This window comes from Streptomyces sp. SD15, from assembly GCF_054462255.1.
The window spans coordinates 1-57,671 of the sequence record NZ_JBTLMO010000005.1 but is presented as its reverse complement, the minus strand read 5'-3'; the positions used below and the strand labels follow the sequence as shown (position 1 = coordinate 57,671).

The 57,671-nt window shown below is 69.7% G+C and carries 47 protein-coding genes and 3 pseudogenes (1 of these 50 running past the window's edge); 33 read left to right on the top strand and 17 right to left on the bottom strand.

Annotated features, from left to right (window positions below; genetic code table 11):
* From ACX28W_RS06715 to ACX28W_RS06675, 9 genes are all read left to right on the top strand, one after another.
* Positions 1-1,178, top strand: the 3' portion of a protein-coding gene (locus tag ACX28W_RS06715) for an FAD-binding protein (RefSeq protein ID WP_458997816.1). The gene continues 478 nt to the left of window position 1, outside the view; 1,178 of the gene's 1,656 nt are visible here — the last part of the coding sequence; its start codon lies off the left edge, out of view; it ends in the stop codon at positions 1,176-1,178.
* Positions 1,175-2,176 (top strand): thiamine pyrophosphate-dependent dehydrogenase E1 component subunit alpha, encoded by a 1,002-nt coding sequence (locus ACX28W_RS06710; RefSeq protein ID WP_458997815.1) that lies wholly within the window; start codon positions 1,175-1,177, stop codon positions 2,174-2,176. The genes ACX28W_RS06715 and ACX28W_RS06710 overlap by 4 nt, the downstream gene beginning before the upstream one ends.
* 59 nt (positions 2,177-2,235) lie before the next feature.
* Entirely contained in the window at positions 2,236-3,210 is a 975-nt protein-coding gene (locus tag ACX28W_RS06705; protein ID WP_458997814.1) for an alpha-ketoacid dehydrogenase subunit beta, read from the top strand.
* A 50-nt stretch (positions 3,211-3,260) separates the two neighbouring features.
* Entirely contained in the window at positions 3,261-3,494 is a 234-nt protein-coding gene (locus tag ACX28W_RS06700; RefSeq protein ID WP_458997813.1) for a biotin/lipoyl-containing protein, read from the top strand.
* A 141-nt stretch (positions 3,495-3,635) separates the two neighbouring features.
* Positions 3,636-4,052 carry a hypothetical protein gene (locus ACX28W_RS06695; protein ID WP_458997812.1) on the top strand — a complete coding sequence of 139 codons (417 nt, stop codon included), beginning with the start codon at positions 3,636-3,638 and terminating at the stop codon, positions 4,050-4,052.
* A gap of 484 nt (positions 4,053-4,536) precedes the next feature.
* Entirely contained in the window at positions 4,537-4,731 is a 195-nt protein-coding gene (locus ACX28W_RS06690; RefSeq protein ID WP_458997811.1) for a ferredoxin, read from the top strand.
* Entirely contained in the window at positions 4,728-5,948 is a 1,221-nt protein-coding gene (locus ACX28W_RS06685; protein ID WP_458997810.1) for an NAD(P)/FAD-dependent oxidoreductase, read from the top strand. The genes ACX28W_RS06690 and ACX28W_RS06685 overlap by 4 nt, the downstream gene beginning before the upstream one ends.
* Positions 5,948-7,204 (top strand): NAD(P)-binding domain-containing protein, encoded by a 1,257-nt coding sequence (locus tag ACX28W_RS06680; protein WP_458997809.1) that lies wholly within the window; start codon positions 5,948-5,950, stop codon positions 7,202-7,204. The genes ACX28W_RS06685 and ACX28W_RS06680 overlap by 1 nt, the downstream gene beginning before the upstream one ends.
* On the top strand, positions 7,201-8,415 hold the full coding sequence (locus ACX28W_RS06675; protein ID WP_458997808.1) for a cytochrome P450: 1,215 nt from the start codon (positions 7,201-7,203) through the stop codon (positions 8,413-8,415). Before ACX28W_RS06680 ends, ACX28W_RS06675 begins: the two co-directional genes overlap by 4 nt.
* 446 nt (positions 8,416-8,861) lie before the next feature.
* On the opposite strand, the gene ACX28W_RS06670 is transcribed toward ACX28W_RS06675, so the two are convergent.
* Positions 8,862-9,251, bottom strand: coding sequence for a type II 3-dehydroquinate dehydratase (locus ACX28W_RS06670; protein WP_458997807.1), 390 nt, complete (start codon positions 9,249-9,251; stop codon positions 8,862-8,864).
* A gap of 25 nt (positions 9,252-9,276) precedes the next feature.
* Between ACX28W_RS06670 and ACX28W_RS06665 the strand changes: the two genes are divergently transcribed.
* Positions 9,277-10,848: a TerD family protein gene (locus tag ACX28W_RS06665; RefSeq protein ID WP_458997806.1), complete on the top strand. Its 1,572-nt coding sequence runs from the start codon at positions 9,277-9,279 to the stop codon at positions 10,846-10,848.
* Positions 10,849-11,084: 236 nt separating this feature from the next.
* On the opposite strand, the gene ACX28W_RS06660 is transcribed toward ACX28W_RS06665, so the two are convergent.
* Complete coding sequence (locus tag ACX28W_RS06660) at positions 11,085-12,464, bottom strand: APC family permease (protein ID WP_458997805.1); 1,380 nt, start codon at positions 12,462-12,464, stop codon at positions 11,085-11,087.
* A 49-nt stretch (positions 12,465-12,513) separates the two neighbouring features.
* The gene (locus tag ACX28W_RS06655) at positions 12,514-13,395 is read right to left on the bottom strand and encodes a carbon-nitrogen hydrolase family protein (protein WP_458997804.1); all 882 of its coding nucleotides are present in this window, start codon (positions 13,393-13,395) and stop codon (positions 12,514-12,516) included.
* Positions 13,396-13,502: 107 nt separating this feature from the next.
* Between ACX28W_RS06655 and ACX28W_RS06650 the strand changes: the two genes are divergently transcribed.
* A complete protein-coding gene (locus ACX28W_RS06650) occupies positions 13,503-14,237 on the top strand; it encodes a FadR/GntR family transcriptional regulator (protein ID WP_458997803.1) in 735 nt (244 codons plus the stop codon).
* Between the two features lie 451 nt (positions 14,238-14,688).
* Here the strand turns inward: ACX28W_RS06650 and ACX28W_RS06645 are convergent, their stop codons facing one another.
* On the bottom strand, positions 14,689-16,683 hold the full coding sequence (locus ACX28W_RS06645; protein ID WP_458997802.1) for a carbohydrate-binding protein: 1,995 nt from the start codon (positions 16,681-16,683) through the stop codon (positions 14,689-14,691).
* 242 nt (positions 16,684-16,925) lie between these two features.
* Between ACX28W_RS06645 and ACX28W_RS06640 the strand changes: the two genes are divergently transcribed.
* The 6 genes from ACX28W_RS06640 (at position 16,926) to ACX28W_RS06615 (ending at position 25,515) form a co-directional block, all read left to right on the top strand.
* A complete protein-coding gene (locus ACX28W_RS06640) occupies positions 16,926-18,317 on the top strand; it encodes an ABC transporter substrate-binding protein (RefSeq protein WP_458997801.1) in 1,392 nt (463 codons plus the stop codon).
* Positions 18,314-19,258, top strand: a complete 945-nt coding sequence (locus ACX28W_RS06635; RefSeq protein WP_458997800.1) for a carbohydrate ABC transporter permease — start codon at positions 18,314-18,316, stop codon at positions 19,256-19,258. The genes ACX28W_RS06640 and ACX28W_RS06635 overlap by 4 nt, the downstream gene beginning before the upstream one ends.
* On the top strand, positions 19,255-20,106 hold the full coding sequence (locus tag ACX28W_RS06630) for a carbohydrate ABC transporter permease (RefSeq protein ID WP_458997799.1): 852 nt from the start codon (positions 19,255-19,257) through the stop codon (positions 20,104-20,106). The genes ACX28W_RS06635 and ACX28W_RS06630 overlap by 4 nt, the downstream gene beginning before the upstream one ends.
* Positions 20,107-20,114: 8 nt before the next feature.
* The gene (locus tag ACX28W_RS06625; RefSeq protein ID WP_458997798.1) at positions 20,115-21,962 is read left to right on the top strand and encodes a glycoside hydrolase family 36 protein; all 1,848 of its coding nucleotides are present in this window, start codon (positions 20,115-20,117) and stop codon (positions 21,960-21,962) included.
* Positions 21,959-22,957 (top strand): LacI family DNA-binding transcriptional regulator, encoded by a 999-nt coding sequence (locus ACX28W_RS06620; protein ID WP_458997797.1) that lies wholly within the window; start codon positions 21,959-21,961, stop codon positions 22,955-22,957. The genes ACX28W_RS06625 and ACX28W_RS06620 overlap by 4 nt, the downstream gene beginning before the upstream one ends.
* Before the next feature lie 707 nt (positions 22,958-23,664).
* Entirely contained in the window at positions 23,665-25,515 is a 1,851-nt protein-coding gene (locus tag ACX28W_RS06615) for a right-handed parallel beta-helix repeat-containing protein (RefSeq protein WP_458997796.1), read from the top strand.
* Positions 25,516-25,785: 270 nt separating this feature from the next.
* Here ACX28W_RS06615 and ACX28W_RS06610 read toward each other — a convergent pair.
* From ACX28W_RS06610 to ACX28W_RS06595, 4 genes and pseudogenes are all read right to left on the bottom strand, one after another.
* Positions 25,786-26,022 (bottom strand): annotated as a pseudogene (locus ACX28W_RS06610) (GNAT family N-acetyltransferase); the annotation flags it as partial.
* 68 nt (positions 26,023-26,090) lie between these two features.
* Positions 26,091-26,379, bottom strand: a pseudogene (locus ACX28W_RS06605) (transposase); the annotation flags it as partial.
* Positions 26,378-26,730: pseudogene (locus tag ACX28W_RS06600) on the bottom strand (MmyB family transcriptional regulator); the annotation flags it as partial. The pseudogenes ACX28W_RS06605 and ACX28W_RS06600, both read right to left, overlap by 2 nt.
* A 163-nt stretch (positions 26,731-26,893) precedes the next feature.
* The gene (locus ACX28W_RS06595) at positions 26,894-27,616 is read right to left on the bottom strand and encodes an FAD binding domain-containing protein (RefSeq protein WP_458997795.1); all 723 of its coding nucleotides are present in this window, start codon (positions 27,614-27,616) and stop codon (positions 26,894-26,896) included.
* Positions 27,617-28,001: 385 nt separating this feature from the next.
* On the opposite strand from ACX28W_RS06595, the gene ACX28W_RS06590 reads away from it, so the two are divergent.
* Positions 28,002-28,508 (top strand): hypothetical protein, encoded by a 507-nt coding sequence (locus tag ACX28W_RS06590; RefSeq protein WP_458997794.1) that lies wholly within the window; start codon positions 28,002-28,004, stop codon positions 28,506-28,508.
* 26 nt (positions 28,509-28,534) lie between these two features.
* On the opposite strand, the gene ACX28W_RS06585 is transcribed toward ACX28W_RS06590, so the two are convergent.
* Complete coding sequence (locus ACX28W_RS06585) at positions 28,535-33,199, bottom strand: CHAT domain-containing protein (protein WP_458997793.1); 4,665 nt, start codon at positions 33,197-33,199, stop codon at positions 28,535-28,537.
* A gap of 68 nt (positions 33,200-33,267) precedes the next feature.
* Between ACX28W_RS06585 and ACX28W_RS06580 the strand changes: the two genes are divergently transcribed.
* The 6 genes from ACX28W_RS06580 to ACX28W_RS06555 all read left to right on the top strand — a co-directional run bounded on the left by ACX28W_RS06580 (position 33,268) and on the right by ACX28W_RS06555 (position 40,052).
* Positions 33,268-33,645 carry a hypothetical protein gene (locus tag ACX28W_RS06580; RefSeq protein ID WP_458997792.1) on the top strand — a complete coding sequence of 126 codons (378 nt, stop codon included), beginning with the start codon at positions 33,268-33,270 and terminating at the stop codon, positions 33,643-33,645.
* Positions 33,642-34,454, top strand: coding sequence for a hypothetical protein (locus ACX28W_RS06575; RefSeq protein WP_458997791.1), 813 nt, complete (start codon positions 33,642-33,644; stop codon positions 34,452-34,454). Before ACX28W_RS06580 ends, ACX28W_RS06575 begins: the two co-directional genes overlap by 4 nt.
* Positions 34,455-34,869: 415 nt before the next feature.
* Complete coding sequence (locus ACX28W_RS06570) at positions 34,870-35,985, top strand: GNAT family N-acetyltransferase (protein ID WP_458997790.1); 1,116 nt, start codon at positions 34,870-34,872, stop codon at positions 35,983-35,985.
* A 177-nt stretch (positions 35,986-36,162) separates the two neighbouring features.
* A complete protein-coding gene (locus tag ACX28W_RS06565; protein ID WP_458997789.1) occupies positions 36,163-37,392 on the top strand; it encodes a DegT/DnrJ/EryC1/StrS family aminotransferase in 1,230 nt (409 codons plus the stop codon).
* A gap of 321 nt (positions 37,393-37,713) precedes the next feature.
* On the top strand, positions 37,714-38,187 hold the full coding sequence (locus ACX28W_RS06560) for a MarR family winged helix-turn-helix transcriptional regulator (protein WP_458997788.1): 474 nt from the start codon (positions 37,714-37,716) through the stop codon (positions 38,185-38,187).
* Between the two features lie 263 nt (positions 38,188-38,450).
* Positions 38,451-40,052, top strand: coding sequence for an MFS transporter (locus tag ACX28W_RS06555; protein ID WP_458997787.1), 1,602 nt, complete (start codon positions 38,451-38,453; stop codon positions 40,050-40,052).
* Positions 40,053-40,210: 158 nt separating this feature from the next.
* Here the strand turns inward: ACX28W_RS06555 and ACX28W_RS06550 are convergent, their stop codons facing one another.
* Positions 40,211-41,170: an ABC transporter substrate-binding protein gene (locus ACX28W_RS06550; protein ID WP_458997786.1), complete on the bottom strand. Its 960-nt coding sequence runs from the start codon at positions 41,168-41,170 to the stop codon at positions 40,211-40,213.
* A gap of 331 nt (positions 41,171-41,501) precedes the next feature.
* Here ACX28W_RS06550 and ACX28W_RS06545 point away from each other — a divergent pair, with 331 nt between their 5' ends.
* From ACX28W_RS06545 to ACX28W_RS06530, 4 genes are read left to right on the top strand one after another with little or no spacing between them, the layout of a single operon-like run.
* A complete protein-coding gene (locus ACX28W_RS06545) occupies positions 41,502-44,285 on the top strand; it encodes a sensor histidine kinase (protein WP_458997785.1) in 2,784 nt (927 codons plus the stop codon).
* Between the two features lie 2 nt (positions 44,286-44,287).
* Entirely contained in the window at positions 44,288-44,761 is a 474-nt protein-coding gene (locus ACX28W_RS06540; RefSeq protein ID WP_458998001.1) for a roadblock/LC7 domain-containing protein, read from the top strand.
* Between the two features lie 58 nt (positions 44,762-44,819).
* Positions 44,820-45,251 carry a DUF742 domain-containing protein gene (locus ACX28W_RS06535; protein ID WP_458997784.1) on the top strand — a complete coding sequence of 144 codons (432 nt, stop codon included), beginning with the start codon at positions 44,820-44,822 and terminating at the stop codon, positions 45,249-45,251.
* The gene (locus ACX28W_RS06530) at positions 45,202-45,813 is read left to right on the top strand and encodes a GTP-binding protein (RefSeq protein WP_458997783.1); all 612 of its coding nucleotides are present in this window, start codon (positions 45,202-45,204) and stop codon (positions 45,811-45,813) included. Before ACX28W_RS06535 ends, ACX28W_RS06530 begins: the two co-directional genes overlap by 50 nt.
* A gap of 53 nt (positions 45,814-45,866) precedes the next feature.
* On the opposite strand, the gene ACX28W_RS06525 is transcribed toward ACX28W_RS06530, so the two are convergent.
* Genes ACX28W_RS06525 through ACX28W_RS06515 form a run of 3 tightly spaced genes read right to left on the bottom strand, consistent with a single transcriptional unit; the run spans position 45,867 to position 48,387 of the window.
* Positions 45,867-46,541: an ABC transporter permease gene (locus ACX28W_RS06525; RefSeq protein WP_458997782.1), complete on the bottom strand. Its 675-nt coding sequence runs from the start codon at positions 46,539-46,541 to the stop codon at positions 45,867-45,869.
* Positions 46,538-47,251: an ABC transporter permease gene (locus ACX28W_RS06520; RefSeq protein WP_458997781.1), complete on the bottom strand. Its 714-nt coding sequence runs from the start codon at positions 47,249-47,251 to the stop codon at positions 46,538-46,540. Before ACX28W_RS06520 ends, ACX28W_RS06525 begins: the two co-directional genes overlap by 4 nt.
* Complete coding sequence (locus ACX28W_RS06515; protein ID WP_458997780.1) at positions 47,248-48,387, bottom strand: ABC transporter ATP-binding protein; 1,140 nt, start codon at positions 48,385-48,387, stop codon at positions 47,248-47,250. Before ACX28W_RS06515 ends, ACX28W_RS06520 begins: the two co-directional genes overlap by 4 nt.
* A gap of 298 nt (positions 48,388-48,685) precedes the next feature.
* Here ACX28W_RS06515 and ACX28W_RS06510 point away from each other — a divergent pair, with 298 nt between their 5' ends.
* Positions 48,686-50,776 (top strand): GH92 family glycosyl hydrolase, encoded by a 2,091-nt coding sequence (locus ACX28W_RS06510; protein ID WP_458997779.1) that lies wholly within the window; start codon positions 48,686-48,688, stop codon positions 50,774-50,776.
* A gap of 18 nt (positions 50,777-50,794) precedes the next feature.
* Here ACX28W_RS06510 and ACX28W_RS06505 read toward each other — a convergent pair whose 3' ends face one another.
* Positions 50,795-51,574: a DeoR/GlpR family DNA-binding transcription regulator gene (locus tag ACX28W_RS06505; protein ID WP_458997778.1), complete on the bottom strand. Its 780-nt coding sequence runs from the start codon at positions 51,572-51,574 to the stop codon at positions 50,795-50,797.
* Positions 51,575-51,718: 144 nt separating this feature from the next.
* Between ACX28W_RS06505 and ACX28W_RS06500 the strand changes: the two genes are divergently transcribed.
* Positions 51,719-52,609 (top strand): SIS domain-containing protein, encoded by an 891-nt coding sequence (locus tag ACX28W_RS06500; RefSeq protein WP_458998000.1) that lies wholly within the window; start codon positions 51,719-51,721, stop codon positions 52,607-52,609.
* Positions 52,610-52,642: 33 nt separating this feature from the next.
* Complete coding sequence (locus ACX28W_RS06495) at positions 52,643-53,494, top strand: class II fructose-bisphosphate aldolase (protein ID WP_458997777.1); 852 nt, start codon at positions 52,643-52,645, stop codon at positions 53,492-53,494.
* A gap of 2 nt (positions 53,495-53,496) precedes the next feature.
* On the opposite strand, the gene ACX28W_RS06490 is transcribed toward ACX28W_RS06495, so the two are convergent.
* Both ACX28W_RS06490 and ACX28W_RS06485 read right to left on the bottom strand, forming a co-directional pair.
* Positions 53,497-53,772 (bottom strand): hypothetical protein, encoded by a 276-nt coding sequence (locus ACX28W_RS06490; protein WP_458997999.1) that lies wholly within the window; start codon positions 53,770-53,772, stop codon positions 53,497-53,499.
* 2 nt (positions 53,773-53,774) lie between these two features.
* Positions 53,775-54,608: a phytanoyl-CoA dioxygenase family protein gene (locus ACX28W_RS06485; RefSeq protein WP_458997776.1), complete on the bottom strand. Its 834-nt coding sequence runs from the start codon at positions 54,606-54,608 to the stop codon at positions 53,775-53,777.
* Positions 54,609-54,679: 71 nt separating this feature from the next.
* Between ACX28W_RS06485 and ACX28W_RS06480 the strand changes: the two genes are divergently transcribed.
* Positions 54,680-55,453, top strand: a complete 774-nt coding sequence (locus ACX28W_RS06480) for a helix-turn-helix domain-containing protein (RefSeq protein ID WP_458997775.1) — start codon at positions 54,680-54,682, stop codon at positions 55,451-55,453.
* An 18-nt stretch (positions 55,454-55,471) separates the two neighbouring features.
* Here ACX28W_RS06480 and ACX28W_RS06475 read toward each other — a convergent pair whose 3' ends face one another.
* Positions 55,472-56,602: a methyltransferase gene (locus tag ACX28W_RS06475; RefSeq protein ID WP_458997774.1), complete on the bottom strand. Its 1,131-nt coding sequence runs from the start codon at positions 56,600-56,602 to the stop codon at positions 55,472-55,474.
* Between the two features lie 78 nt (positions 56,603-56,680).
* Here ACX28W_RS06475 and ACX28W_RS06470 point away from each other — a divergent pair, with 78 nt between their 5' ends.
* On the top strand, positions 56,681-57,328 hold the full coding sequence (locus tag ACX28W_RS06470) for an alpha-ketoglutarate-dependent dioxygenase AlkB family protein (protein WP_458997773.1): 648 nt from the start codon (positions 56,681-56,683) through the stop codon (positions 57,326-57,328).
* The last annotated feature ends 343 nt before the right edge of the window (positions 57,329-57,671 follow it).

Genomic DNA, 57,671 nt, shown 5'->3' with positions numbered 1-57,671 from the left:
ACGCCAAGAATTTTACCGGCGCGGTCTTCTACGCCCGGCTGCGCGAAGCGGCGCTCAGCAAAGGCGTCACCGTCCGCCCGCTGGCCGACGTACGCCGGTTGGTCGTCGAGGACGGCAGGGTCGTGGGGGTCGAGTTCGCGGCCCCTGAAAAGGGCCGGGATCCGGGGCGTTGGCACGAGAAGCTCGCCAAGACGGCCGGGAAGATGATGATCTACTACCGGCCGGTCGGCCGTCGGCTGAGCGAGTTCTCCGACGGGGTCCAGCGCCGCCGCAGCCGGGTCCACCGCGCCCGGGCCCGCGGCGGAGTCGTCCTCGCCACCGGCGGATTCGGCTTCGACAAGGAGCTGATGACCAAGCACGCACCGCGGTACGCCGGCCTGAACGCGCTCGGACCGGGCGGTGAGAACGGCTCCGCGGTGAAGCTCGGAGCCCAGGTCGAAGCGGCGACCGCCCGTATGGACTCCATATCGGGATGGCGCTTCATCTGTCCGCCGTCGGCTTTCATGGAAGGCATCGTGGTGGACGCGGCGGGACAGCGCTTCGCCAACGAGCAGCTCTACGGCGCGACGATGACCAAGCCGCTGATCGAGGAGCACGGCGGACGCGGCTTCGTCATCGCCGACGCTGCCACCTGGCGCAAGGCACGGGGACAGGTCCGCACCCAGTCCGCCTTCTTCCAAGTGCCCCAACTCGCCTATATCTTCAGCCTGTTCGGCCATCACAAGGCGAACACGCTGGAAAAGCTCGCCCGTTCGTGCAAGATCGACCCCGCCGGGCTGATCAGGACGGCCGCTGATCACGACGCCGCCCTCGCCGCCGGGGAAGCCGACGCCTTCGGCAAGAACGACGAGTTCCGGCACTCCCTGGGCCAGGGACCGTACTACGCGGTGGACATCTCGACGGACGCCTCACGGACCTTCTACCCGCTTCCCTTCATCACTCTCGGCGGACTCGTCGTGGACGAGGGGACCGGTGCCGGCGTCCGCGAGAGCGGAGAGACCATTTCCGGCCTGTACGCCGCCGGGCGCGCCGCGGTCGGGATCTGCAGCAACAGCTATGTGTCGGGTCTTTCCCTGGCCGACGCCGTTTTCTCCGGACGACGCGCCGGCGAGCACGCGGCGAGCGTGGCTCGTTCCGAGGGCGCGGCCGGGGCACACAAGAAGGAGAGCACCGCATGACCGCGCAGGTTACCCAGCCGGCCGCCGAACCGGACGCAAAGGTTCTGGTCGAACTCTTCGCCACCGCCACCCGCATCAAACTCTTCGACGAGAAGTACCTCTCGCTGATGAAGGCGGGGCAGATCGGCGGGATGTACTACTCGCCGCGCGGCCAGGAGTTCGCGGCCGTGTCCGTGGCCCAGCACCTGCGTCCCGACGACTACGTCGTCACCATCTACCGCGGCCTGCACGACCAGATCGCCAAGGGTGTGCCGCTGCGCGACCTGTGGGCCGAGTACCTGGGCAAGGCGGTCGGCAGCTGCAAGGGCAAGGGCGGGCCCATGCACGTCACCTCGCCCGAGCACGGGCTCATGGTCACCACCGGCGTGGTGGGCTCCGGTATCCCGATTGCCAACGGGCTCGCGCTGTCCGCCCAGTTGCGCGGCACCGACCAGGTGGCGGTGACGAACTTCGGCGACGGCGCGTCGAACATCGGGGCCTTCCACGAGGCGCTCAACCTGGCCTCCGTGTGGAAGCTGCCCGTGATCTTCGTCTGCCAGAACAACCAGTTCGCCGAGTACACCCCGCTGAGCGAGGGCACCTCGGTGGCACGCATCGCCGATCGCGCCGCCGCCTACGGCATGCCCGGCGAGAGTGTGGACGGCAACGACCCGGTCGCCATGTGGCAGGCCGCGGGGCGCGCCGTGGACCGGGCCCGGCGGGGGGAGGGCCCCACTCTCCTGGAGGCCAACACCTTCCGCTTCAACGGCCACCTGGTGGGCGACCAGCAGAAGTACATGCCCAAGGAGCTCCTGAAGGAGGCGATGGCGGCCGACCCGGTGCCCCGCTTCCGGGCCCGCCTGATCGCCGACGAGGTGGCGACCGAGGCCGAGCTGGCGGCCATCGAGGAGCAGGCCGCCGAGGAGGTCGCGGACGCAGCCGCATACGCGCTGACCGCCGAGCTCCCGGACACCGCCGAACTCGACACGGATGTGTACGCCCCGGAGGTGGCGGCCTGATGACGGACACCCATCTCAAGGCGACAGCGACAGGAGCAGGGACCCGGGGGAGCCGCACGATGGGGCAGGTGCAGGCCCTCAACGAGGCGCTGGACATCGCGCTCGCCGCCGATCCGTCGGTCTTCCTGCTCGGCGAGGACATCCAGGAACCCAATGGTGGAGGATTCGGGGTCCACAAGGGCCTGGGCCACAAGTACGGCACCGCCCGGGTCCGCCACACCCCGATCTCCGAGCAGGCCATCATGGGCGCGGCTGTCGGCGCGGCGATCTCGGGGATGCGCCCGGTCGCCGAGATCATGCTGATGAACTTCGTGCACGTCTGCGCGGACCAACTCATCAACCACGCCGCCAAGTTGCGCTACATGTCCGGAGGGCGCACCCCGGTGCCGCTCACCGTGCGCACCGCGACCGGGACGGGCGGCGGGTTCGGTGCACAGCACTCGGACATGCTGGAGGCCCAACTGGTGCACGCCGCAGGCCTGAAGGTGGTCGTCCCCAGCAATCCGGCAGACGCGAAGGGCCTGCTGCTGTCGTGCATCTTCGACGACGACCCGTGTGTGTTCGTCGAGATGAGCCAGTTGTACTTCGCGGGCAAGGGAGAGGTGCCCGAAGGGGACTACCGCGTTCCGCTGGGCAAGGCTCGGATCGCACGCTCGGGCTCGGACGTCACACTGCTCACCTATGGGCGGCAGGTCGGCGACTGTCTCACGGTCGCAGAGACACTCGCGGCCGACGGCATCGACGTCGAGGTCGTGGATCTGCGCACCCTCAACCCCCTGGACACCGATGCCGTACTTGGCTCGGTTGCCAGGACGAAGCGGGCCGTGGTCGTCCACGAGGCGGTACGGCGTAACGGCTTCGGCGCCGAACTCGCGGCGACCATCCAGGAGGAGCTGTTCGGCGAACTGGCCGGACCGGTGCTCCGGGTCACCGCGCCGGACACCCCGGTGCCATACGCGAAATCCCTGGAGGACGCCTTCCTTCCGGGACCGGTCCGTATCGAGGCCGCGGTCCGTCGCCTGACCAAGTCCTAGACAGGACCGGCGATGAAGCCCGGAGACCTGAGAACCAGAGAGCGGAGCGCATGAGTCACGAACTGCAGATCCCCCAACTCGGGGTGACGATGACGGAGGGCGAGATCACCGAGTGGCTGGTGGCATCCGGCGACACCGTGGAAGAGGGGCAGGTGCTGTACATCCTGGCCACCGACAAGACGGAGACCGAGATCGAGTCCCCGGCATCCGGCACCCTCGAAATCATCGGCAACCTTGAGGAGACCTACGCGGTCGGCACGCTGATCGGCCGGATCAGCAGCTGAAGGAGAAGGAAGCGGCAGACGAGGTTCCCCTCGTACCGCGTCACGGCCCAAGCGGTCCTGCCGTCCCACAGGTCACCTTGGGCAGGCCCTACGTGGCACACCAGTCGGCGTACTCGGCGGGCGGGGAGGAGTGGATCGCCGGTGCCGCTGCCGCGAGTCCCGGGAAAGCGTGGGAGGGCTCTGGCGCTGCTCGGCTTCGATCCGGCGCGCCCGATCCGGGTCTTCGCCGCTTTCGCCGAGGATGTCGACGGTGGCGAGGACGTGGGCGTGGGCGAGGGCAGGCGCGGCACCGCATCCGGCGAAGCGGTGGCGCGGGAGCTGAGGGCGCTGGGGCTGTCCGCCCGCTGGGCCCGGATGGGCCCTCTCATCGCGGTGCTGTCCGCGGTCGCGCCGGACGAACGGCTGCCCCGGGGGGACTTCCCCCTGCGCCTGGGCATCGGGACCGCTGTGCCGGGGCGGCTCGTCGCCGATTCCTGGGCCGCCGCCCGCATCGCCCTGTGGTTCTCCGTCACCGATGCCCGGCGCGGGCGGCTGCCCAGCCGGACGTACGGGCTCTAGAACGACTGGCGGCACAGCCACGCGGACAGGAGGTCATCGACTTGGTGGAAGCGCTGTGCCGCGAGAGGTCACTGCGCCGGGCCGCCGCCCAGATGCACCTCCAAAACAGCTCGATGGCTGCCCGTGTCGCTCGCGCCGAGACTGCCATGAACCTCAGCTTGGACAGCGAATCCGGCCGCCTCCGCGCCGAGTTCGCGCTGCTGCTGCTCCGCCTGCGTGGCCACGCCTGACCACACGCTCCGACGCCGAACCTGGAGCGTTTTCACCCAGGAACCGCAATTCCTTCATGGCGTCGCCGCCGTGTCACGGCATGGCGAACACAGCCCCGCGACCTGTGACCTGTCTCACTCGGGACGCGATTCGCCCGTGTCGCGGGCGAGCAGTACAGTCGTAACTGAACTTAGTTAGGTTACTTGGGCAACCAGATCACCCTGGGCTCCTGACCGGCGTCGCCCCTGGCGGGGGCTTGACGGAGGTAATTCCTATGGACATTTCCATCGATTTCGACAAGTGCTGCGGTGCAGGCCAGTGTGTGCTGGCCGCCGCGGAGGTCTTCGACCAGCGGGACGAGGACGGCATCGTCGTACTGCTCGACGAGAACCCGCCCGAGGAGCAGTACGAAAATGTGCGCCAGGCCGCCGCCGTCTGCCCCGCGGCCGCGATCGAGGTGCGCGCATGAGTGCCCCGGCGCGGATCGTCGTCGTCGGCGCCTCCGCGGCCGGCCTGAGCGTCGTGGAAGGCCTGCGCCGCGCGGGCTACGCGGGCCACGTGACGCTGATCGGCGAAGAGAAGTACCTTCCCTACGACCGGCCGCCGCTGTCCAAGCAGTTGCTCTCCGGCGACTGGGACGTCGACCGACTTCAGCTGCGCGACGCGGACGCGATCGAGGCGCTTGACCTGGATCTGCGGCTGGGCGTCGCGGCCGTGGCCCTGGACACCCACAACCGCGAGGTCGCGCTGGCCGACGGCAGCCGGGTCGGTTACGACGCGCTGGTGGTGGCCACCGGCGCGGCGGCCCGCCGGCTGCCGGGCACCGAGGGTGTGGCCGGAGTACATGTGCTGCGTACCCTGGAGGACGCCCTCGCCTTCCGTGAGGCGCTCCGCTCGCGGCCCCGCCTGGTGATCGTGGGCTCGGGTTTCGTCGGCGCCGAAGCGGCGGCGGTGGCCCGGGAGCTGGGCGCCGAGGTCACCATGGTCACCGATGTCGCGGTGCCGCTCGCCGACGCGCTCGGCCCCGAGTTGGGGCGGATGCTCTCGGAGGTCCACCTCGAACACGGCGTGAGCATCGTGGCGGGGACGCTGGTCAAGGAAATCCTGGCCGAGAACGGCCACGCCACCGGCGTCCGTCTCGCGGACGGCCGCGTGATCGAGGCGGACGAGGTCCTGGTCGGCATCGGCGCCCGGCCCGGCACCACGTGGCTGGAGGGCAGCGGCATCCCGGTGGGCAACGGCGTGGAGTGTGACTCCACCCTGTACGCCGGGAGCGGGGTGTGGGCGGCCGGCGACGTCGCCAACTGGCTGCACCCGCGCACTGGTGAGCCGACCCGGATCGAGCACCGGACCAACGCCGCCGAGCAGGGACTGGCCGTGGCCCGCAACATCCTGGCCGCGCCCGGCGAGGCGGTGCCCTTCGACCCGGTGCCGTACGTCTGGTCCGACCAGTACGACTTGAAGATCCAGATCTACGGCCGTACGCGCGGCGCGGACGAGGTGCGGATCGTCGAGGGCACCGTCGAGGACCGCAAGCTCGTCGCGCTCTATGGCAAGGGCGGCCGGGTGTGCGGCGTGGTCGGCGTCAACCTGCCCCGCGCGACCCGCACTTACCGCGCACTGGTCGCCGAGGCGGCCGAGTGGGACCAGGCGGTTGACACCGCTCTCGTCGGAAGGAACGCGTGATGACGAACACCCAAGCGCTCAGGGCCGGAGTCGTCGGCCTCGGCATGATCGGCGGGGGAGTCGCCGTCAGCCTGGCCCGCAGCGGCCGTGTCCCGGCGGTGTACGACATCAGGCCGGACGCCTCCGACAAGCTGGACGGTGTCCCCGCCCCGCTCGCTTCCCCCGCCGACGTGGCCAAGGGCTCCGACGTGGTGATGGTCGCGGTGGTCAACGCCGCCCAGGCCCGTACGGTGATCGCCGGGGAAGGCGGTCTGCTGTGGGGCGCCCACCCGGGCCTGACGATCGTGCTGCAGTCCACCGTCGCCCTGCCCGTCGTCCACGAACTGGCCGAGCTGTGCGCCAAGGAAGAGGTGGGCTTCCTTGACTGCGGCGTCACCCCCGGCGACAAGGCCGCCGAGCACGGCATGGTCGCCATCATCGGCGGCGAGCAGTCCGTGGTCGACCACGCCCGGCCCGTGCTGGACGACTGGGCGAAGAAGGTCGTGCACTGCGGCCCGCTGGGCGCCGGGATGGCCACCAAGATCGCCCGTAACGTCGTCACCTACGGAACCTGGCGCACCGTCACCGAGGCCGCGGCGCTCGCCGTCGCCGCGGAGGTCGAACCGGCGCGACTGGCCGAGGTGATCGACACCGCCGACCCCGAGGGCCGCACCCTGCTCCAACTGCTGCGCATGCGCGGCGCCGACGGCACCCTGCCCGAGCCCGTCGCCCGGCAGATCGAGCCGCTCATGACCAAGGACCTAGACGCCGCCCGTGACCTGGCCGCCACGCTGGGTGTCGACACCCCGCTGGTCGACGTCACCCGTGCGGAGGCCGAACGCACTCTCGGGCTGGACTCGGAGTCGGCCCCGCCGGCCACCGACGAAGATCCCCTTCAGCGCGGCTTGGCGATGATGGACAAGGTCTACGGACCGGGCTTCAGCGCGACCATGCCCGAGGAGCTGGACCCGTACACGAGCGAAACCGTCCAGCACCTGTTCGGTGACATCTGGAGCCGTCCGGGTCTTTCGGTACGCGACCGCCGGCTGCTGGTGATGGGTGCCACCGCCGCCCTCGGCCGCGCGGATCTGATGCAGATCCAGGTCCAAGGCGCCCTCACCAACCAGGAACTGACGAAGGATCAGCTCGGCGAAGCCGTCCTGCACCTCGCCTTCTACGTCGGCTGGGGCAACGCCACCTCCGCTCAGCGAAGCGTCTCCGCCGCCGTAGCCGCACACAGCACCGCCGCACAGAGCACTGCCAAGGAGTCCCGATGACCGACACCGTTGTGAGCCAGCCCGTCACCCGTGACCCGAGCCGTCCGTTGGATCCGCCCGCGGAGTTCACCCAGCTGCGCGAGGACCAGCCCATCCTGCGGGTGCGCTTCCCCAACGGGACGAACGGCTGGCTCGTCACCCGTTTCGAAGAGGGCAGCCAGGTTTTCAACGACCCGCGGATGAGTGCGAAGCGCCACCGCCACGACACCCCCGATGGCGAGGAGCCTGAGGACCACGAGAACGCGCCGTTCGACGTGGGATTCGTCTTCATGGACGAGCCCGAGCACGGCACCTACCGCCGCCTGCTGACGGCCCGTTTCACCCCCAAGGCCGTACAGAACAAGCTCCAGCCGTACCTCGACAAAATCGTCGACGAACACCTCGACGCCATCGCCGCCGGACCCGAGACCTTCGACTTCGTCCAGGCGATGTCGCTGCCGATTCCGTGCCTGATGATCTGTGAGCTGCTCGGCGTCCCGTACGAGGACCGGGACGGCTTCCACCACGCCACCGTGGACATGATGGACATGGGCAAGACCAAGGAGGAGCGCGACAAGGGCGCGCACTGGCTGGTCGAATACATCACCCACCTGGTGGCGGACAAGCGTCGCACCGGTGACACCACGGGCATCCTGGCCGAGCTGATCAACAAGGCCGACGGCGAGGACTCGATCCTGACCGAGCGGCAGCTGATCGGCCTCGGCGTCCTGCTGCTCTTCGCCGGGCACGACACGACTGCCGCCATGATGGGACTGTCCACACTGACCCTGCTCACTCATCCGGAGGAGCGGCAGAAGCTGCTGGACCAGCCGGCGAAGGTGGGGCCCGCGATCGAGGAGCTGATGCGGTACCTGACCATCGTGCAGTTCGGTCTCGGCCGGGTGGCGCTCGAGGACCTGGAGATCGGCGGTGCGCAGATCAAGAAGGGCGAGCTGGTGGTGGTGGCGATGAACGCAGCCAACCGTGACCCCCGCGTCTTCGAGAACCCCGACACCCTGGACATCGACCGCAAGATGGTCCGTCATATGGGCTTCGGCTACGGCGTCCACGCCTGCCTGGGGCAGAACGTCGCGCGCGCCGAGCTGAGGACCGTGCTGCCCAAGCTCTTCGAACGCTTCCCGAACCTGCGGCTCGCGACCCCGCTGGAGGAGGTCCCGATGGACTTCACCGGCACCAACTACGGTGTCCGCAAGCTCATGGTCACCCGCTAGGGGCCCGGAGCCGCACAGGCAGACATGGGTGGCGGCGTGCGCGCGGCGCAGGCTGCCAACCCGACGAGGTTCTCGTCTACGCGCCGGCGGTGGCGCCGGCGGCCGGAGTGGCGTTCCTGTACGAGCCGCTGACGGCCGTGTGGAGGTTCTTGTGGACCTCCCCAAGGAACGTCCAGGCTCCACAGTGCAGGGCGGTGGCCGGCGGCCACCCGGGGTGACCCGCGGGACAGCGTCACAGAGAACAGACCGCCGGGGACCGCATCCGTACGGCCCCCGGCTCGTGGGCGTTGCGGCGAACAACCGGCCTGTCATCGCGGGCTCAAAGGCATAGGGAGCCTTCCAGTCCGCGCACGGCTCGGGACAGTGGCTTGGCCAGAGCAGTCGGCAACGCCCGACCGGTCGGCTGAGCGCGGGGTAGGAGGAGGGTGACTCGGGTGGGGCGTGAGTCAGCCGAGGAGAAGATGCGCGACGTGCAGCGCGGCCAGGACGTAGCCGTGTGTGCCGGCGCCGACGATCACGGCGTCGGCGACCGCCGAGATGTAGGAGTGGTGCCGGAATTCCTCGCGCCTGTGCACGTTGGTGATGTGGAGTTCGACGGTCGGCAGAGCGACGGCGGCGATCGCGTCCCGGAGCGCGACGGAGGTATGTGTGAACGCGGCGGGGTTGATGACGATCGCGCCGCATTCGGTGCGCGCGGCATGAATCGCGTCGACCAGCACGCCTTCGTGGTTGCTGTGTACGAAGCGCGCGGTCAGGCCGTGTGCGGACAGAGTCTTGGCCACGGTCTCCTCGACCTCGCGCAGCGTGGTGGAACCGTACTTGTCGGGCTCGCGCACGCCGAGCAGATTGAGGTTGGGGCCGTTGAGGAACAGGACGGTCCGTCCAGGCGCCCACAACGCGCAGTTCGACTACGACTTCCTGGCACACGAGTTCGCCCGCGTCCGTTCCTGGGTCCCGGTCAGTAGACGCCTGTGCACTCTGGCCCTCAACCGCCTCGTCGGGCCCGCGACGCCCGATCTCAAACTGAGCACTCTCGCCGCGCACTACGGCGTGCGCCAGGAGCGGGCCCACGACGCGCAGGACGACGTACGGGTGCTCTCCGGCATCCTGCGCGGCTCGTTGGGCGCCGCCGAGCAACTGGGCCTGTCCCTGCCGCTCCTTGACTGCCCGCCCCGCCAGGAATACAAGCCCTACGTCCCCAAGACCCCCTGTGCCTACCGCAATCCGGGCCGTCTGGAGCCGGGAAAGCCTCTGGTCCAGGGCATGAAAGTCGCCATCACCGGGGACACCCAGGTCTCCCGTGAGGAACTTGTTGCCCGCTCGGTGGCAGCCGGGCTGAACATGATGACCTCGGTCAGCGGCCAGACCAGCGTCGTCGTCGCCAACGACCACAGCGAGGCATCCAGGAAACTGCGTCGCGCCGCGGACGAGGGCGTCTTCCTCGTGGACGAGTCGACCTACCTGTGGCTGCTGGAGAACGTGCAGTCGGGCCAGGCCAAGGGCGCCGCCCACGCTGGCACTGCCAGGCAGCGTCGCGCGGCCGAGACGCCAGGGAGCGCGACGACCGCGCAACCCGCGCCCGCGCCGAGCGTCCCGGCACAGCGCACCACCGCGCCGACGGCATCCACTGCCACAGGGAACCAGGCGTTGGCCGGACGCAGGGTCCTGGTCCTGGGCGGCACCCACGAGGAGGCCGCCGAGGCACGCGCTCGTGCTGTCGCTCTGGGTGCCTCTGCGGCGGTCAACCTCTCGGCCAGCGTGTCTGACATCGTGGTGCTGCCCGGCGGCGAAGCGGACCGGCGTATGAGCCGTATCACCACACTCGGCCTGCGCGTGCACGATGCCGACTGGCTCCTCGCAGCCACCCCTGCGCCGACGCCCGTGTCGCCACAGAACCAGCCGGACACGGCAGAGGTACTGGTCCGAGGCGCCGTCATCGACCTGCCCGACGCCGACGCAGCCTGGACGGTGGCCGCCACATGGGGTCAGCACACCGTCTGCGACGTGGATGTCGTCGCTTTCGCGCTCGACGCGCATGAGCGGGTGCCAGGGGATGAGGACTTCGTCTTCTACGGGGCCCCCGAGCACCCGGACGGCACCGTACGGCTCGCCACGGACGGCCCGACGGAGCAGGCTGTCACCGCCGAGCTGGAGCGTCTGCCCACGGAGATCCGCAGGGTCGTCATCGCCGCCGCGATCGACGGTGCCGCGACATTCTCCGACGTCGGCGCCGTCGAGATCACGGCCACTTGCGGGATCGGCGCGGCCCCGACCGCCCGGGCCACCCTCGACGCCGCCACCACCGAGCGCACCATGATCCTCGCCGAGCTCTACCGCCGAGGCGACAGTTGGCGGCTGCGTGCCGTCGGACAGGGGTACGACCATGGCCTGGCCGACCTGGCCCGCGTTTATGGCGTCGACGTCTCCGAATGACTCGGGAGGCCCCCGGCGGGAGGGCTGGAAGCCATCGACGTGAAGCAGTCGAGCGGGACCCCGCCCGTGAACAGAAGCCGGGAGCGGGACTGCGGGGAACTTCGGGCTCAACGGCCCGGATAGCAGCACGCTCCGTCACCACCGAATGCGAGATAGGGCCGTTTCGAGATTGGGCCGTTTGTTGTACGCGCCTCCGGCCGGCAGTCATGACGAGCACCGCTGCCGTACAGGCACATTCATCCGGCCACGGATGCGGTCTCCTGGTAGTCCTCTGCCTCGTTGAACGCCATGCCGGGCGGCGGTTCGCGGAACATCCTGGTGAGGTAGGCGAGATAGATGACGCCCAGGCCCAGCCAGATGAGACCGAGGGTGAGCGCCGCGCCGTCCAGGTTGTACAGCAGGTAGAGATCAACGGCCGCGCCGATCGTGGGCGCGACGGCGTACGTCAACAGATTTGGTCTCTCGCCTTCCCGGCGCATGCGGATGTAGGTGGCGATGACGGCGACATTGACGAAGGTGAAGGCGACGAAGGCGCCGAAGTTGATGAAGGAGGTTGATGTTGCCACGTCGAGGCTCAGCGCGATGAGTCCGATCGCTCCGGTCAGCAGGATGTTGAAGGCGGGAGTGCGGTAGCGGGGGTGGACGCGGGCGAAGAATGTGCGGGGCAGGGCGCCGTCACGGCCCATGGCGAGCAGTAGCCGGGAAGCGCTGGCCTGGGCGGCGATGCCGGAGGCGAACTGGGCCACGACGAGTCCGGCGAGGAAGATCGATGAGAAGAGGTCACCGCCGATGCTTCTGGCGATTTCGAAGGCGGCCGATCCCTCGTTGTCGAATCTGGCGCCAGGGTGGGCGAGCTGGGTGGCGTAGGCGACCGTGACGAAGATGGCGCCACCGATCAGAGCGATCAGCAAAATCGCGCGCGGCATCGTGCGCTTCGGGTTGGTGGTCTCTTCCGTAAGGGTGGTGACGGCGTCGAAGCCGAGGAAGGAGTACGCGGCGATGGCGGCGCCGGCCGAGACGCCGGCCAGCGTGGTGGCACTGTTCACGAAGGGGCTGGTACTCGCCAGGGCGCCGGTGCCGCCGAGATTGAAGACGTGGCGTAGGGCCAGCGCCACGAAGATCACTATGACCAGGACCTGGAAGATCATCAGCAGGTCGTTGACACGTTCGGCCGTCTTGATGCCGCGGACGTTCAGCGCTGTGGTGAGGGCGATGAATCCGACGATCCAGACCCAGAGCGGGACGCCGGGGAACTGCGCCTGGAGGTATGCGCCGCCGATGAGCCAGATGACCATGGGGAGGAAGAAGTAGTCGAGCAGGGTCACCCAGCCGACGAGGAAGCCGAGGCGCGAGTCGAGGGCCTTGCGCACGTAGGTGTACGAGGAACCTGCCACCGGATAGGTGGCGGCCATGCGCCCGTAGCTCTGCGCGGTGAACAGCATGGCGAGCAGAGCAAGCAGATAGGAGGTAGGGACGGTGCCGCCGGTGGCGGTGGCGACCACGCCGAAGGTGCCGAGGACGATCATCGGGGTCATGTAGGCGAGACCGAACAGGACGACGGCTCTGAGCCCGAGGGTACGGGCGAGTGTGGGTGCGGCATCGTTGCCGTGGGACATGGAGCGCTCCGGGTTACTCGAAAGGCAGGGCGGGGTGCCGCAGGGGTGCTCAGGCCGTCGGACGGCCGTGCGGACGCCAGGTCCGCGGGTTGATTCGTCCGCCGTAGAGCGGTAGGTCGATGGGCGCGTCGTCGTTGGTGAACTGATCCCAGATGCGGGTCACGCCTGCGGTGCCGTGCGTCCGGACACGTGTCACGTCGTCCAGGTCGATGACGTCGGTGAGGATGGTGCTGCCGTCCCCCGTGGCTTCGGCGCGGACGCGGCCTTCAGGGTCGACGACAAGGCTATGGCCACGGCCCAAGGGTCCGGCGGTGTTGACGCTGACCACATGCACTTGGTTGACGATGGCGTTGGCGCGGGCCAGGACGGTTTCCTGGGCCCGGTCGGCGGTGGTGGTCATCACGGGGTTGACGATGACCTCGGCGCCCATCCAGGCGAGGTGGCGGGCGACTTCCGGGAACCAGGCGTCGTAGCAGATGGAGAGGCCGATCCGTCCGGTGCCGGGGATGTCGAACACGACGAACCGGTCGCCCGGGTCGTAGGGTTCGCTGGGCCTCCAGGGAAAGATCTTGCGGTACGAGGCCGCCAGGCGGCCCTCGGGCGAGAAGGCGACGGCGGTGTTGTACAGCTGCCCCTCGGGGCCGCGTTCGCACACCGTGCCGGGAAGCAGCCACATGCCCAGGTCGCCGGCCAGCTCTCCCAACGCCTTGACGCGGGGCCCGTCCAGCGGCTCGGCGATCTCCCGCAACTGCTCGTGCGTCTCTGTGCCGAGGCCGTCGACGCCGCAGAGGTGCAACTCGGGGAAGACTGCCATACGGGTATGCGGAAAGCGGGACCGGATGCTCTCCACCTCGGCAGCGAAGTCCCTGAGCTGCGTGTTCGCAGGGATGGGAGGGAGCTGAGCGAGGGCAAGCGGAAGGGGGCGGGACATGCGCGAGAAATTAGTTCAGAATGAACAGTTAAGCAAGGGGTTCCCTGAGTGGCCAGTTCCATGAACAATGCGCCGCCTCCCCGGACACGCCCGTTAGGGTGACGCACATGGCCAGTACCGACGGCACCACGACAATCCCCTTCGCCACCCTGAACGGCGTGAGCAGGCTGTCCGCGCTGGAGGCCGTGCGCGCCAGGATCGCCTTGGCCGTGGACCTCGGACTGCTTGCACCCGGAGACCGTCTTCCCGGCACCGCGCAGATCGCCAGCGGTCTCGGCGTCGGCGAGATCACCGTCCGCCGGGCGCTGGTCTCTCTGTGCACCGATGGCGTTCTCGAACGCAGACGGGGTCGCAACGGCGGCACGCACGTCGCCGAGAACCCGATGCACGGCACGGTTGTCGGCGCGGAGGCGTACCGCTCCGACAGTGCTGCCGTCCATCGCCTGATCGACCACCGACTCGCCCTGGAATGCGGCATCGCACACCTCGCCTCGGCCCACGCCTCACAGGACGACCTGTCCGAACTGCAGGACCTGGTCGAGGAGATGGATCACATGCCGAGCTGGGCGGAATTCCACGGCGGCGACGAGCGCTTCCATCTACGGCTGGCGCAGGCGACGGGCATCCCGTCGATCACAACCCCCTACAGCGCCGTTCTTCGCGAGCTCTACCGCTACTACTTGCCCTATCCGATGGAAGCTCTGCGGGAATCCAACGCGGAGCACCGTCGGCTCATCGACGCCCTGCGCCGCAAGGACGCGGCCGAGGCCGGCGAAGTGGCCCGACAGCACGTCGAAGTGCTCCACCACACCATGTTCGTCGGCCTGATGAACACGGATTGAAAGTTCGTGAAGGCCCCTGGTGTCCTCTTTCCGACCGTTCACCCCGGGATCCACCGCGACGGGCTTGATCGTCGCTCCCGTCCCCGAGCGGTACACCGCGTACACCCCGTAGAGCCGTGGGGTCGCAGATGACGCGTACGCGTCTGCGGCCGGTGGGGCCGTGCTGACGGTGCGCGTAAGGGGCTCGATCGAGACGCCTGAGGCCAACGATGCCCAGCGCCACACGGCAGCCGAGGCCGACTCGCGTCCTACGCCGGACTCGCCCCCGTCACTCACCTTTTACGAGCCCCGCGAGCCCAAGAACGTCGCCCTGGCGGCATGAACCCGCTACGGACGAATCACCTCAAGAATGGCGGCTCAGGGTTGACGAAAGCCATAGGGGCAACCCCGGCTCCCAGGCGCATCGGCGGGGCGCGAACGACTCAGCGCGGACCAGGAAGCAGCGTTCGCGTCAGTCGGCGACCTGCACCACCGCCGTCGCCTCCGCGCGCACCGTCGGCGTCGCGTACGTGTACGTCACGCCGTCGACCGTCTTGGTCCGCACGCGCTGCGGGACACCGTTGACCGTGATCTTCTTGTGGACGCCCTGGAAGCGGGCCTCCCAGCGGTAGGCGCCGCTGCGCGCGTTGTTCGTCAGCGTGGACCTCGTCGCGCCGTCGTGCCGCACGGTGATCGTGCTCGTGCCGATGGGTATGTCGGCGGTCTGGAGCCACTTCATGCCGGACGGCAGCCGCGACTGTGTGGTCACCGTGCGGTTCGCCGCGTCCGGAGCGATGCCCATCAGGCCCTCGACGGTCTGGCTGACCAGAGTGAACGACACCTCGGGGTAGTCACCGTTGGGGCCCTGGCTGGAGTTGATGTGCTGGAGTTCCCGCTGGCCGTAGATCTTCTTCATCCACGTCCAGGCGGTGTCGTTGCGGTTGTTCCTGAAGAACATGTCGGGCAGGTACGTCGTCGACTCGATGTTGGGCGACCCCTCCGGCCCCAACTCCTGCGCCTGGATGTAGTCGAGATAGGCGTCGCCCCGCGCGCCGGGATCGATGATCTGCTTCAGCGGCACGAACACGCTGTTCTCCTTGCCCCAGCCGGTGACCGGGGTGCCGGAGGTGGTGTACGCGCGGACCATGTCGGCTCCGCTTCCGCTGCCGCTCCAGTCGTCGTTGAAGTACGCCTTCAGATCGGTGGCACGCCGGTCGTATGTCCTGGCCAGCGCGGTGTCGCCCTTGCCGCGTGCGAGCGTGGCCATCGCCAGATACGCCTGGTACTGGGAGGCGATGCCGTCCCCGGCCTCGGCGAGGCCGTCGCCGTCCTGCTCGTTGTAGCTGGCGGCGCCGGCGAAGATGCCGTTGCCCGTGCCTTCGGCGACCTTGACCTTGCCGTTGGGCTTGGCGCTGTTGTGCAGGTCGATGAACTCCTCGGTGGAGTGTTGGTAGAAGTCCCACAGCGTCGGGTCGTCCACGTAACTCCGGTCGCCGGTCCAGAGGTACGCCTGGCCTGCCTTCTCGACGAGTTCGAAGACGGCCGGCACCTCGCGCACGTAGTTGTCCGGGCTCTTGTAGTCGATGCTCAGGTAGGTCTTGGCGTCGAAGTTGAGGGACCACACCGGGAAGTACTTGTGCGCGGCGGTGGCCGACTGCGCGTACGAGCGGAGCATCGTCTTGTTCTCGGCGTCGAGGCCGAGGATGTGGGCGCCGGCGAGCTGATGGGTCATGTCGCGGGAGTAGTAGGCGCTGCGGTTGGCGTATCCGGCCCAGTAGCCGGCCGCGTACGGCGCGGTGCCGGTGCCGCCGGTCTGGTACTCGTCGACGTTGATCGGGCCCGTCGTGCCGGGCAGCTGCACCCAGCTGTTGGCCTTCTTCTTGGCCCAGCCGAACATCTCGACGACCTCGGGGTCGGACGAGGTGACCTTGGGGTCGGCGGGCGCAGCCGGCGAGATCATCAGGTCGTCGGCGTTGACCCAGGAGCTGCCGGAGCCGAAGGTGATCTCCAGCCGGTCGCCGGCCTTCAACTCGACGCGGCTGACGGTGTATCGGGCGTACATGGCGCGCTGCGGCAGGGTGATCGTCTCGACGGTCTCGCCGTTGCGCCGGACCGTGTACGTGCCGCCGGTGCCGGCGCTTCCGATCCACGCGGAGAAGTCGTAGCTGCCGTTCCGGGGCGCGACGAGGGTCAGCTCGGCTCTCTTGCCGGCTCCGGCGTCGAGGTAGAGGAAGCGGGCGCCGCCGTGGGAGTTGCCGGTGCCGACCCCGGTGCCCGTGCCGAAGGTCCAGCCCGTGCCGCCGTTCTCGAAGCCCGGGTCGTCGAGGGTGAGTTGGGGGCGGGCGGCGGAGGTGGTGTCCGACGCGGGAGCCGCGCCGTCTCCCGGCGCCGCCGTGGCCGACAGCGCGGGGGCCATCGGCGCGAGCAGGGCAACAGCGGTGAGCAGCATGAGCCTTGAGGGCTTCATCGGGTCTCCCGGTCTTCGGTTACAGCGGGCGGGGCGGCCGAGTGGTGGCGGAAAGCTAGCAGGGGCCGAAGAGGCGATTCAATGGTCATACGCAAGAAACATGCAAGACATGCATCCTGAGTGCCATGTTGAGTGTTCAGTGAGGCAGAAAGTTTTCACTCATATCTTGCAAGTGGGATCGATCGCTTGTTAGCTTCGCCGCGCTACAAGAGCCGCGCACCCGCCGGACCCCCGGAGCAGCCATGGACGCCTCGCCCCTGAACCAGCCACCGCCGGACGACCCTCCGCGAAACGGTCTGGACCGACGGCGCCTGCTCGCGCTCGGCGGTTCGCTGCTCGCCGCCGGGGCCGGGACCTCGCTGCTCGGTGCCTGCTCGGTGACCGGCGCCACCAAGGCGGGGAGCCTCGGCGACCCGGACCGGGCCGCGATCACCGTCTGGAGCTGGCAGGGCCCCGCCGCCGCCATGAAGGCCCTGGTCCCCGCCTTCAAGGCGCGGCATCCCGGGATCGACGTCACCGTGCAGGACATCGGAAACCCGGCGATCTGGGACAAGATCACCACGGCCATGGCGGCCGGCGGGCAGGGCCTTGCGGACGTCCTGCACATCGGCGTCGACTATCTCCCGGCCTACACCGAGAAGTTCCCCGACGGTCTCGCCGACCTCGGCCCGCTCGGCGCCGACGGCTACCGTGACGCCTTCGCCGACGGCATGTGGCAGACCGTCACCCGCAAGGGCAAGGTCAACGCCCTTCCCTGGGAGGCCAATTCGGCCGGGTTCTACTACCGGGCCGACCTCTTCGAGGCCGCCGGTGTCGACGGCGAGGCGCTGGCGACGTGGGACGACGCCATCGACGCCGGGAAGAAGATCAAGAAGAAGACCGGAGTCCATCTGCTGGGCATCGACAAGCCCGCGTCCCAGCCGGACGCCGCCAACTTCTTCCAGATGCTGCTCCAGCTCCAGGGCACGTTCTACTTCGACGCCGAGGGCCGGATCACCCTCAGCTCTCCCGAGGCCGTCACCGCGATGACCCTCATCAAGGAGATGAACGACGCCGGCCTGGTCAGTGATCTGGCAGGCGGCTGGACCGCGCTGGAGAACTCCATCAAGTCCGGCACCGCGGCCGTACTGCCCTGGCCCACCTGGTTCGGCAGCATCATCGAGGGCCTGGTCCCCAAGGAATCCGGCAAGTGGAAGGTCCGCCTCCCACCGGCGGTGAAGCCCGGCGGCACCACGGCCGCGACCGTCAACTCCACCCATCTCGCCGTCGCCGGCTCCAGCATGCACCAGGCCGCCGCCTGGGCGTTCGTCGAGTACGTCCTGACCAGGCCGGCATCGCAGGAGGCGATCTACCGCAGCAAGGGCATCGCCCCCGCCCTGCTCGAGGCGTACGAGGCCCCCGTCTTCCACGAACCGTCGGCGTTCTTCAGCGGCCAGCACAAGGGCGAGATCTTCCTCAACGCCCTCAAGGCGCGCTCACCCGCCGTCAACTACTCCGCCGACTACGCCCGCGCGCTCAAGACCGTCGCCGACGCGCAGACCCAGGTGCTGCTCAAGGGGGCCGACCCCGGCCGGGCCCTGCACAACGCCGCCGACCAGCTCGCCCGCCAGACCGGACGGGAGCTCGCCTCATGACCACGACCACCACCCCCGACGGCGTCCTGAAAGCCGCCGCCGGCGCCGCCCGCCCGGCAGCCGCGCCCCGCTCCACCGCGCGGATCCTGCGCCGGCGGGCCGTTCCGTATCTCTTCATCCTCCCCGCGCTCGTTCTCTTCGCGGTCTTCAAGCTGTACCCGATCGGCTCGTCGTTCCTGATGAGCCTGTACGAGAATGTCAACGGCACCCAGGAGTTCGTGGGCGCGGGCAACTACACGCGGGCGCTGGACGATCCACTGCTGTGGACCGCGCTGAAGAACACCGCGATCATCCTGGTCGTCCAGGTGCCTGTCATGCTGGCGCTGGCTGTCGGCATCGCGGTCGCCCTCAACTCCGCGCTCCTGCGCGGCCGCGCCTTCTTCCGACTCGGCTTCTTCCTGCCGACGGTGACCGGACTGGTCGCGTACGGCATCATCTTCGCCGTCCTGCTCAACACCCAGTACGGACTGGTCAACTGGCTGCTCGGCCTGGTGGGCATCGGAGAGGTCCCCTGGCTGACCGACCCTTTGTGGGCCAAGATCTCCCTCGGCCTCGTACTGACCTGGCACTACACCGGCTACAACGCGGTGATCTTCCTCGCCCGGCTCCAGTCGCTGCCCACCGAGGTGTACGACGCGGCGGCCGTCGACGGCGCCTCCGCCTGGCAGTCGTTCCGCCATGTCACGCTGCCGGGGCTACGGCCCGCGCTCCTGCTGACGACGGTGCTGTCCACCATCGGCACCCTTCAGCTCTTCGACGAGCCGTACGTCCTGACCGGCGGCGGGCCCGACAACGCCACCCTCACCATCGGCGTGTACCTCTACCAGAACGCCTTCAAATACTTCGACTTCGGCTACGCCTCGGCCGTCACGTACATCCTCACCGTCCTGATCGGCATCCTGGGCATCGTGCAGTTCCGCCTGCTGGGAGAGAAGTCGTGACCCTCACCGCCACCCGGCCGCGGCGATCCCGCACCCACACCCGGTCGATCCTGCTGACCTCCTCGCTGGCCATCGCCGTGGCGGCCGTACTGCTGCCGTTCTACTGGCTGATCGTCGCCAGCACCCACAGCTCCAAGGAGATCTTCGACAGCCCGCCACCGCTGCTGCCCGGCGGACACCTGATGGACAACCTCTCCACCCTGGAGTCGTCGGCGCGGTTCAGCGACGTCATCGTCAACTCGCTGCTGATCACGGTCATTTACACGATCGCCGCCGGAGCGATCTGCACGCTGGCCGGATACGGCTTCGCCAAGTTCCGCTTCCGTGGCAGCGGCGCGCTGTTCGGGCTGCTGATGCTCGGGCTCGTCATCCCCACGCAGGTCACACTGATCCCGCTGTTCAAGATGATGGTCGACCTGGAGTGGCTGGGCACCTACCAGGCCGTCATCATGCCCAACCTCGCCCTGCCGTTCGGGATTTTCCTGATGCGGCAGTCGATGGCCGCGCTGCCCGACGAACTCATCGACTCCGCACGGATGGACGGCTGCGGGGAGTTCAGGCTCTTCCTCAAGGTCGTCCTGCCGCCGATGAAACCGGCGCTCGCGGCCCTCGCCATCTTCCTGTTCCTCTTCCAGTGGAACGACTTCATCTGGCCGCTGGTCGTCCTGCGCGACGCCGGCGAGTTCACGATCCCCGTCGCGCTGGCGTCGCTCCAGGGCCTGGACCAGACCGACTACGGCGCCCTGCTCACCGGCACGGCCCTCGCCGCGATCCCGATGGCCCTCGTCTTCCTCGCACTCCAGCGCCATTTCGTCTCCGGGCTCCTCGCCGGTGCCGTGAAGGAATGATCCCCGCAATGACCCTGAGCACCACCCGACGTGTCACATCCGGCATGACCATCCTGCCCGTCACCACGGCCGAACTGCCACCGGCACGCTACGAGCCACTTCTCGACGGCGTCCGAATCGCGGTCCTCGGCCACGCTCTGGGCTTCGGCGCGCAGTGGACGCTGACCGAACTCGGCGACGGGCAGGCCCTGTTGGAGATCCGGACCGACGGCGGGCCGGCGCCGACGGAGGTGCGGATGAGCGTGCCGCTCGGCGACGCGGCCGGCTACTGGCACCCGGGCGCCGGCTGGGAGCGCACCCTCGTCGCCGACTGGGCGGGCCGCTCACGCGTCAGCCTCGTCGACGGCACCGCCGCAGGCTGCCTCTACGACCACGACGGCCGCACCCGGCTCACCTTCGCCGTCGCCGACCCGGTCCCCGAGACCGATGTCGTCTTCGGGGTCTCGGAGGAGAACGACACCCATGTGGTGCACCTGCACCTGGCTCCCGCACCCGACGGCACCCCGCGCCGCATCCTGCTCGCCCGCTCCGCGCCCACGGTCGCGACGGCCATGCGCGGACTGCGGAAGTGGTTCGCCACGCAACCGCAGTGCGCCCCCATGCCGGTCCACGACAGCGCCAAGGCGCCCGTCTACTCCACCTGGTACGCCTTCAACCAGCGTGTGGACGCCCCATCGGTCGAGGCCGAGGCCCGCGTCGCCGCCTCCCTCGGCTGCGAGGTGCTCATCCTCGACGACGGCTGGCAGGAATACGGGAGCGGCCGCGGCTACGCAGGGTGCGGCGACTGGCGCCCCGACCCGGCGAAGTTCCCCGACTTCACCGCGCACGTGTCCGCCGTACGCGCGCAGGGCCTGCGCTACCTGGCATGGGTCGCCCCGCTGCTGCTCGGCCCGGGCGCCGACTGCGCCGGACAACTCGCCCCCTACGCCCCCGCGCCCGCCGGCGTCCCCGGCGCCCACGTCCTCGACCCGCGCCGCCCCGAGGTCCGCGACCACGTCATCCGCCTGTGCACCCGGCTGGTCGCCGACCACGGCCTCGACGGGTTCAAGATCGACTTTCTGGACGAGGCCATGGCGTACCGCGGCGACGGCGCGTACGCCCACCACGAAGGCACCGACATCAGCGATGTCGGCCAGGCCATGACCGTGCTGCTCACCGACCTGCGCACCGCGCTCGAAGAACTGCGGCCCGACGGCGGGCTGCTGCTGGAACTGCGCCAGCCCTACGTCGGCCCCGGCATGGCACCCTTCGGCAACATGCTGCGCTCCTTCGACTGCCCGGGCGACGCCACCGGCAACCGGGTGCGCACGCTCGACACCGCCCTGCTCGCCGTCGGCGGCGCGGTCCACGGCGACATGCTCCTGTGGGACCGCGACGCGCCCGCACACGCGGTGGCACGGCAGCTGATCGGCTCCCTGCACTGCGTCCCGCAGATCTCCGTACGGCTGACCGGCCTGTCCCGCGAGCACCGCGAGACGCTGGCGTTCTGGCTCGCCGAATGGCGGCGGCTGCGGCCGGTGCTGCTGCACGGGGACGTCGAGCCCGGACGGCCCGACGAGCTCTACACCCTGGTCACCGCGGCACGGGGAACGGCCTGCGTCACCACCGTGCACAGCGACCGGATCGTGCCCGTCGACACCACCGCGTACGACGACATCACCCTGGTCAACGGCACGGCGTCGGACCGTCTTGTGATCGAGGTGACCGGCGGGCAGCGCCCGTTGCGCATGACCGTCCGTGACGAGCGTGGACGTATCATCGACGACTGCGAACGGTCGCCGGCACCGGGGCTGCACAGCGTGCCCGTACCTCGCTCGGGGCTGGTGGCACTACGGGTGACGGAGGGAACCGTATGAAGGTCGGCATCACCGAGGTCGCGGACCGGGCGCAGGTGAGCGAGGCCACGGTCAGTCGCGTCATCAACCGGCGCCAAGGCGTGTCGCGCAAGACCCGCGAGGCGGTCGAGCAGGCGATGGCCGACCTGGGGTACGAGCGGCAGACGCGGGGTCAGCTCATCGCGGTCATCACCGAGTTCGTCTCCAACCCGTTCTTCGCCGACGTCTGCGAACGGATCGAGTCCACCCTCGCCCCCCACGGCCTGAAGACGGTCCTGTGCCCGTGCTTCCCCGGCGGAGTGCAGGAGCTGGACTTCGTGACCTCCCTCGCCGACCGGGGCGTCGCAGCCGTCGTCTTCCTCTCGGCCAGCAACACGATCGAGGGCGCGGACCCGGCGGCGTACGAACTCCTGCGGTCCCGCAGGATCCCGTTCGTCGGGGTCAACGGCCAGTTCGAGGGCGGGGGCGAGGCGCCGGTCTTCTCCACCGACGACCTGCTGGCCGCCGAACTTGCTGTCGACCACCTCCACCGGCTCGGTCACCGCCGCATCGGCATGGCATCGGGCCCGGTCGGCAACCGCCCGGCGGACCGCCGCGTCAGCGGCTTCGTCTCCTCGCTCGCCAGACGCGGTGTCGAGGACCCGGAGCAGTGGGTGGTCCGGCAGTCCTACACCGTCGAGGGCGGCCAGTCCGCCGCGATCTCGCTGCTGGGCCGCGGCGCCACGGCCATCGTCGCCGCCAGCGACTACATGGCCCTGGGCGCGATCCGCGGCGCGCGCCGTCAGGGGTACGACGTCCCGGGCGACGTGTCGGTCGTCGGCTACGACGGCGCCATGATCATGGACTTCGTCGACCCTCCGCTCACCACGGTCCGCCAGCCGGCCGACCGCCTGGCCTCGGAGGTGGCTCGCAGCATCCTCGCCCTGGTCGGCAACCGCGACGTCCCCGTCGGCGAACTCCTCTTCGACCCCGAACTGGTGATCCGCGCGAGCACGGCGGCGCCGAGGATGGAGTGAGGCGGGTGAGGGGGCGGGGGAACCTTCCGGGCACCGGCCTCGGCGCCGCGGAGTTCGGTACAGGCGATCCTGACGCAATGCGTCGCGCGATGGCGGTCTGTCTCGCATCCGGCTGGGGCTCGCACAGGTTTGTTGGCCGTACTACCGGCCGTGGAACAGCGCATTGGCTCGATCACCCCACCGACGAACGCCGCCGGTCTCGACCCGGCGTCCATCCCCGGCTCGTGTCCTCGTCCTCTCCGGAGGACGAGGCCGCCACCGGCGCCCCCACCGGTTCCGCCAAGGTCCTCCTCGCGGACGAGGAGGACCCGGTCGCCGAGGCAGGAGCGGACCGGTCGGCGGGCCGCTCACGGCGACGGCGGCCTTCTCGTGCGCGCGGCGCCAGACGATGGTGTCGCCAGTGAGGCCGATCACCCACTCCGGGGCGGCCCCGGGGGCAGTGACGTCAACGAGTGCGGCGCGCCGTGTTTCCGCCGTCCGTCGCTGCCACGGAGACGGTATCTCCGCCCCGTGGGCTCTGAACTGGTCGAGTCGGACGCGAAGTTGAAGATCTGTCGGCCCTCGGTATCAGTTGCCATTGCTCGTCCATACCATTGACCTAGAGGTCGGATCTATAGAGACTCTGCACGGAGGTTCGACCGAGAAACTGGCGGCAACTCCGCGTATTCATCGGGTGTTTCGTGGCTGGCGGATGCTTCGGAGGGGCTATGTCTCGGTTCGTGTTTCTTGGGGTGGCACTCGCGTTGCTCGGTGGTGCCAGCAGTCCTGTCGCCGCGGCACCGACGGCGGCGCCGGTGGTGGTCGACGTAGACGATTACGGAGCCGACCCCACCGGCCGGACGGACTCGACGCCCGCTGTCGCCGCGGCGCTGCGGCACGCCAAGAGCGTCGATCGGCCGGTCAGGGTCGTCTTCTCGAAGGGCACCTACCAGCTCTTCCCCGAGCGGGCCGAGACACGTGAGCTGTACGTGTCCAACACCGTCGGCGCCGACCAGCGTTACCGGGACAAGAAGATCGGGCTGCTCGTCGAGGACATGCACGACGTCACCATCGACGGCGTCGGGGCCAAGCTCGTCTACCACGGCCTTCAGACGGCGTTCGCGTCGATCCGCTCGACCAATGTGACCTTCAAGAACTTCTCCTTCGACTACGCGGCCCCCGAGGTCATCGACGCGACCGTCGCCGCCACCGGTGTCGCCGACGGGCACGCCTACCGCGTCCTGAAGATCCCGGCCGGCAGCCCGTACCAGGTGAACGGCACGCACGTCACCTGGCTCGGCGAGACCAGTCCGGCCACCGGCCAGCCGTACTGGTCAGGTGTCGACGGACTCCAGTACACACAGATCCACGACCCCAAGGCGCAACGGACCTGGCGCGCGGACAACCCGCTGTTCAACGACGTCGCCGCGGTCACGGACCTCGGCGGCCGCCGGATCCGGATCGACTACACCACCGAGGCACGGCCGACGGACGCCGGACTCGTCTACCAGATGCGCCTCATCGAGCGAACGGAACCGGGCGCTTTCATCTGGGAGTCCAAGAACGTCACGATGCGCTCGATCAACGCCTACTACCTCCAGTCCTTCGGTGTGGTGGGGCAGTTCAGCGAGAACATCTCCATCGACAAAGTGAACTTCGCACCCGATCCGAGGTCCGGCCGGTCGACCGCCTCGTTTGCGGACTTCGTGCAGATGTCCGGCGTCAAGGGGAAAGTCTCGATCACCAGGAGTGTCTTCGACGGCCCGCACGACGACCCGATCAACATCCACGGTACCTACCTCGAAGTCGTGGGGAAGCCCGGGCCGTCCACCCTCACCCTCGCCTACGAACACCCGCAGACCGCCGGATTCCCGCAGTTCGCCCCGGGTGACGAGGTCGAGTTCGCCTCCAAGCGCACGATGACCCCGCTGGCGGACGCGCACGCGGTGGTCACCGCGGTCGACGGGCCGAGCGGGATGGACCACACGAAGCCGCTGACCACGATGACCGTCACCTTCGACCGGCCGGTTCCCGCCGAGGTCGAGATCGGCGGCACGGTCGTCGAGAACATCACGGCCACCCCGTCGGTCGTCGTATCCGGCAACGTGTTCCGCAACGTGCCGACCCGCGGCGTGCTGGTCACCACCCGCAAACCTGTCCTGATCACCGGTAACCGGTTCGACGGGATGTCCATGGCCAGCATCTACGTCTCCGCCGACGCCTACCAGTGGTACGAGTCCGGGCCGATCGCCGACCTCACGATCCGCGGGAACTCGTTCACGCGGCCCAGCGGTCCGGTCATCTTCGTGGAGCCGACCAATCAGGTCATCGACCCGGCGGCCCCGGTGCATCACAACATCTCGGTCGAGCACAACTCGTTCGACATCGGTGACGTCACCGTCGTCAACGCGAAGAGCGTCGGCGGGTTCGCTTTTGCCGGCAACACTGTCCGGCGGCTGGACGGAGCGGATCACCCGCCGTACACCTCCCCGCTGTTCGTCTTCCACGGCAGTTCAGGCATCCGGATCGCGCGCAACCACTACGACAAGGGCCTGAACACCTCCGTGGTCACGGACTGACTTGATCACTCGGTTCGGTAACCGCGGTACGCCAAAGCGGCCTTCGTCTGAACATGTGCTCCGACCAAGGAACACACACGTCCAGCACGAAGGCCGTGAGCCGAACTGTCGTTGGTGGGCGAACGCCGCCGCGGCCATGGCCGCCTCTACGCCGCGGTGGCCCGTGGACGGATTGATGCCGGCCGGCTGCGGAAGGCACTGGCCGAGGTGCCGCTCCCGTGGGCTGCCGACGGCCGGGGCGTCAAGCAGCAGGTCCTGATCCCGCTTGGCTGCGGTGTCGATGAGAGACTGAATGAGCTGGGTGCCCATGCCGCGTCCCTGGTAGCGGGGATGGAGCTCGATGTGCCCCAGGTAGACCTCGGTCGAGCTGTACTCAACGATCAGGATGCCTGCGTCGGTGCCGTCGATGGTGATGATCTGCCATCGGTCCGGATCGAAATGGCTTTCGTGATAGTCGCGTTGGTCTGTCTCGTCCCAGCCCCGCACTGCCGCGACGTAGTCGCCCATAGCGGCTTTGTGGAGGTGGAAGCAGAACTCGCTGTCAGCCGGCGTTGCGAGACGCAGGCCAACGGCGCTCATGCCGCCACCGCCTCAGGGCGTTCGATGAGGTGGCCGCGTTCGAAGCGGGCTCCGGCGCGGACGAGGGCGACGAGGCGGGGTGCGTTCACCGCGCGCCAGCGGGCCTGGGCGGACTCGACCAGCTTGAAGACCATGGCCGGCCCGGCTGCCGACGCCCTTGGTGACCTTTGTCCGCAGCCGCACGGTCGCGAAGGTCGACTCAATGGGGTTCGCGGTCCGCAGGTGGATCCAGTGCTCGGCGGGGAAGTCGAAGAACGCCAGCAGCTCGTCCTCGTCATCGGTGAGGGCTGAGGAACACGAAGCGGGCCGTGTTCGCCTCACAGGCAGGATCGGTGTACATCTCGGAGTACCGAGCGCGCGCCAGCGGATTGGCGACCAGGACGTCGAAGCGGTTGTTCTGTGCGAATGCCGGCAGCTGCGGCATCCCCTCGACGATCCGCTGCACACTCGGCCGTACGGCCGGGCGGGCCGACGCCTCGCCCGGGCCGGCGTCGCGTTGCCGGCGAGCGAGGCAACCTCGCTCCTGCGCAGTCCGCTCACCCGGCGGGTGCCATAGACGGGCAGACCGGCCTGCTCGGGCGTGATCTTGGCACGGCGAGACTTCAGAAACGCGCTTATGTCCGCCCGATTGTCCATACCGCCGGCGTAGGTGCGCCACGCGGTCTCTCAGAGACCCTGCCATTACCCCCATCAGCAGTAACCCCCACGCTGTCGGTCCCTTCCCGCACGTGCCGCCGCTCTTCCCCAGCGCGCTCCGAGAGCCGTGATCGCGCCAGGGGTCAGGACAGCCGATCGCGTCTCACTTGTTGGCGGGGCGGGCCAAGAGGTCGGTGACGTGTTGGCGGACCGTTTCCCAAGCGGTGGGGTGAAGTGTGCCGATGGCCGTGTGGCGCAGGGCGTCGAGCACCTCTGCGGTGTCGGCGTCACAGACAGCGCTGTCGCTGAGGACCTCGTAGCCGTCGCGGACGGCGACACGAAGGAGGTGGGGTCCGCCCGGGTCGGCGTGCACGGCGGCGGCGACGACGAAGGGCGGCGGTCCGCCCGCCTCGCTCGCCAGCTTGCGGTACCCGCTGACGATCGGCTCACGCCAGCGGAGGCCGAGCAGCAGGTGACGCTTGGCCACCACCTCGGCGAGGTCGGTCTCGTAGACCCTGTCCGGTTCCAGCACCATGGCACGAGCGTCCAGTACGTAGGCCGCGGGCAGCAGGCAGCGCAGCGTGCTGCCGATGAGGTTGCCGCCGACCGTGGCCGTGCGGCGCACTGCTCCGGTCCCTATCGTGGCGGCCGCCAGACGCAGCACCTCCGGCACCCGGTCGTCGACCTGGTGCAACATGACGGCCGCGCCCAGCGCCTCGGGGCCGATCGTGTTGGCCTCCGGCAGATTGCGCAGCGACACGGCCTGATCGGGGAAGCCGTCCCGCTGCCAGGTGGCCCACACGAGTGTCGCCCCGCCTATCGGGACCGCCCCCTCAGCCAGGCACTCCTGTGCTTCGGACACGGACGTGGGCAGACGCAACTGCACGGCAACCGACCTGCCTTCTCGGAAAGTTGGCGGTGGATGAGGGGCCATGACACCTCAGCCACGTGATCACTGACATGGCGCATTCTTACCCACACGCGCGGGGCGCATACAGGGCTCTCTTCTTCGCTCTGTGCGCCCCTGCTGCGCGGGGCGCAGTTCGGCGGCCTCCTCGCGCCCTATGCAGGGTCGTGTTCGACCTCTGTCCCGGAGCCGGCCGAGCCGGCCACCGCTCGTACCGGGGGACTGCGCCACCTCGACCACGTCTGGACGAGCGCCCACTTGGTGGTGACATACGTGGTGAACGCCCTCCGGTGTTCTTCCGTATCCCTTCTCGTACGTCTGTCCGCCCGCGCGGGCAGGAACAGCCTGGATACGGAGCAGCGACGTGCCACAGCAGCAACCGCGATCACGCCTCGGCCGCACCTCGACCGGCGCCCGTCTGGTCCGCGGCGCCGCACTCGCCGGAAGCCTGGCCCTCCTCCCCCTGGCCGCGGCGTGCAGCGGGGGCGAGGGCGAAGCGGCGGCGGAGCGCAAGTCGTCGAAGACGCCGGCGATATCCGCCCAACAGGCCCAGGCCGTGGCACCGGCGAAAGTCGAAGTCATCGCGAGCCTCACGAAGTGCAAGGTCAAGATCCGTGTCGAGGCCGAAGAACTGCGTGAAGGCATCTGTCACACCAAGACCGGCGACTACCTCATCACCACGTTCCCCGAGGAGAAGTACAAGCAGACGTGGCTGGACACCATCAGCATGTATCAGGGCAACTATCTGGTCGGATCGCGCTGGGTGATCAGCGCCCAGCCGAAGGTGCTCAAGGAGTTCCGTCCGACCGTCGGCGGCACCATCATCCACATGAGCGGTATGGGACCCAGCGCCGCCCCGAGTTCGTCCTGACGGGGCAGGCGCCTTCGTTGGTGCCTTCACGGGCCGGTGTGGACGTATGAGGCCCACTGGGCAGGGTTGCCCGGACAGGCGTCACGCAGTTCGCGCGTGACTTGGTGCAGCGCACGTGCGGTGCGTGTGAGGTTCAGCCGGTCGCCGTCGGACGCCAGGTCGTAGACCCGTCTGGCGATGTCCGCCGCCGGCTGGTCGGCAATCCTCCACAAGGTCGCGATCACCTGCCGGTATCCGGCGAGTTGCAGCGCACCGGCCATGTGGATGCTTTCGTCGAGCAGGTTGATGCTGCCGACTGCGGTCTGGCAGGCGGACAGGAACGCCAACTCCGCACCGGTCAGCCGTAGTGCGGCGACGTCGAGTACGGTGAGCGGGCCGTCGTGCAAGTAGAGCGCCCCCGCGGAGGGATCGTCCACCCGAAGCCCACCGTGGCAGGCGAAGTGGACGTAGGCATGGCTGCGAAGGTCTCCGATCACCTCGGCCCTGGTCGCCTGCGCCCCGACCCGGGTGGTGTGCCGGCCGTCGAAACGGGCGCACACGAGGTCGGCTTCCTCGCGCGCGCCGGGCAGCGCCCCGAGGCCCGCGAACGGGGTTGTCGGCATGGCCACCACGAGCATCCGGTCGCTCTTCGGGGCGCGGGTGTGCGGTTCCCTGGCCGTGGCCAGCGCGTGCAGGGTGGGCACGTACGAGGAGACGGCCCGGTCGAGGACTGTCCGCCCGGCCGGTTCGTCGGACGGGTCGTGATAGCCGGCCGCATGCAACGGCAGTACGGTCAGCGGGCCCGTCGGGCACCAGGTGATGCGCGGCAACTCGTCTCCTCGCGCGTCCCCCAGCCGGGCCAGCACCGGTTCGGCGACGCTGTCCCACAGCCATTCCAGGGTGGCCAGCACGGTCTGTTCCGCGGCCGCCCGAGCCGGGCCCGGGGTGCCGGGGTGGTCCAGGGCCTCCCGGGCGGCCAGGTACACGTCGCCCCTCGTGTGCGCCTCGGTGTACAGGTCCGCCAGTTCGACAACGGTGACCGAGCCGTCCGCGACGATCAACGCGTCGCACCGGGTGACATGGAGGTTCACGATCACCACTGGGTGCTCGCCCAGCTCCCGGCACAGCGTCTCGAAGGACGGCGTGCGCAGCAGGTCCGCCTGGCCCGGCAACGCCCTCGCCTTGGCGAGCAGGGTGTCCCATTCGTCGGCGAGCCGGATCCTTTGATCGCGGGCCTCCTCCGGGTCGCGTGTGTCGAGTTCGACGGCGAGGGTGCGGAGCCGGTCGGCGAGCTCCGGGGCGACGGCCCGCAGCGCGGAGAAGTCGTCCCGGAGGCCGAGTGCCTGTGTCCAGAGCACCGATCTGCCCTGTTCCAGCAGGGTGACGGCACGCTCGGGTTCCCCGGCGGACAGTGCGGCCGCCGCGCTGGCGGACGCCAGCCCCTGCCATTCGCGCAGGGAGTGTTCCCTGGTCGCCCGGCTCGACCCGACCCAGGCCAGCCTGGGCAGCCGTGTTACGGCCTGGGTGAACCCGGCAAGCGCGGTGCCGTGCCGGCCTGCCTGTTCGCCCAGCAGGCCCCAGAACAACGCCGCACGCGCACGGATCTTGGTCTGGCCCACCGGGTCGCCCACTGAGGCCCGGTAGGCGTCGAAGGCTCCGTCCAGGTCGGCCTCCGACTCGCTGACCGTCCAGCGCAGGGAGAGGGATCGGCCGAGACTGAACAGGGCCGTGGCGCGCCGAGGGTGGCCGTCCGGCGTGGCCCGCAGTGCGGCGTCGGTCGCCGCGACGGCCTCGGCGATGTCCCCGACGGCCCCGGTCCTGGTGAACCGCAGCTGCAGTACGGCACTCAGGCTTCCCTGCCGCACGGCGAGTTCCTGGTCACCCGCCGCAGTCGCCTCGACGGCGGCGCGTGTGACCGCGACGGCCTCGTCCAACACCTCGGAATCCGGCGCGAGTTCCGCACGCGCCATCAGCGTCCTGCCCAGTCGGCTGAGCTTGATCGGCAGGTCGGCATGGTCGGCCGGAGTCTTCGCCACGAGGGCCCGCCCGAGATCGGTGGCCTCGTCGATCTCCGCGAGGTCACCGGACCTCTCGAACCGGGCGCCGAGGTTGCCGGCCAGGTTCAACAACACGATGGCCCGGCTGGGTTGATCGTGGGCCATCGCATCGGCCACCGCGCGCAGGTCCGCGATGGCCGCGTCCAGATCGGCCAGATCTCCCACCCGGTCGTACCGCATGCGCAGGTGACCAGCCAGGTTCTCCCGGTAGGTGAACACGCCGGGGTCGTCCGCCTCGGTCGCGGCGACCGCGCGCCTGCTGACGTCGATCGCCTCGGACAGGTCCGCGAGCCGCGCCAGCCGTTCGAAGCGCGCGCCGAGCACACGCGCCAGTTGGGACAGGGCCTTTCCGAGGTGGGGATGGTCGGCGGGCAGCAGCGCCACCATGCGTCTGCCCGAGTCCATGGCCTCGTCGAGGTCGGCGAGGTCCCCCTCGCGCCGGAACCGCACCATCAGTGTGTTGCCGAGTGTCCCCAGTCGGCTGACCACGTCGGGGTGGTCGTCCGGGGTTGCCCGCAGGGCGAGTCGGGCGGCGTCGACGGCCGCGTGCAGGTCCTTCGGGTCTCCGAACCGCAGGTATCTGGTCTGGTGGCTGATGGCGACGTTCGACAGGTACAGCGCCCGGCCGGGGTGGTCCGACGGAGCGGCCGCCACCGCGGCCTGCTTGCTCCGCAGGGCCTCTTCCAGATCGGTGGTCCGATCGAACCGCTCGTACCTGGCCTGCAGGGCCACTGCCAGGTCGGCCAGTCGAGCGGGATACCGGGAATGGTCCTGCGACGTGCCCGCGACCACCGCCCGCAGCAGGGAGACGGTCTCGTCCAGGTCGGCGACGTCGCCCAGTCGCTCGTACCTGGCATACAGCGCCTTGCCGAGGTTGGACATCCGCCGGATCCGGTCCGCGTGCTCCTCGGGCAACGCCGCCAGCACCGTTCTGCCGATGTCGACGGCCTCGTCGAGATCATCGAGGCGTCCGAACCGTTTGAACCGGTCGTCGAGGTCCGCGCCGAGATTCGACAGATGCTGCGTCCGGGCGGGATGGTCGACAGGCAGTGCGGCGGCCGCGGACCGGGACAGTTCGATCGCCTCGTCCAACAAAGCGGGTGGACCCCCGCAGCCGAACCTCGAGGACAACACAATGGCGAGGTTGGCCTGCATCGAAATGCGGCGCGGGTGATCGCGCGGTACCGAGTCGACCGCGGCTCGCAGAAGCCGCACGGCTTCGTCGAGGTGGGCCACGTCGCCGGTGTGCTGGAAGCGGTCCCGCAGCGCGGATCCGAGGCTGCTCTGCAGGAGGAACCGGTCCGGGTGGTCCGGAGCTGCCGTGTCCAGCGCGCGGTGCAGCAGGTCGGTCGCCTCGGCGAGCACCGCCCCGTCACCGGTCCGCTCGTGGCGCTTGCGCAGCGAGTTCCCCAGGTTCAGCAGCATGGCGACGGAGTTCGGGTGCCCGGTCGGAACTCGGGCGAGCGCGGCCCGAAGCACCGCGATCGCCTCGTCCAGGTCGCGGTCCTCTTCCGTTCTCATGTATCTCTCGGTCAGTACGAGACCGAGGTTGCCCAGGCACAGGGCCAGCATCGGATGCCCGTCCTCGGTGATCGCCACCGCGGCGCGCAGCAGGTCGGCGGCCTCTGTGAGGGCCGAGAGCCGGTCCGTCCTGTCGAAGCGCGTTTTCAGCGTGTTCGCCAGATTCATCAGGGCCATGCCGCGGCCCGGATGGCCGTCCGGGGTGAGGGCCACGGACGCCCGGCCCGCCGTCTCCGCTTCGGTGAGATCGCCGTCCGCTCCGGCCCGCTCGAACCGCTGGAGGAGGGCGAATCCCAGCGTGGAGAGGCAGTTCCATCGGTCCGGGTGATCCACCGGAGTGGCTCGCGACGCGGCGGTGAGCATCTCGACCGCCCCCTCCAGGTCCCGCGTGGAGCCGGTCAGTTTGAAGCTGCTCAGCAGCAGCGTGCCGAGATTGCCCTCGAACACGGGCCGGTCGGGGTGATCGTCCGGGGTGTGATCGAGCGCGGCACGCATGGTCCGCATCGCGGCGTCGAAGGCCGCGGGAGAACCGGTGCGCTCCGCCTGATCGTATTGCCCCGCGGCGAGCGCGACGAGGTAGCCGCACAGGTCCGGGTCGTCCGGGCCCGCCGCGTCGACCGCCGCCGCGGCGGTCGCCACCGCCTCGACGAGAAGGTTCTCGTCTCCGGTGACACGGGCCGTCATCCGTTGTGCGTCGGCAAGGCAAGCCAGATTGAGGGCCTCACCCGTCGCCGCGGCGGCCGCTCGGGCCAGCGCGACGACTGCCGCCAGCACACCGGGATCGTGGGACAGGTGCATCAGCATGCCCGGGTAGCTCATCCACAGGCGTTCGTCGAACGGTCCGAGATCGGGCTGTTCGTCCAACCAGGACCGCGCTTCCGCCGGCAGCTGCGGCCGGGCCAGTACGAAGCACAGTTGGGCGAAGTCACGCTCCCACTCGGCGTAATGGCCGATCGGCAGCGTGGCCTGCCGCCGCCAGTGCAGGGTGCCGACCGCGACAGCCACCTCCGGTGGAGTCGGCTCGGTCTCGTACAACGGGAACATCGCGGCCGCCGCGGCGGCGAGCACCGCGGGATCCGCCAGATCCGTGCCGGCCCGCAGCCGGGCCAGTGCTTGGGCGCGGTCGGTCGACAACTTCCCCCCGATTTTTCCTGGTTGACCCGATAGCGTTGTCCCAGAAGGAAAGCACAGGGGGAGGGCATGTGGACGGTGAACTCGACGAGGCCGGTGCCATGGCACTGTGGTGTGCCGGGTTGCCGGTCCTGCGCGAGAGCGCGGCCGAGGGATTCTGGACCGACAGACTGGCCCGGGCCGAGGCACGGGTACGCGACGGCGCGTCGCCGCTGGCGATGTGCCGGAACTTCGGGCTGGCCGGGGCGGCGCAGCCACCCGACCCCCAGCGTGCCGAGCCGGGGTCGGACGTGGTGTTCGCACCGGGAATCGACGCCGTTCCCTCGGTTGGGCGAGGCAATTACCGTTGCCCGCAACGCCGTTGCCCCCGACGTGCCGAGCGCGACGATCGGGGCAGGCCGCCGGTGTGCGCCCTGTTCGACGGCCTGCCGATGACTCCGGCACCATGACGACGCTCCTGTCGTCCATCGGGGGCAAACTGGCCGAACGGTGGGCCGCGACGGTGCTGCTGCCGGGAGCGCTGTTCGTGGTGTCGGTCCTCTGTGCCGACCTGCTCGGGCACGCTGATGCTCTCGACATCGGTTTGGCGCAGACCAGGATCACCCAGTTCATGAACGGCTCCGAGGTGTCGGTCGGGGTCCGCGTGGTCGGCCTGCTGCTCGGTGCGGGCGCCGCGGCCCTGCTCGCGAAGGCGACGGGCAGACTGGTGCAGGCGGTGTGGTTCGGCCAGTGGCGTGGCCCACTCGCCCGCGCATTGGTGCGGCTGCGCCGCAGGCGGGCGGTCGCGGCCGCGGAGCGGGCCGGTGTGCGCCCGGTGCCCGAGTACCTGCCGAAACGGCCGACCTGGATCGGCGAACAATTCCGGCTGGCCGACGCCGGGATCGCCGCCCAGTACCACGGGTTGCGGCTTGGGCTGGTGTGGCCGCGGCTGTGGGTACTGCTCCCCGAAAGTGAGCGCAGCCCGGTGCAGGCCGCCAACGCCGAGTTCCAGTCCGCCTCCGTGGTCACCGGATGGGGGCTGCTGTATCTCGTGGTCGGCATGTGGTGGTTCCCGGCCGCAGTCATCGGGACATGTGTCGTCGGCACCGGATGGGTGCGGGCCAGGGAGCACGCCGTCACGCTGAGCGCACTGATCGAAGCGACCGTGGACACCCACCTGACGATGCTGCTCACCGCCCTCAATCAGCCGCTGCCCAGCGCCGGGATGACCACGGAACTGGCCGATCGAGTGAACGACCAGATGCACAAGGGCAGATGACCCTCGACTCGGGGGATGGTTTCCGCGGCCGACAGCCGTGCGCAGACCTCCGCCGCCTGGAACGGGCGTCGGCGGAGGTGTTGTTCTGCATGCACCGGATGCCCTGAGTGGACCGGGCCATCCGATCCGCACCCATCCGTTACGACAGGCACCCTTGACAGCGTGCGTACTGTTTCGCAACGTTTGAGCCCCGTCATTCGGTTCGCGCCTCGGTCATCCACCGTGGAGCGAGCGCGCGTACACGGCGTGGACGAGCAGAGGGCCAAAGAAGTGGCAGGACGCGGACAACGCGTCATGGGGGAAATGGGGGGACGGTCGCCCATGCGATCCGTGAACAGGGATCCACACGCCCTACGGGCCTGCACAGCGACCGGTACCTCCCTCGCGGAGCCTGCGGAAGGGCGGTTGATCTGAGGTGGACATCACGACACACAGACCCGAGGAGCTGAGCACCACGCTTCGCCGGGCCTGGCACGAGACGATGGACGAGTCGCCCGATTACGGCAACCCCTTCCTGGCACCGGAGTTCGCGGCCGGGATCGGCAGGTACCACGGTGGGGCGCAGGTGGCGGTCCTGCATGAGAACGGCGAACCCGTCGGCTTCTTTCCGTACGAGCGCAACTCCTTCGGCGTCGGCCGGGCCATCGGTCTCGGCCTCTCCGACTGCCAGGCCCTCGTGCACCGCCCCGGGGTCACCTGGGACCCCCAGGAACTGCTGCGGGCGTGCGGACTGTCCGTCTTCGAGTTCGACCACCTCGTCGAGGAGCAGAAGCCCTTCGGCAGATACGTCACGGGGACGTTCGCCTCACCGGTGGTCGATCTGAAGGACGGCGGCGGCACTTACGCGGAGTGGCTGCGCGCCGCGTACCCGGGGCTGGCCAAGACGACACTGAAGAAGGAACGCCGCCTGGGGCGCGACGTGGGCGAGTTGCGGTTCGTCTTCGACGAGCGTGATCCGAAGGTGCTGCACAGGCTCATGGAGTGGAAGTCCGCCCAATACCGCAGGACCGGACGGATGGACCGGTTCGCGCGGCCGTGGATCGTGGACCTGGTGGACCATCTGTTCCAGGTCCGCGACGAGCACTTCACCGGCGTGCTGTCCGTGCTGTACGCCGGCGACCGGCCGGTGGCCGCGCACTTCGGGCCGAGATCGCGCACGGTGTTCGCGGCCTGGTTCACCGCGTACGACCCCGAGTTCCACTACTACTCGCCCGGGCTGATGATGCACCTTCGGACGGCCGAGGCCGCGGGCCGGCACGGTGTGCGGGTCATGGATCTGGGACGCGGCGACAAGGAGTACAAGGACTGGCTCAAGACCCGCGAGCTGCGCGTGGGCGAAGGATTCGCGACCCGCCCGCACCCGGTGGCGGCGGCCCACCGGCTGTGGCGCAGACCGGTGCGCGGCCTGCGGAACACGGTCCTGGCCCATCCCGCACTGCGGGAACCGGCCGACCGCCTGCTGAAGACGGTCGGCACGCTGCGCACGTCGGGCCGGGTCGACTTCGGCGGAGCGGGACCGCGCGCACGATGAGCAGGGTTCCCCCTGCCGGCTTTCGCACCGTGTTCCCGTTGTCCCTACCGCCCGTCGTCGCGGCCTCCCCGACCGCGACGGCGAGAGCCTGCCCGGCCGCAATCCCGGTCGGCCCTGACCGACGCTCGTGAGAGCGCGCTGTGTTCCTCGGACGACCCTTCGACGGAAGAGGTGACGATGCCGTACGGATCGCGGCTTGCCGCGATGATGACGCGGCGGCTCGGACGCGAATGCGTCTACACGCCCTCGGCACGGCTGGCTCTCTATCTGGCGCTGCGGCACTGGTGCCGGCCGGGTGCACGGGTGCTGATGTCACCGGTGAACGACGACGTGATTCTCTTCGTGGTCCTCGCGGCCGGGCTGCGCCCGGTCCAGGCCCCCGTGTCCGTATGGGACGGCAACATCGACCCGGCCGCCGTACCGGAATCGACCTGGCGAAGCGTGGACGCCGTTTTGACCACAAGCCTGTACGGGATGCCGGACCGGGTCGTGGAACTGCGGCGTCGTTGCGAGGAGTTGGGGATCCCCCTGTTCGAGGACGCGGCGCACGCGATCGGCACCCACGTGGACGGGCAGCCGATCGGGACCTTCGGGAAAGCGGCGGCGTTCAGCCTGTCCAAGCACGTGGCGGCGATGGCCGGTGGCTTCCTCGCCGTCGAGGACGCCCGCACCCGGCGGGAGTTGGAGCTGCTGCGCGACGATCTCCTGGTGCCGGGCCGCCTCCGCGGCGACCTGGCTGTGACGCTGCGGCCGCTGGCGCGCTCCTCCGTACGCACCCTCCGTCTGGTGCGTCCTGTGTGGCGGACGATGCAGCGCCTCGGGATGCTGGAACGCGACGACTTCCGCATGGCCCTGCACGCGCCGCGGCTCTCCGGCTGCGCGCGCGAGGCGCCGAGCCTGACCGCGTACGAGCCATGGGTGCGTGTCGATCTGCACGGCTTCCGGTCCCGCCACGGGGCCTTGGTCCGCGGGCAGTTGAGTCTGAGGTTGGCGCGGCTCGACGACGACCTCGCCCGGCGCAGGGTCGGTGTCTCGCTGCTGTCGGGTTCCACCTGGGCCTCCCCGGTCCTGCGTGACCGGACGGCGCACGACGGCCCTCTGCCTCTCTTCCGGGTGCCCCTCCTGGTCCACGACCGCGACGCCCTCGTGGAACGTCTGGTGGGACGCGGCGTGGTCTGCGGGTACGTCTACGACCCCCCGCTCGACGACTACGCGGGCGCGGAGTTCGTCGACCCGTCGCCCGACCCGTCGGCCGCCCGCTGGTTCGCCTCACATGTGCTTCCGGTCGATCCGCTCCTGGCCCGCAAGATCACCAACGCCCTGACGAGAGAGCAGACGACAACCGCGCGCCCCCCGGCCCCCACCCCCGTCCCGGACGCCATGCCACCGACACCTCTGGGTCACTAGGGCCTGTCCGGCGGATCATGCCGGAGACGCGGGTTCTGGCACGCCGATCTGCGGCGTTGTCGTCGGTTGCCGACTCCCCCAAGTTCTCGGCTTCGCTCGAACAGGGGGGACCCCCATCGCGTCGACGCCCTCCTCCGCCTTGCAGCTCGACGCACCAGACCCCGCTCACCTGCGCTGACAGGGCGCCGCTGCTTCCCTCCGACCTGATCCGCCGGACAGGCCCTAGACGAATCGGCAGACCGGCAGACCGGCGCGGGTGTCCGTGCCGCCCGGACGGTACGTATGTTGGCATAGCTATTGGCTCATATGTATTATGTGCACGTGACCGACTCCAGCGCGCCCTTGCGGGACATCGACCAGGTGGCCTCCGGCCTCGCGGCGTGTCTCCCCGCGCTGCATAGGGCCCTGGAGCGGCGGATCACGGCCGAATACCCGCATCCCAAACCGCCCGAGGGGCAGCTCGCGCTGCTGCGGTTCGTCTCCGAGCGGGAGGGCGCCACGGTGCGCGAGGCCGCCGAGGCGCTGCTGATGAAGCCCAACAACGTCAGTGCCCTGGTCACTCACCTCACCGAGCGGGGGCTGCTGGAGCGCAGGCAGGACAGCGTCGACAAGCGCGTCGCCCACCTGCACCTCACGGCGACGGCCCGTCGACGGCTCACCGAGGTGCGCCATCTCGAGACCGTCCACATCCGCCAGGCGCTGATGTCCCTCACCGACGGTGAGATGGACGCTCTCGGCTCGGCCGTCGGCGCGCTCACGTCATTGACGCGCCGGCTCCACCCCGCGGCCGACTGAGCGCGGGGTTTCCCACGGGCGGGCGTGACCGCGCCGTGGGGGCCGCCCTTTCCGTACCCGTGGATCGCTCCACCGCGCCGGAGGAACCCTGAGCCCTCCGCAGCAGGGGGAGGCCTTCGTGTGCCCCTCCGCCGTACGAGGGCGCGTGCATTCCCCCGCCGCGCGAGAGGTCTCGTACGCCCTCCGCCGGTCTCTCCTTCCGTGGGTCGGTTCCCCCCCTTTCACCACCGCTTCATAGACACAGACACAGACAAGGCTCCTCCATGTCGTCCACCTCCGTGGATCAATCCGGTCTGCCCACACGCTCCCCGTCACCGCCCGCGGCTTCCGGTCGCCGGTCCAACCCCTGGCTCACTCTGTGCGCGGTCGCCTTCGGCCTGTTCATGGTCCAGCTCGACGCTTCCGTGGTGGCGATCGCGAACCCCGAAATCGGTCGTGAACTCAACGCGTCCAGTGCGGAGTTGCAGTGGGTGACCAACTCCTACCTGCTCGCGCTCGCCGCCAGCCTCATCCTCGGCGGCAAGCTCGGCGACCGTTTCGGCCGGCGCACGTACTACCTGGTGGGCGTCGTCGGTTTCACCGTCGCCTCGGTGGCCATCGGCTTGGCCGGCTCGATCGAGGGCGTCGTCGCCTTCCGGGCCCTGCAGGGAATCTGCGGCGGCCTGTTGATGCCCAACACCCTCGGCATGCTCCGCGCCACGTTCCCGCCGAAGAAGTTCGGCATGGCGGTGGGCATCTGGGCCATGGTCTCGGCCGTGTCGACAGCCCTTGGCCCCATCGTGGGCGGCCTGCTCGTCGAGAACGTCAGCTGGGAGTCCGTCTTCTACATCAACGCGCCCATCGGCGTGGTCGCCGTCGTGTTCAGCGCCTTGGTCCTCCCGCAGAGCAAGAACTCCACCGGACGGCACGCGTTCGACATCCTCGGCGTCATACTGCTCGCCCTCGGCCTGCTCAGCACGGTGTTCGGCGTCGTCAAGGGCGAGACCTGGGGCTGGTCGTCGGCCGGCACATGGGGCGCCATCGGCGCCGGCGCACTGATCCTCGTCGTCTTCGGCTGGTACGAGACCCGCGTCGAGCACCCGCTGCTGCCGATGCGCCTCTTCCGCAGCCGGGCACTGACAACCGGCGCGATCATCACCGCGCTGAACTTCTTCGTGATGCTCGGCGTGATCTTCTTCGTCATGCTCTACCTGCAGAACGTGCGTGGTTTCTCGCCCGTCGAGGCAGGTATCCGTACCCTGCCGCTGAGCCTGGCCTCCCTGGTCGCCTCACCGCTGGGAGCCGCCCTCACCGGTCGCTTCGGGGCCCGCTTCACCATGCCGCTCGGCATGCTGCTCCAGGCCGGAGCCTGCTTCGGCATGCTCACCTGGCAGACCGACTCCTCGTACACCACGATGTGGCCTCCGTTCATCGCGCTGGGCCTAGGTGTCGGCATGGTGCTGGCCGCCTCCTCCGACGCCATCGTCGGCAATGCCCCGGTCCAGGACGGAGGTGTGGCCGGCGGACTGCAGGCCACCACGCTGCAGATCGGCGGCGCACTGGGTACGTCCGTACTGGTCTCGGTGATCAGCGGCAGGGTCGGCTCGACACTCGGCTCGGAACTGACCGAGGCGGGAGTCCCGTCCGCGATGTCCTCGAAGCTCGAAGCGGCCAAGGACGCGGTGGCGATGGGCATCTCCCCGGTCTCCGGCGACATGCCCGCCCAGGTCAGGGCGGCTGTGGTCGAGGGGAGCGGTCAGGCGTTCCTCAACGGCATGCACGCGGCCGCCGTGCTCACCGGCGTGCTCTGCATCGCGGGAGCCGCGCTCGCCGCCGCCGGGATCCGACGGGCCACGGAACCCGTACCTGTGCCCGTACCTCACTGAGCGACGGGCGACGGTGCCCCCATGGACGGGGGCACCGTCGCTCTCACATCGCGAGCAGTCGGTTGGCCCTGACCGCCATCATCGCGCGGACCGGACGCACGGGCAGGGACTCCCCGATGCCGCCGGAGCGGATGCCTGCCCCGGCCGGCGCACCGAAGTCAGGACAGGCCGGCGGAGGCCAGCCACGACTTCGCCACGTCCAGCGGGTCCTTGTTGCCGTCCTGGACCTCACTGTTGAGCTGGACCAGGGTGTCCGTGTCGAGCTTCGCCGATATGGCATTGAGCACGGTGACTCCCTCGGCGGGAAGGTCGCTCTTGTACGCCAGCGGGGTCACGTTCTGGAAACCGAAAAGACTCTTGGGGTCCTGCAGGACCACAAACTTGTTCTTGGCAATTCCGGGGTCCGTCGAGAAAATGTCCGCAACCTGGATGTTGTTGCTCTTGAGAGCCGCCGTCGTCAGCGGACCGCCCGCGTCCAGCGCCTTGAAGGACTTGAATTCGAGGCCGTATGCGGACTTGAGGCCGACCAGCCCCTGCTGGCGGGTCTGGAACTCCGGCGACCCTCCAATGACCAGGTCCTTTGCCACGTCGGAGAGGTCGGCGATCGTCGACGAAGAGGTGAGGCTGTACTTCTTGGCCGTGGCCTCGTTGAGTGCCACCACGTCCTTGTCCTGCGCCTCGGACGACTCCAAGAGCATCAGCTTCGCATCGAGTTCGGCGCTGATGGCCTTGTTGGTCTCCGCGACCGACGCCGGCGCCGCCTTGGCGTCCAGATAGGACAGCAGGGCGCCGTTGTACTCGGGCAGGACCGTGATCGTGCCGTTCTTGATCAGACCGTAAGTGGTTTCCCGGCTGCCGATGTTCAGCTTGTAACTGACCTTGATCCCCTTGGCCTTGAGGGCCTCGCCGTAGATGTCGGCGAGCAGGATGCTCTCGGGGAAGTTGTTGGAACCGACCACGACCGTACCGCCCTTGGCGGCGTCGCCGGCCAGGGGGTCGTTGCTGTCGGAGTCGTCGGAGGAGCCGCAGCCCGTCAGCGCGGCCGCGGCCACAACCAGCAGGGATACGGCATACGTTGCGGACGAGCGGTTGTTCCTGGCGTGGGTCACGTTGGTCATCCAGACTTGTGCTTGGTCGGGGCGCGGCCGGAAGGTGTGGCTGATGACGATCCAAGCGAGCGCAGTAACGCACCGTCAAGACACGAATAGATCACCGGTGGAGACCGCACGGATTCACCCCGTGTGCGCAACCTGACTGAAACGGGAGCGAATCAGACGTCTCCCCGTGTCGGTTTTTGGTTGATCATGGCCGTACTCTTACGGCAGCCGCTAATGTTGGCCGAGTCGGGGGACCTGGTTCCACTTGCTCGGCCCGAGCGCGTTGACGCGACCTGCAGTCCACGCAGCCCGGGCGGCGGGCTTCCATTGGGAATGAAGTCAAGGAGGTTTGGTGCCCGCGCACAGAAAGGCCGGCCGGGGGCCGCTGACCACGGATCCCCGAATAGGCCGGACGCCCTCCCTCCTCGACCGTTGGCCTTTCCGCCGGAAACTCAACGTCCTGGTGATCGTCCCCCTCGCGGTCGTCTCGGCGATGCTCTCCTACATCGCCTACGCCGAGATCGGCCTCGCTCGTTCCGCCGCCGCCACCGCCCAGCTCGTACGCGACAGCGCGCAGGTCACCAAGCTCATCGACGAAGTGCAGACCGAGCACCGGCAGGCGCTCCTCGTCTCCCTGCGTTACGAGGCCGCCGGCTCCGGCGACAGCTCGCCCGACACCTCCTCCTACCTCCAGGCGCAGCAGAAGGTCGCCACCCAGACGGAGGCCGTGCGGGACGCCTACGGCGACCGGCTGCCCGATGCCGAGGCCCAGGCACTCAGGGAGTTGGAGGGCCTGGACAGCCTCCGCAAGACCATCGAAGGGGGCCCGATCCCCGCCGACAACATCGACCCGGCGTACGGATCGGTGATCGAGGGCCTGATCAACGGCCTCGGGCTCGGCCGGTCGGGCGGCGAGTCCTCGGATTCCGCGGGCAATCTCCTTGACGCGCTGCTGCGTGCCGACACCGCTCACGCGTCCTTCGAGACCAGCGTCTTCGCGGCCCGGACCCGGGACCCCAACGCGCTCATCGAGTACACCGGGGCCGTCGGCGACTACGAGCAGTACACCTACCAGGCCGACCGGTTCACCCGGTTCGCGAGCCAGGAACAGGGCGCCGAGCTCGCCTCGATCGAACACAGCCCGTACCAGAGCGTCATCGCCCAGCACTATGCCGCTCTCCAGGTCGACCCCAGTGCCCTGGTGGCCGAGAACTCGGCGCAACTGCGCGCCGCTCTCGACGACGCGTTGACCGCGGACCCCACCTATGAGCGCCAGGCCCAGAACCGACTGAAGATCACCGAGTCGCTCATCAACCAGATCGCCACCGACACCCAGGACGCGTCCAGCGATGCCTGGTGGCAGGTGCTCTGGCTGGTCGGGGCCAACTTCCTCGCCTTCGCGGCCTGGATCCTGTTCTCCGTACTGATGCGCCGCTCCGTGGTCCGTACCGTGCGGAGTCTCACCGAGGCGGCCCAGCACGTGGCCGCCGCGGCCGAGAGCGAGCTGGCCCGGGTCGCGGACGACGACGCCGACGACGCGAGCCCGCCGCGACTCGAAGCCGTGCCCGTGCCGGTCCGCGACGAGATCGGTGAACTCGCCGAAGCCTTCAACCAGGTTCAGGTCACCGCGACCGCCCTGCTGGAACGCCAGGTCATCAGCCGCCGCAACATCGCCGAGATGTTCGGCAACGTCGGCCGCCGCGTCAGCAACCTGACGGCTCGTCAGCTGGCGCTGATCGACTCGGTGGAGCGCGGCGAGACCGACCCCGAGGTACTGGACCGGCTCTACCGCATCGACCACATCGCCGTACGCCTCCAGCGCAACGCCGACAGCCTGATGCTGCTCGCCGGAATTCGCGAGACGGGCCTCAACACCGGGCCCATGCGGCTCAGCAACATCGTCCGTGCGGCGCTCGGCCAGATCGAGGGCTACCAGCGCGTCACCCCGCACGCCGAGGGCGATGTCACCGTCGCCCCCGACATCGTCGGCGATCTCATGCTGATGCTGGCGGAACTGCTGGAGAACGCGGTGACGTTCTCCCCGGCGTCCAGCGGCGTCGAAGTCGTCCTGCGTCCCCGGCAGGGCTCCGGCGGCGGCGCCCTGATCGAGATCATCGACCACGGCCTCGGGATGAGCGCCGAGCGGCTGGAGGAGGAGAACGCCCGCCTGATCCGCCGCGAACGGCTCGACCTGGCCCCGACGGAGGTCCTCGGCCTCTTCGTGGTCGGTGGACTCTCCCGGCGCTGGGGCATCGAGGTCGTCCTGACCCGTACCCCGGGCGGCGGCGTCACCGCCACCGTCGCCGTGCCTTCCTCCCACCTCCTGCTCGCCGACCCGACCGGAGCAGCGGCGCGCGCCCCGCACATCCTGCCGCCGCCCCGCCGCTCCGGTGGCAGCGAGCCGCGCCCCGCGGCGGTGGACCCGGAACCCGGGCCCTCGGCGCTGCCCCGCCGGATTCCCTCCCGTACGCGGGATGCGGATTCCTCGGGGCACACCCCCCGGTCGGAGGCCCCGGCCGAGGGCGCCGGGACGCCCGGCGGCGCCCCCGGAACCACGGACGCGGGGACAGAGCGGAACGCGGGCGGCGCCGCCGCCCGCGAGACAGCCGGCCGCGGTACGCCTTCGATGCCGCCCGGCGGACCAGCCCAGCCGCACGCCAAGGGCGCCGACGGCGGCCCCGGCACGGCCCCGTCGAGGTCGAGCGCGGTCGGGTCGGAGTCGGGCACGGCTCCTTCGAGGTCCGGCACCGCCTCGTCGAGGTCCGGCGCGACCCCGTCCAGGTCCGGCGCCCTCCCGCCGAAGTCCGGCGCGGGTTCGTCCTCGAGCCCGGGCGACGGAGCCAGTCCGCTGCGGCGGCGGGTGCGCGGAGCGACCCTGCAGGCCACCACCGCGTCGACCCGCCTGCCCAAACAGGCCATCACCAACCCACGCCCGCCCGCCTGGCAGACCGCCGACGCGGAAGCGGCACGATCCGAGATCGACGAGTTCGAGGCCGCAGTCCTGCGGGCCGACCGCGAGAGCGCGGCCGAGGACGGGATCAGCGCTACGGCCCATTCAGGGGGCCGTAGCGACACCTCGGGCGAGCACAGCACAGAGAACAACAGACCCTCATTCCCGGAAGGCATGAGCAAGTGACGATGTGGACAGGTGGACCGGAGTCCGCGGACGTGGAACCCGCGACGGACGTGAAGGCCGCCGCTGCCGACTTCAATTGGCTGCTCAATCGTTTTGCCACCGAGACCGCCGGGGTCGTCGACGTGATCGGTGTGTCCTCCGACGGTCTGTTGATCGCGGTGTCCCAACTGCGCGGCAAAGCGGACTCGGAACGACTCGCGGCGATCGTCTCCGGGATCACCAGCCTCGCCTCGGGCGCGTCCGGGAACTACGGACTGGGCGCGCTGAACAAGGTCATCATCGACCTGGAGGAGGGGCACGTCCTGGTGTCGGCGCTCGGCACGGGCGCGGTGCTCGGAGTGGTCGCCTCGAAGGAGGCGAAGCTCGGCAACATCGCGTACGAGATGACCGTCTTCGCCAACCGCGCCGGTGCCGCCCTGAGCCCGCAACTGGTCATGGAGCTCAAGAACACCGTGGGGATCGCGCCGACCCGTTGACGGCCGACGGGGGCGTCGCGAAGGCCGCGACGGCCCGCGAGTGAAGGATGAGGACGAGATGACGGCCGGCGAGCCATCAGCCGCCGACGACGACGCGTGGGGTGTGGACCCCCCCGCGTCGATCGTCAGGCCATTCCTGCTGACCGCGGGGCGGATCGCGGGCGGTGACAGCCTCGTACCGACGATCCCGATCGAGACTCAGGTGGTCGCGACGGAACTGGGGCTGGCCACGCTGCAGGCCTTCGTCTTCGACCAGCACCGCGACATCATCACGGTCTGCCGCCAGCCGCAGTCGCTGGCGGAGATCGCGGCGAAACTGCGGATGCATTTGAATGTGATCAGGGTGCTCGCCGACGATCTGCGCGCCGACGGTCAACTGGCCTTGTACGCACCGCAGGCCGACTCCGCCCGCGACGCCACCGTATTGCGAAGGGTTATCGATGGTCTCCGAGCTATCCCCGACTCCCGGGGCGCGATCCGTGAGCGCTGACACCGAGGGTCCCCGGCCGCCGATGCCGGTGAAGATGGTGATCGCGGGCGGCTTCGGCGTGGGCAAGACCACCACGGTGGGCGCCATTTCCGAAATCGAGCCGCTCACCACCGAGGCGTCCATCACCTCGGTCGCCGCGGGCATCGACGATCTCTCCCACACCCCGGAGAAGATGACGACCACCGTCGCCATGGACTTCGGCTGCGTCACGCTCGACCCGACCCTGAAGCTCTATCTGTTCGGGACCCCCGGCCAGGAGCGCTTCGGGTTCATGTGGGACGACCTGGTCGACGGCGCGCTCGGCGGGCTCGTCATCGTCGACACCCGCCGGCTCGACGACTGCTATGCGGCCGTCGACTACTTCGAGCACCGCGAGATCCCCTTCGCGGTGGCCGTCAACGCCTTCGACGGCAAGATCGAACATGATCTGAACGACGTACGGTGGGCCCTCGACGTCGGCGACCACGTGCCGCTCACCGTGTTCGACGCCCGAGAGCGCGGGTCGGTGCGGGACGCGCTCCTGGTCGTCCTCGAACACGCCCTGGCCACCGCGGAGCAGTGAGCAGACGAAGGGGAAGGCCGCGCACCGGGCGGGCTCTCCCTTTCGTCTGTCCGTCAGGCCGTACGGCGCCTGCGCACGCCCGGGGAGACCGCCACCCGGGCCACGGCCCAGAACAGCACCAGGACGAGCAGCGCCAGGAGGGCGGTGAGGGCGGCCCCGCCGGCCACCTTCTCGTAGTTGCGCTGGTAGAGGCCGTCCACGATGTAGCGGCCGACCCCGCCGAGGCTCACATATGCCGCGATCGTCGCCGTGGACACGATCTGGATCGCCGCCGAGCGCAGCCCGCTGAGAATCAGCGGCAGCGCCGCCGGCACCTCCACCTGGAGCAGGATCTTCGGCTCCGACATGCCCATCCCGCGGGCGGCGTCGACGGGGGAGGGGTCCATGCTGCGGATCGCCTCGTACGTGGTGATCAGGATCGGCGGGATCGCCAGCACCACGAGCGGGATCATCACGGGCAGGATGCCGAGGCCGAGCCAGACGAACATCAGCACCAGCAGCCCGAAGGTGGGCAGGGCGCGCGCTCCCGAGGACACGAAGGCCAGCGCGTTGCCGCCGCGGCCGGTGTGGCCGGTGACCAGTCCGATGGGCAGGCCGATGGCCGCGGCGATCGCCAGCGCTTCCACCGAGTACTGGAGGTGCTCCCACACGCGCTGCGGGATGCCGTCGTAGCCGTGCCAGTGGGAACCGTCGGCGAAGAAGGACTGGATGAAGTTGAGTACGTTCACGAGACCTTCTCCGGCGTGTGGGTGGCGCCCGCGGTCGTGGACGTACGGCCCGTGCGGGCGGCCTTGCGGCCCGAGGGCGGCTGCCAAGGGGTGAGCACACGTCGCAGCAGCACGAGCAGGGCGTCGACCAGCACCGCGAGGACCGCGGTGGTGACCACCGAGTTCACCGCGAGGATGGGCCGGTGGTAGAGCATCGCGGTGGTCAGCAGGTTGCCGAGCGCCCCTTGGTTGCCGATCAGCGCGCCGACGCTGACCAGGCTGATGCTGGAGGCGGTCGCCACCCGCAGTCCGGCCATGATCGCGGGCACGGCGATGGGGAGTTGGACCTGGAGGTAGCGGCGTACCGGACCGATACCCATGGCCGCGGCTGCGGCGTTCGTCTCCTCGGGGACCGACCGGACGCCGTCGACGACCGAGGGGACGAGGATCACCAGGCTGTACAGGGCCAGCGGGATCATCACGGTGAGCCGGCTCAGCCCGGTGTAGTCGATGAGCACCACGAAGAACGCCAGCGACGGGATCGCGTACAGCACGGTGGTGATCCAAAGGACCGGCGGATAGATCCAGTTGATGCGGACGCACAGCAGGCCGATCGGCAGCGCCAGCAGGAAGCCGACGAGCACCGGGATCAGAGCTTCCTGCATGTGCCAGGAGATCAGGCCGAGATAGCTGTGCTGGAGGTCGCTCGGGATGTCGAAGAAGCCGTTCATTTCGCGGCCTTCACCTGGGACGGGCCCTTCGGGGAGTCGGCGGCGCGCTGCCGCCGGGCCGCGCGGATCGCCGTGGCGACCGTGTCCTGCCCGGCGAGCCCCAGCACCCGTCCCGCTCCGTCCACGGCGACCGCCTGACCGGTGGGCGACAGCACCGCCCGGTCCAGGGCGACCCGCAGCGAGTCCCGGCCGACCTCGAAGCTCTGCCCGTACGGCTCGAGGCTCTTGACGTCACCGGCCCACGTGGTGAGGTCGGCCCAGCCCAGCGGCTTTCCGCCCGCGTCGGTGACCAGGACCGGCCCCTCGCCGCCCGGCTGCCCGGCGATTCGCTGCCAGTCGGTGCCGACCGGGAAGACCCGGGAGCGGTCGACCTCGAGGTCGCGCGTGGACAGGAAGGACAGGCCGCGGATGCCCCGGTCGCCACCGAGGAACTCCTCGACGAACGCGTCGGCGGGCGACGACAGCAGTTCGTCGGGGGCGGCGAACTGGGCGAGTTTGCCGCCGGTGCGCAGGACGGCGATGCGGTCGCCGATGGTGATGGCCTCGTCCATGTCGTGGGTGACGAACACGATCGCCTTGCCCAACTCGCCCTGGATGCGCAGCAACTCCTCCTGCAGGCCCCGGCGGACGACCGGGTCGACCGCGGAGAACGGCTCGTCCATCAGCAGGATCGGCGGGTCCGCCGCCAGTGCGCGGGCGACCCCGACGCGCTGCTGCTGGCCCCCGGAGAGCTGGTACGGATAGCGGCGCGCCATGCTCGGGTCGAGGCCGACCCTTTCCATGAGTTCGGCCGCGCGGGCACGGGCGCGCTGCTTGGACCAGCCGAGCAGCCGCGGCACCGTGGCGATGTTGTCGAGGATGGTGCGGTGCTGGAAGAGCCCCGCGTTCTGGATGACGTAACCCATGGACTGGCGCAGGGCGTTGACCGGCTGGCGCTGGACGTCCTCGCCCTTGACCCGGATCGTGCCGCTGCTGGGTTCGACCATGCGGTTGATCATGCGCAGCGTGGTGGTCTTGCCGCACCCCGAAGGCCCGACGAGCACAGTGATGGAGTGGTTCGGTATCTCTAGGGACAGGCGATCGACGGCCGTCGTGCCGTCGGCATATCGCTTGCTGACCTCTTCGATGGCTATCAAGCGTCGAAACCCTTCGGGAACGCTGTGATCGGACGTGACCGGATCACGTGCACGAGGGTGCGTAGTCTAGCCAGTTGGTGCGTGTGTTCGGTTACCGCAGGGTGGTCGGTTGCAGGTGGCGCCGCAGGTGGAGCAGGCCGCGCCGCGCGAGCCGGTCCGGTGAACGGGGGGCGCTCCGCCGCGCGAGTGACCTCCGGGCGTGGCGGCGCGAGGGCGGCATCACCCCGGGGAAGACTGTCGCCCTCATGCTGCCCTGCCGTCGTGGGACGTCGTCCCCGTCACCGCCCGGAGAGACCTCGTGCGATTCCCCTTCCGCCGGGCCGCGCCGGCCGTCGCCGCCGTACTCGTCGTGTCGAGTGCCCCTCTCGCGTCCGCCACGGCGGACGACGTGGTCGTGGACCCGGCCCAGTACGTGAACCCCTTCGTCGGAACCGCCCCCGGAGGGGCGGATTTCGGCCATGGCGGTGGAGCCGGGAACACCTTCCCCGGAGCGACGGCGCCCCTGGGCGGGGTCCAGTGGAGCCCGGACACGGTGACGTACCAGCACGGCGGGTACGCGTACGGGGACAACCGGATCAAGGGGTTCAGCCTCACGCATCTGTCCGGCGCGGGGTGCAAGGACTACGGCAATGTGCCCTTCATGCCCCTGCTCGGCGCCGACGCGGCCGGCCAGGCGACCTTCTCGCACACCAACGAGTGGGCGGAGCCCGGAAGTTACGGGGTCACCTTCGACAACGGCATCGGTACCGAGCTCGCCGCCACCCAGCGCTCCGGCGTCGCCCGCTTCACCTACCCGGCCACGGACGACCGCCCCGCCGCGCTGAGCGTCGACGCGGGCAAGGCGTTCAACGCGGCCACGGGGGCGGTGGACATCGGCACCGACACCCTGTCCGGGCACACCGACAGCGGCGGCTTCTGCAAGTCCGGCAACCGCTACCGGCTCTACTTCCACGCCACCTTCGACCGACCCTTCGCCCAAGCGGCCCACCCTGACGGCAAACCGGGCGCGGCCCTGGTCTCCTTCGGCCCCGACGTGCGCACGGTCACCGTCCGGGTCGGCGTCTCCTTCGTCAGCGTCGAGGGCGCCCGCCGCAACGCCGCCACCGAGCAGCACGAGGACTCGTACGACGGGATCAGGCAGGCCGCGCGCGCCCGCTGGAACGACTGGCTCGGCCGCATCGCGGTCGGCGGCGGCACCGACACCCAACGCCGGGTCTTCTACACCGCCCTGTACCACTCCCTGCTCCACCCCAGCACCTTCAGCGACACCGACGGCCGCTACCCCGGCATGGACGGCGTCATCCGCCGCACCCGCCCCGGCCACGTCCAGTACGCGAACTTCTCCGGCTGGGACGTCTACCGATCCCAGGTTCAACTCCTCGCCCTGCTCGCCCCGCGCGAAGCCTCCGACATCGCCCAGTCCGTCCTCAACCAGGGTCTCCAGGCGGGTTACTTCGACCGCTGGACCGTCGCCAACGGCGGCACCGGCGTGATGGTCGGCGACCCGCTGCCCGTCATCGCCTCCGCCGTCCACGCTTTCGGCGCCACCGACTTCGACGCCCGCGCCCTGCTGCGCGCCGCCCTGGCGGGCCGCCAGGACAAACGTCAACGACCCGGCCACGAGCAGTACGACGCCCTCGGCTATGTCCCCGCCGGCGCCCCGGGCGTCTGGGGCTCGGCCGCCACCACCCTGGAATACGCGGCCTCCGACTATGCGTTGGCCCAGCTCGCCCACCGTCTCGGCGACACCGCCGCCCACGACACCCTGCTGCGCGCCTCCGGGAACTGGCGCAACCTCTTCAATCCCGCCACCGGCTATCTCCAGCCGCGCGCGGCCGACGGCAGCTGGCCGCCCTTCACGCCCGCCCAGACCACGGAGTACGTCGAGGGCAACGCCGCCCAGTACACCTGGATGGTCCCGCACGACCTGTCCGGCCTCTTCGCCCTGATGGGCGGGAACGCCGCGGTCACCGCCCGCCTGGACACCTTCTTCACCCACCTCAACGCGGGCGGCACCCAGCCCTACGCCTACCTCGGCAACGAGCCCTCCTTCAACACCCCTTGGGCGTACGACTACGCGGACCGCCCCGACCGCGCCCGCGACACCGTCCGCCGCGCCCTGGCCACCCTCTTCAGCGACCGTCCCGACGGTCTCGTCGGCAACGACGACCTCGGCGCCATGTCGTCCTGGGCCGTCTGGGCGAGCCTCGGCATGTACCCGCAGGCCCCCGGTACCGACCACCTCGCCCTGGCCGATCCCGTCTTCCCCACCGCCACCCTGCACCGTCCGGGCGGCCCCGGGATCGAGATCACCGCGGCCGACCCCTCGGCCACCGTCCGCGACGTCCGCACACTCATGCTCACCGCCCAGGCCCGCAAGGGTTCCTGAAGCCGGGGCCGAGGGGTGTCAGACGGCGACGACCCCGACCCCGGCCTCCTCGAACCGGCGCACCATGTCCAGGCCCACCGCCGCGTCCGTGACCAGCGTGTCCACCGACTCGGCCGCGCAGATCCGGGCGAAGGCGCGTCGGCCCAGCTTGCTGGAGTCGGCGGCGACGATCACGCGTGCGGCACGCTCGCACAGGAGCCGGTTGATGGCGGCCTCGGCCTCGTCGTGGGCGGCCGCGCCGTGCGTGACGTCGAAGGCGACCACGCCCAGGACGGCGACGTCGAGGGTGATCTGGCTGAGCACACCGTCCGCGAGGGGCCCGATCAGCTCGTACGACTGGGGACGTGCGACTCCTCCGGTGACCACGATCTTGAACTGGGGGCGCACGGCGAGCTCATTGGCGATGTTGAGCGCGTTGGTCACCACGGTCAGCGCGGGCGAGCCGGAACCGAGATCGGGGCGTACGGCCAGGGCGCGGGCCACCTCGGTGGTGGTCGTGCCGCCGGTCAGGCCGATCGCCTCGCCGGGTGCGACGAGCGCGGCCACCGCCGTCGCGATGCGCTGCTTCTCGGAGGCGTGGCGGGCCGTCTTGTAGCGCAGCGGCAGTTCGTACGACACCCCGTGCACGACCGCGCCGCCGCGTGTGCGCACCAGCATCTGCTGCTCGGCGAGCTGGTCGAAGTCACGCCGGATGGTCGCGGCCGACACCCCCAGCTCGCCCGCGGCCTGCTCGACATCCAACCGTCCCCGCTCCACGAGCAGTTCCAGCAGCGCCTTCCAGCGGGCGTCGCGCGACATCCGCACACTCCGTTCCTCGATCCTCCGCGACCCTAACGCACCGCATTCCAGGAACCCGGATTGCTTGATTGTGATTGAAAGCTCGCTATATCTTGCAAGAAAGTGCATCAGTGGGAGGGGTGTGGCATGACTGGCATGACTGGCATGACCCATGTCGAGAACGAGCTGAGCAGCCAGCCCGAGTGCTGGATCCGCGCCGCCGAGCAGGCCACGGCGCATGGCGGCGCACTGCCCGGGGCGGGGGAGCGGGTCGCGTTCGTGGGGTGCGGGACCTCCCTCTTCATGGCTCAGGCCGCCGCTTCGCTGCGCGAACGGTCCGGACAGGGGGAGACGGACGCCTTCGCCGCATCGGAATTCCCGGACACCCGTTCGTACGACCACGTGGTCGCCCTCACCCGGTCCGGGACCACGACCGAGGTGCTCGACACGCTCGCGCGGCTACGAGGACGTACACGCACGACCGCCATCACCGCCGACCCCCAAACCCCCGTGACACAGGTCGCGGACGACATCGTCGTGCTCGACTTCGCGGACGAACAATCCGTGGTGCAGACCCGGTTCGCGACCACCGCGCTCACGCTGCTGCGGGCCCACCTCGGGCTGCACACCGATGCCGTCGTCGCCGACGCGCGCACCGTGCTCCAGGCCCCGCTGCCCGAAGGGCTCGTCGACCGCACGCAGTTCACCTTCCTCGGCCGCGGCTGGACCGTCGGGCTCGCTCGCGAGGCCGCGCTCAAGATGCGCGAGGCGGCGCTGGCCTGGACCGAGGCCTACCCGGCGATGGAGTACCGGCACGGGCCCATCAGCATCGCGACCCGCTCCACCGCCACCTGGATGCTCGGCGAGGCACCCGAGGGGCTGGCCCAACAGGTGCGGGCCACCGGCGCGTTGTGGGTGGCCGGCGCACTCGACCCGCTCGCCGAACTCGTCCGCGCGCAACGGCTCGCGGTCGCGGTCGCCGCCTCCCGGGGGCTGGACCCGGACCGGCCGCGCCACCTCACCCGCTCCGTGATCCTCGACGGCACGGCTCGCTGAGTCGGCTCAACCATCCGCAGAAGAGGAGGAGTTGTGTCACTCGCAGCCACTGGTGACCTGGTCGCCGCGGCGGCCGGGGCGGGTACCGCTGTCGCCGCGTTCAACATCATCACCCTGGAGCACGTCGAGGCCGTCATCGCGGGCGCCGAGTCCGTGGCGGCCCCCGTCGTCCTCCAAGTCAGCGAGAACGCGGTGAAGTTCCGCCACGGACGGCTGCTCCCGCTGGCCCGTGCAGCCGCCGCGGCGGCCGAACGCGCCGCGGTACCCGTCGCGTTGCACCTCGACCACGTCCAGAGCGACGACCTGCTGCGACAGGCACCCGGCGCCGGATTCAGCTCCGTGATGTACGACGCCGCGCGGCTGCCGTACCAGGACAACCTTGCCGCCACTCGGTCCGCGGTCGACTGGGCGCACGCCCAAGGGATGTGGATCGAGGCCGAGTTGGGGCAGGTCGGCGGCAAGAACGGCGAGCCGCCGATCGACGCGCACGCGCCGGGTGCCCGCACTGATCCCGGCGCGGCCCGCGCCTTCGTGGCCGACTCCGGCGTGGACGCTCTGGCCGTCGCGATCGGCAGCTCGCACGCCATGACCACGCGCACCGCCGCCCTCGACCACGGCCTGCTGAAGCGGTTGACCGCGACACTCGGCGTGCCCCTCGTCCTGCACGGGTCCTCCGGAGTGCCGGACGGCGAACTGGTGACAGCCGTCGCCGGCGGCATCGCCAAGGTCAATATCGGAACGGCCCTGAACATCGCGATGACCGGCGCCATCCGGGAGTTCTTCGCCGCCCACCCCGAGGCGGTCGACTCCCGCACATACCTCGGTGTGGGACGGGAGGCGATGGCGCGGACGGTGGCGCGACTCATCGGCGTACTGCGGGGGTGACCTCAGACGGCGTCGGTATCGACCAGCTTCTCGAAGAAGAACTCGTGCTTGAGGAAGGACACGTCGTACTCGCCGCCGGGATAGGGCGGGATCAACTGTGCCGCCTGGAACAGCCGCCAGCCGTCCTCCAGGGCATGCACCCCTGTCCTGTACGGCGGCTCGTCGCTGTCCCCGGTCGTGGGCGACGTACGGCCGGTGCCGTCGTAGACCGACCAGCCCGCCACCTCCGCGTCCAGGGCGGAGGTGGCGAGGTAGAGGACCAGGATCTGCTGACGGATGCTCATGCGACGGCCCCCTGAGGGCGGTTGGAGACCCGAGTCACCCAGTGGTCCAGGTCGAAGGAGTCGTCCCCGGTGAGCGAACGCCACAGCAGGACGCGGTTGTAGACCTCGAGACGGCCGGTGGCGGGTTCGTACCACGAGAACGTCGTGGAGAGTTCCTCGGCGACCCGCGGATCGCCCAGGTCCGAGGTGTCCCACAGGCGGCACTGCCGCACCGTCGGATTGAAGCGGATCTTGAACATATAGCGGACCGCATCGCTGTCGTTGCGCCGCCCACCGTGCCACAGGCCATGGTGCAGAAACACCACGGTGCCCGCCGGGCAGACCAGCCGGCTCTGCCCGCGCAGATTCTGGTAGCGCCCGGTGTCCGTCTCGTTCGTGCGCCGCAGATGGCTGCCCGGCACGCTGAGGGTGCCGCCCATGTCGAGCGTGACGTCCTGCGGGTAGTACATCAACTGGACGTCGAAGGCGTCGGAGCGCACATCGATGATCGCGTCACCGTGCAGCGGCTGCGCCCGCCCCTCGCGGGGCTCGCGGATGTGGACGTAGTGATGGTCGACGGCGGGGTCGGGTCCGACCAGGCTCCGCAGCGCCCCGGCCACGTCCGGGATCCCGAGGAGCCGACGGACGAAGGACCCCTCGGGGTAGGCGTCCGGCACGGTGCTGCCGTACGGCACGTCGGGCACGCCCTCGCGCAGGACGTCGATGCCCTCGGTGTTCATCCCCGGCGGCACCACGGCGTCCAGCCGCAGCGAGCCGTGGGCCACGAAGTGCGCCATCCGGACCGAACTCAGGAGTGGGGGGCCGGCTGTCTGCTCCCATGGGGTGGTCATGCGCCTCAACATAGGGTCGCCACCGTCCTCGGCGCGTTGGCCCGGCTCACCACCGCTGGTAGTTTTTCACCATGCGCGAGACGGAACTGCACCTCGGCGAGCCGCCCGCCGTTGTCAACATCGGCGTCGGCGTGCACGGCCTCGCGAGCCGCACGGACGTCTTCCGGCTGCCGGAGCTGTGGCAGCTGCACCTCTACCAGTACGACGCCGAGCTGACCGTCGACGGCACCGCGCACCTCATCCGCCCCGGCCGGGTGAGTCTCGTACCGCCCGGCACCACGGTCCGCTACCGCTACCAGGGCCGCTCCGAACACCTCTACGCCCATCTGCGCATCGTCCCCGTCGGCGCACCGTGCAGCGTCCCCGTCGTGCAGGACGCGGGGCCCGAACTCCCCATGCTCTCCGGCCTGTTGCTCAACGCGATCGCGGCGGCCCCCGGCACGCCCGAGCGCACCCGGGCCGAGATCTGGACCGCGCTGTGGCGCATCGCCCGGCTGACCCCGGCCACCGCCACCAGCCGTGGCCCGCATCCGGCGGTCAGCACGGCGATCGCCCACATCGAGGCGCACCTGGCCGCCCCGCTCGCGATTCCGGAGATCGCCCGCGCCGCCGGAATCTCCCACAACCACCTCACCCGGCTCTTCCGCACCGAGACCGGCACCACGGTCGTGGCCTACATCCGCCGCCGCAGACTCGAGCGCGCCCACCATCTGCTGCGCGCCTCGACCCTCTCCATCCCGGCGGTGGCCGCGTCCGTCGGCATCCCCGACCTGCAGGCCTTCAACAAAGCGTGCCGCCGCGAACTCGGAGCCTCGCCCCGTGTGCTGCGGGGTACCACTTCCTGACGCCCCGAGACCGCCGAGCTACTTCTTGACGGCCCTGAGGATCACGAACTTGGCGTCGCCGGCCACGAGTTCACTGTTGCCGAACAGTCGGCGCAGCTTCAGGTGATAGCCGAGGTGGCGGTTGCCGATGACCCACAGCTCGCCGCCCGGCCGCAGCGCACGGCGCGCTTCCGAGAACATCCGCCAGGCCGTGGTGTCCGTCGTCGCCTGGTGGGAGTGGAACGGCGGATTGTTCACGACGAGGTCCACGCTTCCGGCGGGGACCCCCGTCAGTCCGTCGCCGACGCGGAACTCCGCGCTGCCCTCGGCATTCGCCCGGTACGTCTCCTCCGCCGAGGCGACCGCCTGGTACGACTCGTCCACGAACAGCACCTCCGCCTCCGGGTTCTCCAGCGCGATCGCCGTACCCAGCACGCCATTGCCGCAGCCCAGGTCGACCACGCGCTCGGCGCCGCGGCTGCGCGGAAGGTGCTGGAGGAAGAAGCGGGTGCCGAGGTCGAGACGGTCGGCGCAGAAGACACCGGCGTGGTTGGTGACGGTACGGCCGGAGACCGCGCCGATGCCGTCGGGCAGCTGATAGCTGTACGGCCACGGGTTGGGCTCCCGCGCGGCCCCCGGATACGGGGTGCAGAAGATGAGCCGGGCCTTCTTCTCGGCCAGCGAGGTGCGGGTCGGGCCGAGGATCCGCTCGAAGAGGTTCAGCGTCGAGGTGTGGATCTCCTTGACCATGCCGGTGCCCACGACGACGGTCCCCTCGTGCACGCCGGGCGCCAGCCGGTGCAGCTGGTCCTCCAGCAGGGCGAGGCTCTTCGGCACCCGGACCAGGAGGACGTCGATACGGTCGGGCGGCGTGTCCCGGGTGGTGAGGAGACGTACCGCGTCCGCGTCGGCCCCGTTGCGGGCCAGATTCGCGCGCGTCGCCTCCTGCGCCAGGAACGAGTCGGTGATCTGCGTCGGCCGGTGCTCCGACAGCGCCGTGGCGAGCGCTCCCCACCGGTCGCCCACCACCACGACAGAGCCGGACAGCGCGGTGCCGCTCTGCGCGAGGTGCCGCAGCAGATAGGTGTCGGCGGCGTCCCAGGCACGCAGCTGGTCGCGGGGGTCTTCGGGGAAGCGGGTCAGCGCGTACTCGGCCCAGGGTGTCGTCATACGGTCGTTCATCGTGGGTCAAGGCTAGCCGAGCCCCGGACGCCTGCCTGCCTTGGTGAATGCGTGATGATGGGCCCCATGGAGAGCGAGCTGTTTCCGCGCGGCCGTACGCAGGTCGCGCCGGGCGCGGTGCACCTGCCGGACTGGCTGGGCGCCGACCGGCAGCGGGAACTGCTGACCGCCTGCCGCGAGTGGGCCCGCCCACCGGCCGGTCTGCGCACGGTCCGTACCCCCGGCGGCGGCACGATGACCTCCCGGCAGGTCTGCCTCGGCTGGCACTGGTACCCGTACCGGTACGCGCGCACCGTCGTCGACGGCGACGGCACCCCCGTGAAGCCCTTCCCGGCCTGGCTGGACGAGCTCGGCCGCCGCGCGGTGACGGACGCGCTCGGCGCCGACGCCGCGACAGCCGCGTACGACATCGCACTGATCAACTTCTACGACGCCGACGCGCGGATGGGCATGCACCGCGACAGCGACGAGAAGTCGGACGCGCCGGTCGTGTCGCTGAGCCTCGGCGACACCTGTGTCTTCCGGTTCGGGAACGCCGAGACGCGGGCGCGGCCTTACACGGACGTGGAACTGCGCAGCGGGGACCTGTTCGTGTTCGGCGGGGCGTCCCGGCTCGCCTACCACGGGGTACCGCGAGTGTACGCGGACACGGCGCCGCCCGAACTGGGGCTGACCGGCCGTCTGAACGTCACGCTACGGGTGAGCGGCTTCTAGGACCTGTCCGGTCGATCACGGCGGAGACGCGGGGTGGGGCACGCCCGCCCCCAAGCTCTCGGCTTCGCTCGAGCAGGGAGGTACCCCCTCCGGCGTTGTCGTCGGTTGCCGACTCCCCCAAGTTCTCGGCTTCGCTCGAACAGGGGGGACCCCCATCGCGTCGACGCCCTCCTCCGCCTTGCAGCTGCACGCACCCCACCCCGCTCACCGGCACCGACCACACACCGCTGCTTTTCTCCGCCGTGATCGACCGGACAGGTCCTAGGTGTATTGATCACGAGCGTTGTTGACACTGGTCGGGTCTTGAACGTGGCGAAGACCTCCGGTGGGGTGGGAGCTGTCT

What these genes read in the sequence shown, in the direction of transcription:
- ACX28W_RS06650 (WP_458997803.1), top strand. Translation starts at nt 13,503, where the DNA reads ATGGCCAGTACCGACGGCACCACGACAATCCCCTTCGCCACCCTGAAC.
- ACX28W_RS06500 (WP_458998000.1), top strand. Translation starts at nt 51,719, where the DNA reads ATGACCCATGTCGAGAACGAGCTGAGCAGCCAGCCCGAGTGCTGGATC.
- ACX28W_RS06615 (WP_458997796.1), top strand. Translation starts at nt 23,665, where the DNA reads ATGTCTCGGTTCGTGTTTCTTGGGGTGGCACTCGCGTTGCTCGGTGGT.
- ACX28W_RS06700 (WP_458997813.1), top strand. Translation starts at nt 3,261, where the DNA reads ATGAGTCACGAACTGCAGATCCCCCAACTCGGGGTGACGATGACGGAG.
- ACX28W_RS06705 (WP_458997814.1), top strand. Translation starts at nt 2,236, where the DNA reads ATGGGGCAGGTGCAGGCCCTCAACGAGGCGCTGGACATCGCGCTCGCC.
- ACX28W_RS06690 (WP_458997811.1), top strand. Translation starts at nt 4,537, where the DNA reads ATGGACATTTCCATCGATTTCGACAAGTGCTGCGGTGCAGGCCAGTGT.
- ACX28W_RS06480 (WP_458997775.1), top strand. Translation starts at nt 54,680, where the DNA reads ATGCGCGAGACGGAACTGCACCTCGGCGAGCCGCCCGCCGTTGTCAAC.
- ACX28W_RS06640 (WP_458997801.1), top strand. Translation starts at nt 16,926, where the DNA reads ATGGACGCCTCGCCCCTGAACCAGCCACCGCCGGACGACCCTCCGCGA.
- ACX28W_RS06475 (WP_458997774.1), bottom strand. Translation starts at nt 56,602, where the DNA reads ATGACGACACCCTGGGCCGAGTACGCGCTGACCCGCTTCCCCGAAGAC.
- ACX28W_RS06540 (WP_458998001.1), top strand. Translation starts at nt 44,288, where the DNA reads ATGTGGACAGGTGGACCGGAGTCCGCGGACGTGGAACCCGCGACGGAC.
- ACX28W_RS06680 (WP_458997809.1), top strand. Translation starts at nt 5,948, where the DNA reads ATGACGAACACCCAAGCGCTCAGGGCCGGAGTCGTCGGCCTCGGCATG.
- ACX28W_RS06505 (WP_458997778.1), bottom strand. Translation starts at nt 51,574, where the DNA reads ATGTCGCGCGACGCCCGCTGGAAGGCGCTGCTGGAACTGCTCGTGGAG.
- ACX28W_RS06620 (WP_458997797.1), top strand. Translation starts at nt 21,959, where the DNA reads ATGAAGGTCGGCATCACCGAGGTCGCGGACCGGGCGCAGGTGAGCGAG.
- ACX28W_RS06675 (WP_458997808.1), top strand. Translation starts at nt 7,201, where the DNA reads ATGACCGACACCGTTGTGAGCCAGCCCGTCACCCGTGACCCGAGCCGT.
- ACX28W_RS06470 (WP_458997773.1), top strand. Translation starts at nt 56,681, where the DNA reads ATGGAGAGCGAGCTGTTTCCGCGCGGCCGTACGCAGGTCGCGCCGGGC.
- ACX28W_RS06710 (WP_458997815.1), top strand. Translation starts at nt 1,175, where the DNA reads ATGACCGCGCAGGTTACCCAGCCGGCCGCCGAACCGGACGCAAAGGTT.
- ACX28W_RS06635 (WP_458997800.1), top strand. Translation starts at nt 18,314, where the DNA reads ATGACCACGACCACCACCCCCGACGGCGTCCTGAAAGCCGCCGCCGGC.
- ACX28W_RS06550 (WP_458997786.1), bottom strand. Translation starts at nt 41,170, where the DNA reads ATGACCAACGTGACCCACGCCAGGAACAACCGCTCGTCCGCAACGTAT.
- ACX28W_RS06520 (WP_458997781.1), bottom strand. Translation starts at nt 47,251, where the DNA reads ATGAACGGCTTCTTCGACATCCCGAGCGACCTCCAGCACAGCTATCTC.
- ACX28W_RS06555 (WP_458997787.1), top strand. Translation starts at nt 38,451, where the DNA reads ATGTCGTCCACCTCCGTGGATCAATCCGGTCTGCCCACACGCTCCCCG.
- ACX28W_RS06565 (WP_458997789.1), top strand. Translation starts at nt 36,163, where the DNA reads ATGCCGTACGGATCGCGGCTTGCCGCGATGATGACGCGGCGGCTCGGA.
- ACX28W_RS06530 (WP_458997783.1), top strand. Translation starts at nt 45,202, where the DNA reads ATGGTCTCCGAGCTATCCCCGACTCCCGGGGCGCGATCCGTGAGCGCT.
- ACX28W_RS06660 (WP_458997805.1), bottom strand. Translation starts at nt 12,464, where the DNA reads ATGTCCCACGGCAACGATGCCGCACCCACACTCGCCCGTACCCTCGGG.
- ACX28W_RS06575 (WP_458997791.1), top strand. Translation starts at nt 33,642, where the DNA reads ATGACGACGCTCCTGTCGTCCATCGGGGGCAAACTGGCCGAACGGTGG.
- ACX28W_RS06625 (WP_458997798.1), top strand. Translation starts at nt 20,115, where the DNA reads ATGACCCTGAGCACCACCCGACGTGTCACATCCGGCATGACCATCCTG.
- ACX28W_RS06645 (WP_458997802.1), bottom strand. Translation starts at nt 16,683, where the DNA reads ATGAAGCCCTCAAGGCTCATGCTGCTCACCGCTGTTGCCCTGCTCGCG.
- ACX28W_RS06485 (WP_458997776.1), bottom strand. Translation starts at nt 54,608, where the DNA reads ATGACCACCCCATGGGAGCAGACAGCCGGCCCCCCACTCCTGAGTTCG.
- ACX28W_RS06685 (WP_458997810.1), top strand. Translation starts at nt 4,728, where the DNA reads ATGAGTGCCCCGGCGCGGATCGTCGTCGTCGGCGCCTCCGCGGCCGGC.
- ACX28W_RS06655 (WP_458997804.1), bottom strand. Translation starts at nt 13,395, where the DNA reads ATGTCCCGCCCCCTTCCGCTTGCCCTCGCTCAGCTCCCTCCCATCCCT.
- ACX28W_RS06535 (WP_458997784.1), top strand. Translation starts at nt 44,820, where the DNA reads ATGACGGCCGGCGAGCCATCAGCCGCCGACGACGACGCGTGGGGTGTG.